We start from the raw sequence: 52,561 nt of genomic DNA on the forward strand, positions 1-52,561 counted from the left end.
ACCATACGATAGTGTAGTTAGGCAGTATCATTGATGATGGAGCATTATAAGGCTTACAATACCAATTAACTAAGTGACCATTAACAACATTAGGCCAAGCAAAGGGCCAAGCCATCTTATTAATAGTACTATTTGCTCCAAAGAAGGTGAACGGCATCACATAAATAAGACTATCCATGGCGGAGAATGCACCTAAGTAACCAGCTGGGCAAACCCAGAAGCCCCAAAGAGCTTCAAAATCACCACTAGGTATTATTCTGCTGTTTAATGTAGCCGGATCCATTGAAAGAACAGTAGTAGGAATGCCGAATGCTTCTAACTCCTCTGCCGCAATACTAGCCTCCTCCTGCATATCAGTAAGAAATGATGACACGTATATTGTTAGCTTTAAAGGTGTTCCGTTAGGTAAATACCATTGATTACCCTTCTTATAAAGCCCAGCTGATTCAAGTAATTGAGCAGCCTCAGTCCAGTTACCACCAATAGGGTAGTCAATTGCAATATTCCTAATGCTCTCTGGTGCTGCAATTCTTAGGAATGAGTCGCTGATCCATAAGTCATGCTTAGTGGGGAAGTATGATGTGGGAAAAACTAACGCTATGGCAGTACTGTTGAATATGTATCTGAAGGCTTGCCTAACCTGAGGAATGTTGAATGGATAAACTAAGGGATTAAGCCATAAGCCTTTAGTCTGGCAAAAGTCCCAGTATGGAGTACCAACGTCAATCTTACCTGTTGCATTAAGAGTATCCATTTGCGCTGTTGATAGAGCTGCCCATATCCAGTCGATTTGATGGCCAAGCAGCATTGTAAATTGTTGAGAATAACTTGTAGTGTACGTATACTCTACCGTTGGGTAATATGAGAAGGAGTTTATGGGGAATACTTCATACCACTGCTTAAGTACATTAGGCGGTTCAAGCTGAATCACTACACCAGATGCCCCCACTGATGTTACATAGTATGGTCCTATTTCCCAATAAGGCACAATCATCTTAGTAATGTTATTGCTTCCAAAATTCATAGCTTGCGTCACATTCATGGTCTTAAGCTCCTCAATTACAGGCTTCCACACGAAATAAGGAGTATACATCGTGGTTGCTAGTACATATATTTCATTGGAAAATGCCCACTTCTGGAACAGAATCTGTATCGTGTAATTATTAAGCACCCTAATGTCCTCATCTACAAGTGATTGATTAATCCAAGGCACATACCATCCGAAAGCTTTTACACCAATGTAGAATTCAGCATAAACGTCCCATGCAGTGAAGGGCATTACTGCTGATCCATTAAACCAGTAAAGTCCCTTACGTAGGTAGATGGTAACTAAGGCGGAACCATTTGGAAATAGCTGAACAGTCCAATTCTTAGCTAGAATGGGGTAAAGCCTTAAGGTTGACCAGTCAATTAAGGCAAGGGGTTGGTCAATAGTAGACCACACTAAATTACCTGGGGCCCATGGATTCCACCATGGTGCAGGCCATGGAACATAAACAGTATATCCTGCTCCTATCCTAAGTGTTACCTGCTGTGCATTGACGGTAGTAGTATGCATTAACATTACTATTGCTACTGCTATTAGAATGACTGGTAGGTAGGTTTTTACGTTAACCATAGTTAAGTGTTAATGTACTATAATTAATATTTTATTACTACGATCTAATGCTAAAATATTTTACGCATTACATTATTATTTTTCTAGGTAGTTAAGTACCCTTATTAAACATGTTAGATTCCTAATGTTGTGGTTTAATTTAAATTAGACATAATTAGCCTAATCCTGGTGGATAGTGTGATTGTGTTTCGTATCATGATTATCTGCATTGCGTTAGTACTTACTGCTACTGTAGCATTACTACTGATTCCTCACGGCTACTCTAATGGCTCCTTTAACTACACGTACGTTATTCTTAATGGCTCAAACTGCGTTAAGCCTAGTCTACTGTATAATACCTCAACTAGCCTATTAATTAACATTACTAGTACTTATCTTGGATTAAACGCTAACCCATTAATTATCAGCATTAGTGGATTAAGGATAATGATGATTCCATTAAATAGTTCACTGTACTGCAGTGCAATGCATGAAGTCATCTCGTCAGTAGCGTACTTTAACGTAACCATTACCTTCAGGGGCATTAACAGAAGCCTAATGGTAACACCCGCCCTTCAATACTTAATAAGCATAAGCAACATTAAACTAACAATACCAGTATACGCATGCGATGGAAAATACTTCATAAAGATAAGTAAGGGATGAATATCTCAATTATGGTGCTTTAAAGTTACTTAGCCAGTATTCTTCTTGGTTAACTGGGTGAAGCATTCTCCCTGAATCACGGCATACCAACTAAAAACCCACCAAATAATATAAGGGCTTTCTGCATTATTGGTAGTATTACATTGAAGCTGCTGTGGTTTTCTAGCGGCGTCTTCGTGAATCACTAGGGATTACGCCATACCAGTGTCGGTGTGGGTTAAAAAGACCCTAGTGGTTATGGGTTGGATGCTGGGCTACTTAATTAATCCGCCTGTTAAGGATGCGGCTCAATTCATAAGTAAGCATAAGGCTAGTAAAGTAATAGTGATTTATGGTCAAGTGGAGGCTACTTACAGCGGTAGGGCTGCTGCTCAGATTAAGTTAATGCCTAGGTTAATAGTAACTAAGCCTGATGGGGTGTTGATGATTCATGAGGGGCGTAGGGAGAAGCCAATAATATGGAATCCACCTGGCTCACAACTCTTCGTTTCAGTGGATGATGAAGTGCTCGTCTTAAGGAGTATTAGGCGTAGTCCGAGGGAATACGTGACTGTTTATGTTCCTGAAGTATACATGGTTGCGTCAATGGAGTTGGGGTTAACCGAGGACTTTAAGGTCATAGGGACTGAGAAGGATATTGTTGATGCTATTGTAGCTAACCCATGGTTAATTGAGGATGGGTTTAGGGTGATTGGTAGGGAGTATGAGACAATGGTTGGTAGCATTGACCTGCTTGGCGAGGATAAGTCAGGTAACCTAGTGGTTGTTGAGGTTAAGAGGAGTGAAGCCTCACCTGAGGCTGTACATCAGCTTAAAAGGTACGTGGACTACATTGCCAGTAAGAACCCTGGTAGGGTTATTAGGGGCATATTGGTTGCTGCCTGGATATCAACATCAGCGTACAGGTACCTTAGGGATTACGGGTTAGAATTCAGGAGGTACACGCATGCTAACATAACTGGATTCAGCCTTAAGAATGAGGAGTAGCTCGGGTTAATTTTAAGGTATGTGAGCTTCAGGGACTACTAACGCCATGGTGCATGCCTTAGTCTAGAATGCTTAATACTTATAAGGTTATGTACTACCTAAAAGCCCTATGGCATCAGGGTTAAGTAAACCAGTAACCTTAAGTAATGCCCCGAGGTCCATATTGGGTGAGGGACCCATATGGCTCCCTGACACTGGGGTGTTGTACTGGGTTGACATACTTGGTGATAGGGTTCACTCATACAGGTTAAGTAGCGGTGTTGCTGAGTCAATTAAGGTTGGCCCATACCCAAGCTGCGTAATGCCTAATGATGATGGTAACCTAGTGGTTACGGTTAAGGATAGGGTAATCCTGGTTAATCCAAGGGATGGTTCAGTAATAAGGACATTAGCCACTGTTAATGAGGGGGCTGGCAATAGGTTTAATGACTGTAAGTGCGACCCAATGGGCCGCCTAGTGGCTGGTACAATGGATATGGGTGAAAGGAACCCCACTGGTTCACTCTACGTCCTTGACTCAGCGGGATTAAGGAAGATACTGGGGTCTGTTACTATATCAAACGGTATTGCGTGGTCTGGGGATGGTTCAGTAATGTATTATATTGATAGTCCAACAAGGAGGGTTACAGTGTTTAAGTATAATAAGGGTGAGGGTGCCTTAGATGGCGTTATTGGTTACTTTGACTTATCCAGCTTCCCCGGTGTACCTGATGGTATGACGATTGACTCTGAGGGTTACCCTTGGGTCGCATTATACGGTGGTGGTAGGGTTCTTAGAATTAACCCAGTTAACGGTAATGTTGTTGATCAAGTGGAGTTACCGGCCCAGTTCACTACATCATGCACCTTCGGTGGGGTTGACTTAAAGACATTATTCATAACCACCGCAACAGATAGGAGTAGGCAAACAAGCGGCCCCGATGGGTACGTGTTCAGCCTTAACCTGAATATTAAGGGTACTGTGGTTAATAAGTGCAGGTTCTAAGCCATTAAACAGCGGTTATTGAACTCCCCTTGAAGATCCTGACCTTAATGACGATATTGTAGCCACAATAGGGGCACCTTATGGTGCTTGCAGACCTACCAAATATCTCAAGTTCACTTTTACCGAAGGTTCTACCGCAGCTTAGGCACATGTAGATCTTCCTCTCCTCAACCCCCTCCTCGCTCACCTCCTGCTCCTCAACAGTATTATTACCCTCACTCACAATCGTGGTTACCCTCAACCCTTAAAATACGTTTCTACACAAGGCAGTACTGCAGTTATCCTAAACGATACACCCTTATATTTAGTGAATTACTCATGAATGATGTATAAGCCGTTTTCAGAGGACTTAAGCTGTGATGAGGTTAAGAGAATTGAACTAATGGGGGAGAGTGCAATCCGTGCGTATAGGAGGGTTGTTTCAATATTTAGATCAGGTAAACCAGGCCTTTACATGCTAATGGGCGACTACGGGTCTGGTAAAACACTAATAGTTAGGAAGGCTACAGCCGGGTTAAGTAGTGGTAGGGTTGTGATTAAGTCCTTTAAGAACATTAACAATGACGTTGACTTATCCTGCTCAGGGGGTAGGGCAATAATGGGTTACGTGATTGATAGTTTCGAATTATTCTTCCAAAACCCTGAAGCCTACGTTGCATTGGCTAGGAACTACGTAATATCCGTTTCACAATACTACCCAGTCCTACTGGTTGTGAGTCTACCATTAGTTATCGGTGACATTAGTGGATACGGTGATGTAGTAAATAAGGTGGGTGAAATCCCTGAGAGCAATAAGATTAAGGTTAGCTTCAGTACTGAGGAGACTAAGAGCATACTCAGTAGGATAGGCATTAAGGTTAGTGAGCATGTTAAGCCATACATCCTTAAGACACCTGGATTAGGCATTAGGGCATTATCATCAGGCAAGGAGAATGATGACTCAGTGGAGATAATAGTCATATAGGGTTGAGAATCCTTTTTAACTTAACCAGCTAACTAACCAGTGATGCTTAGGTTCATACCTAAGGGGCAGTTAATGCAGTTAATCAACTACAGTGAGTTTATTGAAACGGTAAGGGATGCCTTAATTAAACTACATAGGGGACATGGTGAACTACCACCCAGATTCAGCACAAGCATTAGGGGAAATTGGTGGGGCTTAATGCTAGGTTACGTTGAGGGAATGGGCGTTGGCGTTAAGGTAGTTAACCTATACCCAGGTAACGCAGACAAAGGCATTGAGACAATACATGGCGTCGTCCTACTCTTCAGTGAGACTGATGGCACACCCCTATTAGCCATTGACGGCTCATCATTAACAGGTTTAAGGACCGCCGCCGCATCAGCATTAAGCATCACTGCCACCGCCGCCTCCACTGACGTGTTGGGTTTCATTGGCGCTGGGGAGCAGGCCAAGTATCATGCCTTAGTCTTCTCAAGATTATTCAAAGTAAGGGAAGTGTACGTTGCGAGTAGGGGGAGGGGTAGGTTAATGGATTTCACTAGGTATGTTCAGGAGTTAGGCATCAACACGCATATTACCACCAACGTGAGGGAGGTTATTGATAAGAGTAGCACTGTGGTTATTGCAACAACCTCAACATCACCTGTTTTAGATGTGAAGCCGAGGGCTGGGGTTCATGTAATATCTGTTGGGGCGCCTAAGCCAATAAATGAGATTAGTAGGTTGGTACTCGAAGGCGCCTCATGTATACTTGCCGATAATAGGGGGGCTGTCTTAAGTGAGGCTGGGGAGGATTTCACAGGCCTAAGGTTAATGGATCTCTCCGAGGTTCTTTCAGGTGATGCCAAGTGCATGAGGGATAATGGGTACACTGTGTATAAGTCGGTGGGTTTCTCAACCCTTGATGTTGCTGCTGCTTACTACGTGTATAGGGCTTACATTAAGGGTAGTGGGTGATTACCCTAATGTTGAGGCATAATGTTGGTGCATTGATCTACTGTAGTGCACGTAAGAGGATTAGTGTAAGTAACCCACCTGGGTTAGACCTTGAGAATGAGGATAAGCATAAGTTAAACATACCCTCATTACCAGCGTTCGAAATGTATACTGGCCTTGAATTCACCAAAACTATTCAATACCTTAAGCTTAAGCCTGAGTCAACATTCATACTATCCGCTAGGTATGGTCTAATACGTGGGGATCAAGTTATAATACCCTATGAAGCTAAAATAACCCTGAGCAATTATAGGGCTGTGGTTGATGGCTGGGTTAGGAACGTGAATGGTAACAGGGGGATTAGGAGCTTCATTGATTCTAAGTTTAACCTACTTGTGGTCAGATTATCTAAACCCTACATGCTAGCAATGGATTACCTAGTAAGTAAACTAGGCCTCAACCCATGCGTAGGTGATAGGATAATAGTTTACTCACCAATATTAGGGCCATTTGACGAATGCCCCAATGTCGAGTTAATTAGAGTTAGGGGGCAGGGCGACTACGTTAAGAGGATTATAAACCTGCAGCATTAAATGTAATCTAAGATACATTATACTATTTACTGGCCTCGATCGTTCAGGTTTTAATAATTTACTAATATTGTTTTCATGCAACACTAATATTTTAAGCACTAGGGGAAGAGTAATATAAATATGGGAAGAAAAGAGGTTATTGATGCATTCAAGGATAGAGCAGTAAGGTTCTTAAGGGAAGCAATTTCTGATCTCGACAAAGGTTGGTATGATTTTGCAATTTTCCATGCCGAGCAATCTTTACAGCTAGCCCTAAAAGCCATGCTTCTTGAGAGCAAGGGAAGTTATCCTCTTACTCATGACCTTGACGAATTAATAAATTCCGTAAAGGATATACGACCGGAACTTTTCGAATTAAAAAATAATAATAAAGATTTAATACAATTACTGAAATTATCTTACACCGGTTCTAGGTATTTTCCAGTTACTTACGATAAGGATGTCTCTATTAAACTAATTAATTTAGTGAAGCAATTTCTAGAGGTGATAGGCTTATGGCAGAAAGAGTAGAGTACTTTAAAAATTGGAGAAATTACGCTGAAGAAATTTGCCGTTCACTGAAGAAGATTCTACCAGACGTAATGATAGTAGTCTTCGGTAGTGTAATTAGAGGAGACTATGCGTCTTCCTTAAGCGATATAGACATCCTAATTGTAAGTGATAAAGTTGGTGATATTGCGTGGCAGGCTAAAATGAATCTTTACATATTGTCTTTACTTAAAAGTGATGTGACTCCATTTGAATTTCATTATTCTAATTGGAAGGATTATGAGGAATTCTATAAAGAGTTTTTTAATCCAAGGGTTGAAATTAGATGTTAACTAGATTCTCATGCATCAAGCATATGTTCTGCATCCATATTTTCACTCATGAAGCACCCTTACCCTTAGCCTATAGGGATAGTGGGTGGTGCCTAGTAGGCAGTTAGGTTCTCCCATTTACGGGTATTAACCCGTATTAACTAGAGACTTTTATGGTCCTCCAAAACTAGACAATGAACAGTATTTAAGCCACTTGTTTCAAACGCAATGAATAGTGAAGTTTAGGTACTTATTATAGTAAACCTTACATAATTGTGAGTAAGTGATGCCCTATCATTATTCGGTATACCCTTATAGTAGCTTAGAAAGTAAGGTATCAGTAATTCTCAGTGAAGGCTACTAAATACGTATGATACCCTTAACCACCACCTATTGGTGGTAAGAGAACTACTTCATCCCCATCCTTTAATGTTGTGTCTAGGCCCTTAACGTAATCAATAGCTCTTCCATTAACAAGAATATTATAGCCTTCCCTTAATCCACTATCATCACTAAGCAGTGTTTTTGAGATATTAGGGTTAACCTTCTCATCAATAATCCTCAGTAACTCCCGTACACTAATACCGTCAGGTACATTAAACTCCATTCTAAGTGTCTTAGCCATTTCATAGAAAATCGCCAGGAACTTAACGGTAACCTTCATTAATACTGAACGCAAGCCGTGTACTAATAAATCTTTTGCAATAATTCACCAATAACTATGAGACCTACCTTAGATGCAAGTCTATGTTATTTTTACGTAATTTTCATTTTTAATCGTTGATAATTTCCTTATTATTCATGTCATGTAATCTACAGTATTTCAAGGGCAAAATGAAAACCGCAATGAAAGGTAAATCCTAGTTAATCCCCGTGAACCCTCCACGTTAGTATACTTGAAGTATCGTAGGGATAAGGGTATTATACAGTCTCAAGGTGGTATTAACGTTAAAAACACTCATGTGTTCTCCTCAATATGAGCGTGATTAAGCCTGATTACAGTGGAGGGAGTTTACTTAACTTATCATCATCGGTATCTGACTTTCTTGGCGTTAAGAACCAGTATCCGGGTTTGAGGGGTATTGATAAGATTCAGGGTAAGAGAGTGCTGCTGCTCCTCATTGATGGCTTAGGTTACGTTCATTTAAGGCAATACTGCGGTAATTGTGAGGAGGCTAGGTGGCTTGGTAATATTGAGGAGTTGACGAGCGTATTCCCATCAGTAACTTCAACCGTATTAACCACATTATCAATGGGGGTACCTCCCGGTGTACATGGTGTGTTGGGCACAGTCATGTATGTTAAGGAGATTGGTGGGTTAGTTAACACTTTAACAATGGGATTGATGCCGGATGGGAAGAGGGGGGAGTTGAAGGATATTGGCTACGACCCTAGGGTTATTTTCTACGGTGGCTCAACAGTATTTGAGGAAGCCAAGCTAAATGGGTATAATTCAGTAGTTATAGTGCCAAAGGGCCTAAGTGGTGGTTTATCAGACTTAATATACAGGGGCGCTGAAGTTAAGGAGTACGTAAGCATTTATGACGCGTTAGTACTTGCCTCCAGAGCTCTTGAAAATAATGCGCTTGTCTACGTTTACATATCTACCTTGGACTCGATTCAACATGAGTATGGTCCAGACTCAGAGGAGTATAGGGTAGCATTAATTGAACTCCTGAATACGTTGAGTAGGTTAATTAGGCACATACCTCAATCAACAACTGTAGTGTTGACTGCTGACCATGGTCAGGTTCAGGTTAGGCAGGGTGATGTAGTTAACCTGAGGGTTATGGCTAAGTTAATGGATCCATTATCAGTGGCGCCTTATGGTGAACCAAGGGCTCTTCAACTTAAGTTAAGCGATAAGTCACTTGAGGGGGAGGTTAAGGATACGTTATCCGCAACAGGCAGGAGACTGCTCATTTATAATTCAAGCGAGGTTAAGGAACTGCTTGGTGGGGTTACTGGGTACACTGAGCAAAGGATGGGTGACCTGTGGGTAATCCCCCTTGATACCACAGCCCTCATATACCTGTATAAGCTTAGTGATGATAAGGTGGCTAAGTTTAAGGGGCATCACGCTGGTTTACTTGACTATGAGATGAAGGTTCCCCTATCAGTGGTAAACCTATGATAACTCATTGCTGGTTCTGGTTTTCCTCCTGGGCTTGTTGAGCCTGCCACTGCTCTACTATGTCGTAACCGTATATTGCCTTAAACATCTCCCTACCTAGGGGTGTCATTCTAAGGGGTGTCCACGGTGGGTCAAAAACCACATCAATGTCAATGTCAGCTGCCTCAGGCACAGCAGCCTGTATGGCTTCCCCAACCCTGTAACCCAAGTCCTGTGATAATGGGCAGCCAACCGCTGTTAGCGTCATCTTAACCTTAAGCTTATTATCATCCTCAAGCCTAACATCGTATATTAAGCCCAAGTCATATACATTAATTGGTATTTCAGGGTCATAAACATCCCTAAGCGCTTCCACTATTCTCTTAACCTTCTCTGGAGGTAAGTTGGAAGTGAAGTTAACCTCCTCATCAGCATTAACGTTATTATTGCTCATGACACTCACCTACAATATACCATCAGCGTCACGTGTTTAAAAACCTTCCGGCATTACGCGGTACCCCTAATCACAGTATTTATCAGTGAATCCGCAGTAAGGTAAGCCATTTAGGAACCTTAGATTAAGAAGCAGTGTTGAGTCAAAAATGTGAAATTTAGGCAAGTTATTGTTAATTTTATGACATATTAGGATTTTAAATCTCAACAATGGCAACCCTCCTCATGTCACTTGGAAAATATGAGACCTTCCCACCAACTGATGCTGAATTCGAGGATCCTCCAAGGGCCAGTAAGTATGATGTGGTTGTAATTGGTGGTGGGGGTGGTGGGTATCATGGTGCTTTTGAGTTAAGTAAAGGAGGTTATAATGTACTTCTGGTTGATGATAAGGGGAACCTAGGCGGTAACTGCCTATATGAGGGTTGTATACCATCTAAGGCAGTATCAGTATCACTGTATCTGCTTGAGAAGTTAAGGGGTATATTAAGATCAGTGGGTAATAATGATGTGGAGAAGATTAGGCTACTTTGGGAGAACTTAATAGACCATAAGGATAATGTACAGTACACAAGGTATCTTCAACATATTAGGGAGATTAAGGAACACGGTAATGTTGACTTCGTTAAAGGTATTGCAAGGATAATTGATAACCATAAAGTACTCGTCGAGTCCATTGATGGTTCCTGGAGCAGGGAAGTGGAGGGAAAGTACCTACTTGTCGCCACGGGTTCATTACCAATAAAGATACCTGTACCAGGTGTTGAATTAACGCTCGGTAGCCAGGAATTATTCGGATACAGGACTAAGTTTAGGAGAATTCCCAGTGATGTAGTTATAATTGGGGGAGGCTACATAGGTGTTGAAGTAGCCTCAGTGCTAAGTGGTTTAGGCGTGAAGGCTACAATAGTTGAGATGCTGCCGAGAATATTAAGTGGATGGGACTCAAGCATAGTGTCAATGATTGAGGATAAGTTAAAGAGCAGGGGTGTCACAATATTAACTAACTCAAGGGTAATTGGAATTAAGGAGAATGGTGGACAGAAGATCGTCGAGTACAGTAAACCTGATGGGAGCGTAGGGTATGTGACGGGCTCAGAGGTCATAATGGCTGTTGGTAGGAGGGCTAATGTTGAGGGGCTTAGCCAATTGGGTATTGTTGATAGGAATCACGTGGACGTTAACAACGGTATGGCAACCAAGGTACCTAATGTCTACGCTGCAGGTGACGTAATAGGTAAGTACATGCTCTACCACGCTGCAGTAAAGGAATCCGTGGTGGCCTCATGGAACATAATGATGGGTAGGCCAATCTTCGAGGTTAACTTCAATACTATACCCATGACTATATTCACTGAACCAGAGGCGGCCGTTGTTGGGTTAAGTGAGGATGCGGCTAAGGCTAGGGGAATAAACTACGCCGTTGTTCAATATCCATTAAGTGATGATTCTTACGCCCAAATCATAGGAGTGAGAGACGGCTGGGTTAAGGTAATTATTGAGAAGGAAACGCAAAGAATCATTGGTGGAGTCATCTATGGTGAGGCAGCTTCAATGATGATAAATGAAATAGCGTTGGCAATAGCAGTTAACGCTAGGGTGAAGGACATTGCTTTACTAGCCCACGCTCACCCAACGATCTTCGAGTCAATAGATAGGGCCGCCATTAGGTACAGCCTATGATGAGTACCTTAATTATATTCACTTTAGGTAGCTTGAGTGAAGTATTATAGGTTTATTAAACTCAACGTTAAGCATCCTTTGAAGTGGGGCGCACTTAACCTTGAATAGGAATAATGCATTAGGGTGCTTAATTCCCGATTCTAAATAAGCCTCAAAGTTACCAACACCCTTCGATATGACTAGGTCGGAATTCCTAATGTAACTATTGTACACTTCATTGCTTAAGAAGGCTGGGTAACGGTTACCAGTGTTAACTACGTTAATGTTACTGCCGTTGATGATTCCCTTAACGTAATCGTACGTCACGTCAGTTTCATAGGGCTTAAGCCTAGTTACAACAGTAACCCTAGAGTGGGTTGCTAATTTACTAATCAATACACTATCCACTGCGAATTCACCAGCATTATCAACCACGTACGTAACCTCCCTAACACTCCTCACTATGCTTGATAATTCACCTTCACTAATGCCCAACCATATTGGCTCCTCATTAATACTACGAACCAGCATATCCTCATTAAACGTGTAGTTGAACATTGGTACATCGACTGAGTTAGCCGCTGCAGCCACCTTAATCAACTCAACCTCACTGGCGTTAATGATCCTAGGTACAATGATCTCCCTTGCTATCCTCTCATAACGAGCCTTATCATTAGCATATGGATCCTCTGAACCAACTATGCTTGATAACTCCTCGAAGGAGTTGGCGAATGTCCTAGACCTACCGAGGGGTAGGTCATTGGCAATCCTCACTATTATCCTCCTAACTGATTCAGGATCCGACCTATTAAACTTCTTTAACTCACTGAGCCTAGATGTTAAGGCGCATAACGTGCACTCCGCATAGTCTATATACTGCACAATGAGGGTTAAGGGGTAACCTAAATAAAGATTACCTAAGTTGCCTATTGGCAGTGAAGAGGAGTATTTACATTCTCGCAACTCAATCCAACAGTGGGAAGACGATGCTAGTTACCGCGCTCCTTAGGTTAATAAATAGGAAAAATAGAGTTGCAGTGCCCTTTAAGGCCCAGAACATGAGTCTAAATAGTTACCCAGCCTCAAATGGTGGTGAATTAGCCCTAGCTCAAGCAATGCAGGCCTATGCCTCTGGTTTCGAGCCATTAGTTGAAATGAATCCAATCCTCCTCAAACCAATCGGTGACATGACTAGTGAAGTTATTGTAATGGGTAGGGCAGTGGGTTTAATGGAGTACCGTGAATATAGTAGGAGTCCACTGGATAAGTGGAGGATTGTTAGGAATGCCTTAAGTAGATTGAGGGCTTTAACCAATGGTCTAGTGGTTGGTGAGGGGGCTGGAAGCGCCTATGAACCAAACATTACTAGTGATGTAGCCAACTTTAGACCAGCAGATTACCTTAATGCCGATGTTTACGTAGTACTGGATATAAGTAGAGGTGGCGCATTCACAAGCGCTATTGGACTATATAACTCAGTACCGGTTAAATGGAGGGAATTGATTAAGGGTTTCATAATTAATAGGTTTAGGGGTGACTCAAGGATACTTGAGGATGCCGTTAAGTGGCTTGAGGAGAAGACTGGTAGAAGGGTATTTGGGGTGATTCCTGAGGTTAATGAGGCTCATTACCTATGGCCGGAGGATTCTGAAGCCATGGTGGACTTCGGTGATGGGTCAATGGACATTGCCGTAGTTTCATACCCAGGAATCTCTAATTTCCATGAGTTCAGCGTACTCTCCATGGAGGATGCTCATGTTAGGTTCGTGAAGTGGCCTGATTCCCTTGGTGAACCAGACCTACTCATACTGCCTGGAGCTAAGAACACTGCCCTAGCCATGGATTGGCTTAGGAGAAGTGGACTTGACCATAAGATAATTAGAATGGTTGGTTCAACACCCATACTAGCCATATGTGGTGGCTTTCAATTACTCACAGAAGCCATGAGTGACCCAACTGGCGTTGAATTCGGTAACCCAGGCCATATTAAGGGATTAGGGGTAATTAAGGCGAGGGTGACTTATCATGAGGATAAAATAGTGGCCCACAGTAAGGCAGTGTTCAGTGGCCTTTCAGGTAGGTTGATTACGGGGTATGAGATACGCAGGGGTAGGTTAACTTACATTGGTGATGAACCAAGCATGATTATTACCGAGAGGAACGGTACCCCAGTGAGGGAACCTGATGGTTACTTTAATGAAGATAAGAGGATCCTGGCAACAAGCCTACATGACGTGTTAAGTAACCCGGAGGTTAGAGGCATGGTGTTAACTATGGCTAAGGGCAGTAGGGTAAATGTAAGTGAGTATACGTCAATAAGCGCATTACTTCACTGGGTTGATGAAGTGGCCGCAGTGGTTAACAGTAACTTAACCATCGACCTATAGCCCCTAATCCTCTGCGCCTCAATATTATTTTAAGGGTAACGCAGTTTAACTAACCTCGTGTTACTGCTTAGGAATTGCAGATACGTGATTACACCCACTGAGGATGGTAAGGTTAATGTTATGGAGAATGCAAGCGTATTGATTAATAATGGTGTGATAGAGAAGGTTGGGGAGGTTAATGACAGTAGGGTTGATGTTGTGGAATGCGGAGGTATTGCAATCCCAAGTCCCTTTAACGCGCACACCCACTTAGCCATGGTGATGTTTAGGGGGCTTGTCGATGGTTTAGAGCTCCAGGACTGGTTAAAGATTATTTGGGGCATGGAGAGGCGGCTTACTGATGAGGCTGTGCTTAAGGGGTTTGAACTTGGCTTAATTGAATCACTAATGAATGGTACAGCCGGTGTGCTTGACATGTACTTCAACCCTAATGTAATTGACTTAGCTGAGAAGTATGGGGTAAGGGTTTTTGAGGGGCCAACCTTCATCGATGAGTTCGAGGACCCTAGGCTCACTGAGAATAGGTTAAGGAACCTTGTGGCTGCCGCACAGGGCTCTAGTTTAGTTAAGCCAGTGTTAAACATGCATAGCATCTACGCTAATAGTGAGGATACTCTACTGAGGATCAGTGAACTTAAGGAGGAACTTGGCCTAAGGCTACACACCCACGTGAGTGAAACTAGGTGGGAGGTCTATAGGATTAGGGACAGGTACGGTGCCTACCCTGTGGAGGTTCTCAATAAGTTTAAGCTACTTGATTCAAGCACCATACTTGTCCACCTAGGCTGGGTGACTAACTGGGAGATTGAGTTAATACTTAGGTCACAGGCAACCGCGGTTCACTGTCCCTCATCAAACATGAAGCTAGCCACGGCAGGCTTCTTTCCGATAAGGGAATTAATAAGGGGTAGTAATGTTGCCCTTGGTACGGATGGACCAGGCACTGGGGATTCGCTGGACCTCTTTAAGGAGATGAGGCTTTCAGTACTACTGCAGAGAAATAATTACTGGGATGCAGGGGTGCTCACGGCTTCGGAAGCCTTAATGATGGCTACGGTTAATGGTTATAGGGCTGTTGGGTTAAGGGGTGGTTTAATAACCCCAGGTTACTTAGGTGATATCACAGTCCTCGACACCAGTAACCCCAGCGTTAATCCCCTGAATAGACTCAACATTATTAATAACCTAGTCTTCTCATTTACAGGTAGCGCTGTTAAGTACGTTATAATTAATGGTGAAGTGGCCTATGGTCCACATAATCGCCAGAAGCTTATTGAAAGGGCTTTAACACTCAGTAGTGAGTTAAACGAGTTCATACTCAGTAGGTTATTGCATTGATTTAAAATTTAAATCCCAATCACCGACACAGTAGTTGGGGACCGTGAAGGTTCTTGTCTACTGGCCATTCACAAGGATGAGGGGCATAGTCTACTTCATTTTATCCGCCGTAACCCTACCAGTCTACATGCTTAACCTAGCCACCGCATTATCACTAATAGGTATATCATCATATTACTCAATAGTAATTGGCCTGCTCATAACAGTGGTTAGCCTACTGGCTAGCGCAGTACATGTGGTTATTTACGAGGTTAACGCAATGGTTTACGTACCAAGCTTCACGTCAATAACCTTCTTCGGGATGACCTTCAAGATACCCACTATTTCAACTCAATCACGGAGGACGATGATATCCCTAAACGTTGGTGGAGCATTAATACCAGTAACAGTCTCCCTAGTGTTGGCTTACCTGCTCTGCGCAGACTACCCAAGGTTAATTACCCCCATAGTGGTGTCGGTAGTGTTAACTTCACTAATGGTTAATAAGGTATCCAGGGTTGTGCCAGCAATAGGCATAGTGACCCCAGCCATTATACCACCTATACTGGCCGCCTTCATATCATACATGGCGGTTGCCTTCATGGCAAACTCCTACATATTCGTAACACCCGTGGTAGCTTACATAACCGGTGTCCTAGGCACCTTAATAGGTGCTGATTTACTTAACCTACGTAAGATTATAGACATAGCCCCCGTGATTGCCGATATTGGTGGTGCAGGAACCTTCGATGGAATATTCTTCACAGGGGTACTTGCAGTATTCTATGCATCCCTAGTGTCAACACTTTAAAATCACGTTAATAGGATTAACGTATGGTTCAGCGTAGAATTAGGGTGGATAAGTTATACACCCCAATGCATGTACTCCATGATGCTACTTTAATAGTAGAAAACGGTAAGGTAATAGGCATAGAAGAGGGAGGCGCCTTTGATGTTGACTATAGGGGTTACTCAGCAGCACCTGGACTGGTTGATACACATACCCATGGCTGCGGTGGAATTGAGGTAACTTTAATTAAAACAACAGCAGAGTTAAGTAAGCTAGCTGAATGCTATGCTAAATTCGGCGTAACCTCATTCCTTCCCACAACCGTTTCAGCACCGCATGAAGTCATCATGAGGGTTGCCGGTATTGTTAAGCAGTATAGGGGTAATGGGGGTAAGGGAGCTAGGGTTCTTGGCCTTAACCTAGAGGGCCCATACATAAACCCCAAGAGGAAGGGGGCTCAGAATCCATCTGCAATTAGGCTGCCTAAGGTAGATGAGTTTAACCAGTACTATGAGGAGTCGGGTGGATTGATAAGAATAATGACCATTGCACCTGAGGTTGAGGGTGCGTTAAGCCTTATTCAGCATCTCTCCAGTATTGGTGTCATAGTCAGCATAGGGCACACTGATGCTGACTATGGGACTGTAATGAGAGCCATAGCCCTAGGCGCATCTAGGGCAACGCACCTATTTGATGCAATGACAGGCATACACCATAGGGAGTTAGGGGCCGCTATGGCTCTCCTTGACTCAGAGGACGTCTACATTGAGTTAATAACGGACTTAATTCACCTAAGGCCTGAAACAATACTGTTTGCAATAAAGTATGCCGGCATACATAGGGCATTAGCGGTAACAGATTCAATGCCTGCTGCAGGTCTTGGTGATGGGGAATATGAGTTAGGGGGTTTAAGGGTCATCGTAAAGGGTGGTAAGGCAACCTTACCTGATGGTACCTTGGCTGGAAGCGTGTTAACCATGGATAATGCCTTGAGGAATCTTGTGAAAATCGGTTTAAGACTTAGTGATGCGTTGAGACTTACTTCAACTAATCCAGCTCAATCAATTGGTGAACACAGCATTGGGTGTCTTAAGCCAGGCTGCTTGGCAGACTTCATAATTCTTGATGATGCGTTGAGGATCATGGCTACTTACGTTAATGGTAGTGTTGTTTACACTGTGTGAAATATAATAATTTTAACAATAATTAATTATGTTATATTTGTAAATAATCAATACGGTTTGAGAAATATTTATAAATGTAATGTGAAATGCTCTATTTTATGTCAATTAGTGAAGAGAATCTGCCTTATAGGGAGAAAATACAGTTGAAGTCCTGGCCTAATTCAACAGACATAGAATCATACAGGAAAATGCATGATAAAAGCCTTGAGAATATTGAGGAACTATGGGTTAATGTTGCTAAGGAACTAGACTGGTTTAAGCCCTGGGATAAGGTACTGGTGGCTGATCCTCATCCTCCATTCTATAAATGGTTTGTTGGCGGTAGGTTGAATGCATCGTACTTAGCTGTTGATAGGCATGTTAACACGTGGCGTAGGAATAAAGTAGCGATAATATGGGAGGGTGAACCAGTTGACTCATCTGGTAATCCGCTGGAGGTTAGGAAGTTAACGTACTATGACATTTACAGGGAGGTTAATAGGTTAGCCTACGCTATTAAGGAGAAGCTCGGCTTAAGGAAGGGTGACACCGTAACCATATACTTACCCATGATACCTGAATTACCAATACTAATGCTTGCGCTAGCCAGATTAGGGGTAATATTCTCAGTGGTTTTCTCAGGTTTTAGTGCCCAAGCCTTGGCAGATAGGGTAATTGACGCTAAATCCAAGGTAATCTTCACTGCTGATGCCTTTTGGAGGAGGGGGAAGGTTGTTAGGCTTAAGGAGGTTGTTGATGATGCCCTAAGGAGTGTTCAATTCGTTGAGAAAGTGGTGGTGTTCAGGAGGATGGGGCTTAAGGATACACCCATGGTTAATGGTAGGGATGTTTGGTGGGATGAATTACTAAGTGACGTGCCCATTAATGCTTATGTTAAGCCTGAGGAAATTGAGAGTGAGCACCCACTCTACATACTGTATACCTCCGGTACAACGGGTAAGCCTAAGGGCATTGTTCACGATACCGGAGGCTACATGACACTCCTTCATGCAACAATGAAGTGGGTTTTCGATGTTAAAGATACTGACGTGTACTGGTGTACGGCTGACATAGGTTGGGTTACTGGGCATAGTTACATTGTCTTCGGACCATTAATGGAGGGTGTGACTGAAGTAATGTATGAGGGTGCCCCAGATTACCCAGCCCCAGACAGGTGGTGGAGGATTATTGAGAGGTATGGTGTGACAATACTCTACACGTCGCCAACGGCAATAAGGACCTTCATGAGGTATGGTGATGAGTGGGTTAGGAACCATGACTTCTCAACAATAAGGATAATGCATAGCGTCGGTGAACCAATAAACCCTGAGGCATGGAGGTGGGCTTGGAAGTGGCTTGGGAAGGGTAATGTACCATTTGGTTCAACCTGGTGGATGACTGAGACGGGAGGTATACTGATAAGTCACACACCTGGATTAGCCCTAATACCCCTTAAGCCGGGAACTAATGGATTACCATTACCCGGTATTGACGCTGATGTGGTGGACGATGAGGGGAAGCCTGTTCAAGGTAAGAGGGGTTACTTAGTTATTAAGAAGCCGTGGCCTGGAATGCTTATGACTATTTGGGGTGACCCAAACAGGTATATTCAGGTTTATTGGAGTAGGTTCCCAGGTATGTACTATGCCGGTGATTGGGCCATTAAGGATGATGATGGTTACATATGGGTTCTAGGCAGGGCTGATGAGGTTATAAAGGTGTCGGGTCATAGGCTTGGCACCTATGAGATAGAGTCAGCCCTAGTATCACACAAGGCCGTCGCTGAATCAGCCGTAGTAGGCGTCCCTGACCCAATTAAAGGTGAGGTTCCAGTAGCCTTCGTTGTACTTAGAAGTGGGGTTAACCCAAGTCAGGAATTAGTTAAGGAATTGAGAAACTGGGTAAGAACCGCAATAGGCCCAATAGCTGAACCAGCGAACATAGTCTTTGTCTCTAAGCTACCTAAGACTAGGAGTGGGAAGATAATGAGGAGACTACTTAAGCAGGTTCTTATGAAACAGCCTCTTGGTGACACAACCACGTTAGAGGATGAGACAAGTATTGATGAGGCTAAGAAGGCTTACGAAGAGTTAAGTAGAGAGTTAGTAAACCAGCAGGGTTAAGCCTAAGAATTACCCCCTCATTAATGGTATTTTCATTAATGTAGCTGGACCTTAGCCTAGGTTCACTAGTTTTACCCAAGCATTCTAGGCTCCACTAAGATCAATGCAGTGGATCTTCCATTTGAGGTTAAGTATCTTAGCTCAACACTTATGGCTTTAACAAAATCCTCCTCAAGTATTATTCCTTCACGTAGTACAATAATAAAAGCTTACCGCTAAATCAAATTGCGCATGAATTTAATCTACTTCACCCGGTTATGCATTTTATTAATTCATGTTCACAGTTCAATAGTTTGTTAATAACCTCAATAACGCCATCTCCATCATTCCCCATAGTTACGTAGTGGGCTATGCTCTTGACCTCGGGTATTGCATTATTAACGGCAATTGCTATATCCGCAGCCTTAAGCATGGGTACATCATTCTCAGCATCCCCCATGGCAATAACGGCACTAGGTTTCACTATTCTTTTAAGTGCATTAATCGCATAACCCTTATCAATACCATTGGGCATTATTGAAACCATGCCCCTATTAACCTCAATTCTAACACCATAGGTACGTAGCGCGTTGATGACTACAGGATCATATTTAATGAAAAGTGATGCCTCCCCCTCACTGAACTCTACACCCATATTGACTAATGCGTTCCTAATAGTGTTCCTTAATTGCCACCAATCAACAGGCACATTAATTACCCTACTGCCACTGGGTGTTATCACAATTAACCCATTCTCAAGGGCCATGAATAACCTACCCTTCAAAGCATCTAACCCCTTAACATGCCTTGTTGCCCCACTTGTGACTACTGCGAATGCGTTGCCTGAATTAAGGAACCTTAATATGGAGTCAATAACCCGCTCTGATACATTAAAGCCCACTTCGCTCTCATCAGCCAGGGTCCTATGGTAATCAACAGCAAGCAGTATATTCACCATCACTTTAATCACCCTAAGCCATTTTAAAAGGGTAAGCTATGAATTAGGGTTAGGTATTCGCGCGTCCTACGTATGGTTAATAAACCCACCCTATGCCTTGAGGCAGTGGGCATTAGGGTAGTTGTCTTCGATACCAGTGCCTTACTCTTAGCCGTAACGGAGAAGATTGATGTGATTAATGATGTTAAGGAGGCTGTTGAGGACTTAATCATACCTGTGGTGACTGTTAGCGTGATTAGGGAACTATGGCTACTGGCCAAGAAGGGGGGAAAGAGAGGTAAGGCAGCCTCCCTGGTGCTTAATAGTATAATACCCCGCTACTTCTCTATAGCCGCACTAGATGGTAAGGCTGATGATGATGTGCTTAATTTAGCTAAGGAAACAAGTGGATTCCTGGTTACTTGTGATGCTGAGCTTAGGAGAAGGGCTGAGGGAAGTGGAGTTGTTGTAATATACTATAGGAGGGCTTTAAGGAGGTTCACTGTTTAATCAACCTTAAGCTTAATAACCGGCGTGGTTAATGTACCTATCCCGCTAATGCTAATCTCAACAACATCCCCATCCCTCAATGCAGCATCCCTACCAGGCAGTATCCCAGTACCAGTCATGAGGATTGTACCATCTGGTACTGTGTTATTCCTGATCAGGTACTTAACCTGCTCATCAATCCTCCGTCTCATACGCTCAGTGCTCACTTCCCCTTCGTAAATGCTTTTACCACCCCTAATTATCCTAAGCCTTATTTGAAGCGAGTACGGGTCCTTAATCTCATCAGGCGTCACTACGAATGGACCGAAGGCGCAGCATCCATTGTAAACCTTTGATTGAGGTAAATAAAGCGGGTTCTCGGCCTCAATATCCCTTGCAGACACATCATCAATAACCGTGTACCCGATTACCTTACCATTACTAGTGATCACAACGCCTAATTCAGGTTCAGGGAGAGTCCACTCTGAGTCACCCCTAACGGCTATTGGTTCACCATGGCCTACGCATCTGTTTGCAGTTGCCTTAAAGAATATTTCAGGTCTTTCAGCGCCATAAACCCTCTCATATATTGTCTTATCCCCTATCTTAGCCACATCCCCTTCCTCAGAGTACCTCCTTCTAGAAACCTCGTAGCTAATCCCGCTTCCCCAAACCTCAATCGGATCATAGGGTTTAGTGAATCTCAACCCACTGCTCCTGTGATCCTTACTTAACAATTGATTAATATCAATATTAACCTCAGCGCCAAGTCCCACTACCCTACCATTAGCGTAACTAATAAGGGCCTTTACAGGGTCAACGCCGAGTTCAAACACCTTACCATCAACCACCGCGTATTGGAACGTGGATTCCCCATTAGTTAACCTGAATATCCTCATACGGGTTCTTCTCCTATGCATCTTTAAAGTATTACACGTCATTAGTCGTTAAACCTTTTCATGAAACTAAGTATCTAAGGTGTGAGGATGGTTGATAGGTATCCAGTGTCTAAGGTGTGATGTAGTAATGTTTAAATATGTAAAATGCTAAAGATCCGTATGCATGGGTATGCAGGACGCATAGTGCGCTTTAATCTAAGTAATGGTTCCTTAAGTATTGATAATGTTAAGGAGTCGTGGGCTAGGTTATTCATTGGAGGTAGGGGACTTGGATTGAGGCTAATAATGGAGATGGGACTTAGGTTAAGTGACGTTAACCCATACGGCCCCGAGAACCCACTCATAATAGCCACAGGCCCACTTGGTGGAACAAGGCTACCCCTAGCCACGAGGGCTATTGCCCTCTTTAAGTCACCGCTTAACAATAGGTGGAACTACTCAACGGTGGGGGGTACATTGGGGGCTTACCTCAAGTACTCAGGGCTTGATGCATTAGTGCTCATTGGCGCGTCAAGTAAGCCTATTTACCTCATTATATCTGACGGTAAGGTTGAGGTTAGGGACGCAGGTGAATTATGGGGCTTAGACACTGTTGAGACGGAGAGAGCACTTAAGCGTTCCTTTAAGGATTCCGCAGTATTAACCATTGGGCCAGCCGGTGAGAATAAGGTGCCTTACGCTGCCATAAATCATGAGGAGTGGAGGCAATTTGGAAGAACAGGCGGTGGAGCTGTAATGGGTTCTAAGATGATTAAGGCCATAGTTTTCCTACCCTCATCGAAGAATGTTGATGTGGCTAATGCTAAGGAGTATGAGGACTTAGTTAAGAACCTTGGTAAACTGTCGGTGACAAACCCTGGTGAACAGTCATTGAGGAATGGGGGTACGGTTAGGCTAATTGATGTTGGTAATAACATGGGCTTCTTCCCAAGCCTCTACTGGACTAAGGTAGTTATGCCTGGGTGGGAGAAGATATCGTGGGAGAAGGTCCTTAAACCCAAGTACCTACTTAAGAATGGGGCATGCCTATATTGCCCAGTGGCCTGCCATAAAGTGGTTAAGTCAAGTAGTGGTGGCTACGACCTAGAGTATGAGACTTCAATGGCCCTTGGAGGATTAACTGGTGTTAATGACCCTGAGGAGTTGATTGAATTAGGTGAATTGGCTGATAGGCTTGGCTTCGACTCAATAAGCCTAGGTAACTCAATAGCGTTCATAATATACCTTGGGGAAAAGGGTATTGTTAAGGATGCACCTAAGTGGGGTGACTATGAGGGTATTAGGAGACTAATAATAGATGCAGCCTACAGGAGGGGCTTAGGTGAGTTAATAGCCCTAGGCACTAGGGGTATTGGGGAGAAGCTTGGTGTCAGTGACTTAGCCATAAATGTTAAGGGCCTTGAACCAGCCGGCTATGACCCAAGGACCCTTAAAGGCATGATTCTTAACAATGCTGTATCTGAAAGGGGTGCAGACCACTTATGGAGCATGGCCTACTCAATTGACATAGCTGGTCAAGGTGGAGGCAGGTTCGCTACTGGCAGTGAAAAGGTAACTGCAGTAATGGATTTTGAGGAGCGTAGCACACTCTACGACTCAATGCTATTGTGTAAATTCGGCAGGTACATTTATGACTGGGAAACCATGCGTAAAGCGCTTAATGCAGTCACAGGCTTCAACTACACTATTAATGAACTTAAGGATGCGGCTCAAAGAATAATAGTGATGCATAGGTACATGAATGGAACAACCATAGAGCAGGATAGGTTACCGCCTAGGTGGCTTAAGGAACCAGTCATGTATGAGGGTAAGAGCTACATTGTCACTGAGGAGGAATGGGCAAGCATGGTTAAGGAGTACTATAGGTTAAGGGGTTATGATGAGAGAGGCGTACCGAAGCCGGAGACCTTAATTAAATTAGGCGTACTCAATAATGATTAACTTCCCTAACCCCCTCATTAGATGGCTTAGTTAAAATAACCATGGGGCTTAACCCAGCCTTAGCTAACTCCCCCTTAATTTCATTAATCGGTGGTTCCTCCTTGAAGAAACCTGCTATTGATGGTCCAGCCCCACTTAATATGACCCCTAAGGCCCCGTGCTTCTCAAGTGTGCTCTTAACAACACCCCAGTGTTCATAAACCTTAATCCTATAGGGCATAGCCACCTTATCGTTAGTAATGACCCTTGAGAATAAGTCTAGGTCATTCATTAACACTGACGCCACTAATTGAGCAACGTTAGCCATATTGGCCACTACATCACTTAACTCATAGGCTTTAGGTAAAATACTCCTCATGAATCCAGTGTTAGGCTTAGAACCCTCAATAACCACAACTATGCTTAATTCAGGGAAATTGACCCTAGTGACCCTCCTAACTGTAGGGTTAACTAGCACTAAGCCCCCTAACAGTGATGCCGCTACATTATCCATATGCCTAACACCAGCGGAGGCTAATTCACCATATGACGCTAATTCAACCAAGTCCCAGTCACCTAAGCCTAGGTTAAGCAACCTATTCAAGGCATACGCCACCGCAGCAGATGTTGCCCCACTACTACCTAACCCACTGGCGGGCTTAATTCGCTTAAACACTTCAATCTCAATCCTCCTCCTTAACCCAGCCTGTTCAATGGCCTTGGTGGCAACTAGGTGAGCTGAGTTACCACGATACTCACTGGGTAGGCTTGAGGCATATTCGCCGTAATTACGAATCACTATGCCGTCACCTTCACTAACCTTAACTTTAACAATATCACTTGGTGGATTAACGGCAAGCGCTGCTACATCAAAGGCTGGGCCAAGGTTAGCTATTGATGCAGGAGCTTCAACGATCAATTCCTCAGTACCCAATCAGAGTCACCTCTAAGCTCCTCCTGCTCTGAGGCAACCTTATCCATTAATTCATTGAAGTGAACCCTAATGTATGACCAAAGTTCCTCAATCTTACCCCTGAATTCACCATCACTGAGGCTATGCGGGACTAAGCCAACCCTACTGACTGAACCCCTGACCATGGCCCAGTGTGCTACTGAGTGTAGGTTGTAATTCCCTAATGCGTCAGTATCATTAACCTTACCATTAAGCCAATAAACCTCCCTAGTGAAGTTGGTTGCTATTACTCTAAGGAACTTCTCCTTATTGTTCTCCACAATACTCCTGCACTTTTCATCATCCTTAAGGATTTCAATCAACCTATTTAAATTACCATCATCATAGATTGATAAGTTCGTTATTGCCCTAAGGAACTTCACGTCATTAGTGAAGGCCCTGCAGTTAACGTTGATGTAAAGCCATAGTGCAGTAGCCACAGAATCCAATACACCCCTCAGGAACCTGCTAATTAACTCATCATCACTCAATGCAACTCTTTCAGTAAGTAACCCAGTATTTAGAATATCCTTAAGCTTCTTAAAGTCTACAATACCAGCGAACACTAGTTCACCATCTATGAACACGCTTGGTACTGATCTAACCCCCCTTTCTAAGGCCATGTGTGGATCAATTGAGGTATCGTAGATTTTAACCCTATTTATGAATCCCCACTGCTTCAGCAGCCTTATGAGGGAATGGCATGTTGAGCACGTTGGATGCACGAAAACCTCTACCTCCATTACCCACCCCCTAAACTATATGGTTAAAAAACTTACTACGGTTAGGTAATGAATTAAGTATATATTTATATATACTGAGTACACCCAGTGTTCCTCACTGTACTATTAATAACCTAAAAATATTTCTATTAGTTAACAATACTGGATATGATGAGAGTACTTAATGTTGACTTATCAAGTGGGAACGTAAGTGTAACTAGTGTTGAGGCGCAAGGACCAATAACCCTCGGGGTCAGAGTACTGAATAGTGAAGGTACTTGGGGCAATGACCCACTGGATCCAAGCTTACCCTTCATTATTGGTATAGGCCCCTTCGTTGGTGGTAAATTACCTGGTGTGCATAGGGTTATTGCAGTGTTTAAAAGTCCAATGACCAGGACTGTTCATGTTGCTGCAATAGGCGGAGTGGCCTATAAGTTCATGGGTTCTGGCATTGATGCTGTGGTTGTTAGGGGGCGTTCTGAGAAACCCACGGCATTATTCATATCTAGTGATGGTGTGGAAATAAGGCAGGTTAACCCAGTGTACTCATACAGTGGGCTTAATGGGGTCTACGCCTTTACTAAGTACCTAATGGATGCGTTTAGTGATTTCTTCGTTAAGTTTAATGCAAGGGCCATTGTAGTGGGTGAGGCATCATTGAAGACGTATAATGGTGCATTATTCTCAGTTGATGTTGACCCAAGGAAGAGGGAGTTTAAGCCAGGTGCAGAGGATACTGCAGCTAGGGGAGGTCCAGGTACAGTAATGGCCCAGGGCCATAATTTAGTAGCTATTATTGCAGGTGGTTCTGCTAAGGCTAGGTACGTTAAGGTAACTGACATGAATCTGGTTAATAAGATGGCGATGGAGTCCTTTAAGAAACCCTTCATGCAGGTTATGAATGAGAAGACTATTAAGTACAGGTATGACCCAAGTATTGGTACTGGTGGGACGTTCGGGGTTAATTACCCACATTACAGGGAGTTACTGCCCCTATTCGGCTATAAGTCAATATACATGCCTAGGGATATTAGGACTAAGCATGTTGAGGCGATCCTTAACTTATTCTGGAAGCCATTTAATGATGAAGTCTTCGTTAAGAGTAAGTCCTGGTACAACTGCGGTGACTTTGGGTGTTCAGTAGTGTGTAAGAAGGTGTGGAGGGGTAAGAAGGTTGATTATGAACCATTCCATGCAGCTGGTCCATTCATAGGGAATTACATTTTCCAGGAGGCGGTTAAAATCGTTGATTTAATCGATGAGTATGGTTTCGACGCCATAGAAATGGGTCATGTTACGGCATGGATCTTCGACTCAATTGAGAATGGCTTACTTAAGCCTGAAGAGGTTGGCCTAAGTGACAAGCCCGTCTTCAACCCCTATGAGTTTGTGCCTGAGAGGGATTCATTGAAGAATGCTAAGCTGGCTGGTGAGTTAATAAATGGTTTAGTTAATGGGTCAACCCCAATCCTTAAGATGATTGCTGAGAATGGTATTAGGGTCTCAGCTAGGAAGCTTAATGAAATGTTCAGTGATAGGGTTAAGGCAACTGGTAAATCATTCAATGACCTGGTGGTTTACGTAGCATACGGGGAATCAGGGTACATAACACCCAACTTCTACTGGACCCCCGGCATGGTTGCCCCAATGTACGTACTGGGTAGGTATTGGACCAACTACTCCAACACGTTCATGAAGCCTGAGGATTACGCTAAATCCGCCCTGGAGAGGGCTATTAATGAGGCCTTAATTGACGATGCTGGGATATGTAGGTTCCACAGGGGCTGGGCTGAACCAATGCTTGAGAAAATGTACACCGAGTTCACTGGGATGAAGCCTAATAAAAACCTTTACAAGGAATTAGCCGAGTACTCAATTAAGGCTGGAGCCCAACCTAGGCCCTGGGAGAGTAGTAGGGCTGCTGACGTAGTTGCAACCTTGGCTAAGGAGATAGGGTCTAAGGAGTGGGTTTTCGAAAGCAAGGCCGACTATGATGAGTGGTGGCGTAGGTATAAGGTAACACTAGATAAGCAGCTTGGTTTGGTTTCATCAACCACTTAATCCAGTATATTAAACCTAATGGGTTTCAGTTCTTTGAAATAATTCAAGCTATGATACTAAGAAAGCTTAACCCCCTTACTGAATTAAACTCTGGCTAGCGTTCTCCCACTCCTCCATTATCCAGGATGGGGTAGCCAGTATGGCTACGTATCCACCGAAGGTTTTGCTTAAGGTTAGGCTCTCCTCAACACTGCTTGGTATAACTACTAGATCTACTTTCTTACCCCTGAGCATTGTGGTTAATTTAAATATCTCATCCTCCCCAATATCCTCACTTATTAACACAACCTTAGCAATACCCTTCTCAATGGCGTTTAGTACGTTATCTCTGCCGTAAACTATGTAGTCAGGTTTCTTGACGGCAATATACATTACCTCCTCCATGAGTTTCTTAGCCTTAACGTACTCAGTCTCCTTAAGCTTATCCTCAGATGCCTTAATAGCCTCTAGTACACCACTAATGTCGGCGCAACAGGCGGGTACTATTGCAATTATCTTATCCATGAGCCTACTATCTAAGCCACCCTCCTTAAGGAAGTCCTCCTTAGTTGGCCCTGGGCCAGCTACAATAATACCCTTAAGGTTTGGTATCTGCATCAGTATCTTATTAGCGTCCTCAGCCACAAGCTTATAGAAGGTCTCAGCCAAGTGCTCAGTCTGTCTCTTAAACCTTAAGGCTGACTGCCCACCTGCATGATGCTTATTAGGTACGTAGAACTCAACCTTATCCACAATCTCCCAGTAACTACCCTTAAGTAGCGCTATGACAGCCTCCCCCCTCTCAATGACTATTATCCCGAACACTGAGGATGACGCTGATACCATGTCCTCAAGGAGCTCAGTATGGAAGTGCGTATCGCATACGTACTTGTACGTTGTTATTTTGTGCGGCGGTATTATTACATACATGACCCACTTATAGCTACCCGGCTTCTCCATGTGGAAACCTCCAAATACAGCTAAGCCATTAGGTGGCGCCTTAGCAGTGCCCTTTAATGCGTTAATTATCCTCTCTAAGGCATCTTGAACGTGAGTCCTAGTAGTCTTATCCTTAATATTGCTTGCAACTGACCATTCATTCCTAAGCATGTTTAAAACATCAGGTATTGGCCTATCTCCATTAACGTACAGTGATATTAGGGTTGTTGCATAACCCCTATACCTCTTAAGTAATTGTATCATTATTTTTAATTCCTCACTATCAGTTATTCCAGCGCGTCCACCTAGGACACCATCAGCCTTTAACAATAATGCCTTATAAACCTTTCTCCCACACGTAAAGTTTACTTCAGCTTATTGATCGAATGATTTATTAATCCTAGTTAACCAATAATTAATGTGGGGTTAACAGGGTTCGCTGACTTACCACTACATGAGGGGCATGTTCCACCATGGTTATTCGGTAGGATGGTTAATTTAACCTCATTATTAATTAGGCTAATGTATGATGAGTATGGGGTTAAGGGGACTATAAGACTCTTCAGTAATCCAATATTCTTCCAGTCCTTCAACAACATAATAGGAATGGACTGGGACTCCTCAGGCAGCACCACGGTAACCACCGCAGCGCTTAAGGAGGCATTAGGCTCCATGGATATTGGAATCAAGGTGGTTGGAGGTAAGGGGGAACACGCATTAAAGGTTCCTGATGAATTAAGGGAACTTGAGAAGAGCTTCAACATTAGTTCAGAGGAATTAATAACAGCATCAAGACTGGTGGCTAAGGTGGATAACGTGGCTCTTCAAGATGGCCATAGGCTATATCACCATTCAATGATTATTGGGGACGATGGTACATGGGCCATTATTCAACAGGGCCTTAACCCTGAAACAAAGTACGCTAGGAGGTATCATTGGTGGATGGAGACAAGCTTCATTAATAATCCACATGAGGGTATTGTGGGAGTTAAGAATGATCACGCATTAAACACGGTTAGCAGCATCAGTGAGAGGGCACGTTCAACAATAATTGATATTGTTAACCAAGACCCGGTGAAGGTAAATAGGGATTTATTGAGGGTGAAGTCAATGGTGAGGGGTTATGGGAATAAGTCAATTTTAAGCTACATAAGTGGCTCTGATTATGAGCCTCCATCCTACTATAACCCTAGGCTTAACATTATTGTGAACAGGGGGTTGGGTGTGAGTGAGGAAGCCTTAAGGAGGGCAAGGGGTGTTTCATCATTTAAGGACCTACTATTAGTTAAGGGCATGGGACCTAGCACAATGCTTGCCCTAGCCTTAATAGCGCAATTAATTTACGATACGCCAGTGGATTGGACTGATCCGGTAAACCTTGATCCTAGGAGGTTTGCCTTCGCATTGGGTGGTAAGGATGGTTCACCATACCCAATAAGTAAGGAAATATATGATACTGTTCTTGATCTTTTAAATAGAATTGTTGATAATATTAGTAAGGATAGTGGTTTAAAACCCTATTTGAAGCATATTGCTAAGGTCGCTAAAAAACTTAATCTACCTGTTGATTTGGTTAAACCAACGTACTAAGGATATTATTTTAAGCCCTATTACGCTACCTTATACATCCTGCTTTTCTCATCATACATTAGTACTATTGCAGATGGGTACGCTGACGGTATTATTATTACTCTCCTATCCTCGGCAGAGTTAGCTGCTAATGCTCCACTGCCTAGCTTGGCGTTCACATTCCTTACTGGACTCCTTATTGTCCTAAGAGTACTACTTATGATCTTCACTGATCCCCTTATGCTCATTTTACTCACCTCAGATGCATCATAGGGCTGGGGCTTTATATAGCTTTCTGGTCTGTTAAGTGTACGCTACAAATAAGCTATTATTAATAACATAGACTATATATTTCTACTTTCCCTCACGCATTTGGGCAATCCTTAAATACTTCCTAAAGCTAAGAGGCAACTATGAATAGTAGGCAGGCTAAATTATCAAAATACTTATTAATAACCTTAGTATTATCTACGCTAGTAATACTACTTGTTGTAATACCAGCAGAGCTCCGTTCACAGAATCAATCTATACCGCTCTATGTAAGTTGCAGTGAAGTTGTTTCAGGTTTACCTTCAAGCACCCCTTCTCATTTAATTATATGGCTTCACTTAAATAACATTGGTGCACTTCAAGGCCTCCTTAATGAAATATACTATGATCCAACAAGTGTACACTTCCATAATTTCATAACACCGCAGCAGTTTGATGAGGAATTCAGCCCACCAAGTTCAATCATTAACAGTATAGAGGGGGTACTTAAGGGAAGTGGGTTAACTATTAATTATGTATTTCCAATGATGATTGAAGCCAGTGGCTCAGCATCAAATGTTGATAATGCCTTAAGTGCACTTCAGAAGGAACCGTCTAACGTTCAATCATGGATAATAGTAGGGGAATGCATACCACTGGGATACTTCATAGTTAATTCAACATTATCCTTCACGCCACAGTACCATAAGATCGCGCTCAACGTAACTAATCCACGTATTTTGTTTTCAAACATAACCTACGTTAATAATATCCCCACCCAAATTAGGTATAGGATGATTGAAATATGGTTACCTGAGGGTCTTGAATACATTTATGACGAATACCCACTTATCTCCAGCGGATACAATGGTGGTGGGTTAAGTATAGGTATTGTGGATGCCTTCGGGGACTTCAATATCACTAAGGCCGCTAGTTCATTAACGTATAGTAGCGTTGCTTGCGAGGACTTAATCGCATTCAGTAAGTCCTTTGATTTACCTAGCCCAAGTTGCGAGGTTATTTACCCACTTGGTAAACCAATATTAACCAGTAGTGATTTAAGTGAAGCCGAGGGCTGGGTTTACGAATCAGCACTAGACATAGAGTATGCCCACGCTATGGCACCTGGGGCTAAAATAATACTGGCAGTATCGCCAGATTCTGGTGATGACTTATTCACCACGGTTGAATACTTGGTTAATAATGGCTTGGTTAATTTCATAAGCCTAAGTTGGGCATCCCCAGAGGACGCATACCTATTACCACCACCTACTCCTCAATTGCTTCAAGCCTATGATGAAGTCTTCATGCAGGCTGCCGCAGAAGGCATTGGTGTATTCGCGGCCTCAGGGGATTGGGGCGCCTTCGACTTGTTCATTAGTCCAGTGGAGCCAAGCGTATGGTACCCTGCTAGTGATCCCTGGGTTACTGGGGTTGGTGGTACAACTCTAAGGGCGGTACTTTCACAGTACGTCACAAACCGTGTTGAGTACGCTTGGGACTGGAATACCCACTATGAGTGGGGTAGTGGAGGTGGTTACTCATTCGTATTTAGTGAGACCCCTGGTCAATCTCTAGTGGACATTACCTATGAGAGGACTGTGGTTTATGAGCCTGCATTAGGTGCTTACTTCTACACTGTTGGTCATAGGGGTGTTCCTGATGTTGCTGCTGATGCTGATCCATTCACTGGGGTACTGCTCATTGTTAATGGAGCTCTTTCACCTTACGTCTTCGGCGGCACAAGCTTAGCAACCCCATTAACAGCAGGCATGACCACCACTATTCAAAGTTACTTAGAGTATCCTTACATAGGCGACCTAGCCCCAAGTTTATACCTGCTTTACCACTATTATCCAAGCCAATTCTACGTGCAAAACGCCACAGTGCCCAGTAGCCAGTACCTAGTGGGCTTAAATGGTGGACTCTTCGAGAATCTGGGTGGTGAGAATGGATTATATTGGGTTATTCAAGGGGAATGGAATCCAGTTGTTGGTTTAGGGCAGTTAAACGTGTATGGGTTAAGCTCATTAATCAAGGAATTAATCCATTAAGTTATTGCAATAGCTGCATAAAGCTTAAACGCATAGTCTTAGTTTCCCTTAAAGCCCTATACGGGTCATCTTCCTGGCTTAGAATTTCTTAAAAAATTTAAGGTTGCTTGAATTAAGAGAGTAGGGAGTTTATTAAGCTAGGGTTCTGGTTAATTAAACTAGGCTACTGTACTTGATTACATTAACGCCGAGTAGCTTTAGGAAAACCTCCAGCTCATTTACGTAATTCCCAGGAACAACCACATGGTGATTCGCCGGGGCGTAATTAGGTATTACTGAAGAGTCAAAGTTAACCTTAATCTCCGCCTGGGTCCTGCATGCGTTAAGATTTAAGTTACCCGACTTATTCAATAATCCCGTGAATACGTAAACATTGTTAAAGTCTGATGAAACGGAGACTGCAGTCACAGTCTCCGCGTTTATTTCAGCTGATATTGAGTATGGGTTCCCTGACTCATAATGAGTCACAACCTTACCTGACTTAATCATGTTGAGGGCTATGGTGCAATGCGACATACGTACTAGGTTACCCTCAACATCATTTACGTTAGCAATCCAACCACTGTACCCTGTCAATGAGTGAAGCACCATCATTAAGAACAGGGACTTTAAGTCATATTCACAGGCTGTTAGTTTACCTTCTTCGTTGAGTTTCGCTAGTGCTAAGCATGGAGTTACCCCATGCTTCATTAGGTATGGGAAGCAGTTTAACGCTAGCGCATTATAATTCTTGGCGATGCTCAGTAATGCTGCGTAGACCTTACCTACTTTAATTAACTTATCTAGTGGAACCTCAAAGGCTAACCTATCTAGGACATCATCTATGAATGATTTAGCATCAGTGTGTTTTACATTATTGACCATTTCCTCAAATAGGTTCATGGGTATTGCATCAACCTTAGCGTTAAACTTCTTTTCAAAAGCCTCCCCCACACTTCCCTTCTCATTAACACCCACTAGGGCTACCTTGGATCCCTTAATCCTAAGTATAGACTCTATTGCCTTAACAACCCTGGGAACATCATTAATACTGCTCAAGTGGTAGATGGATGCTGCTACCCCTCTTTCCTCTAACATTGCCCTGGCTGATATGGCTGAGGCTAGGCTATTGTTTAATGGGTGAGAAAGTATCATTGTGTTCTTGATTCCATTAATGTCGACAAACCGTGCAACGGTCCTACTGACTCCCCCTGATAGTATTAATAATACTGGTATTGAGTCACCAACCTTAATGTTACTTACATCATTCTCATCGTAAATCACAGCATCAACATTACTTAATTCACCAATCCTATGCCTATGAAGCTGTGATGCAAAGGCTATAACCATTACTTTTCCCATAGGTTTAAAGTTCAACTGCAATGCTTTTAATACTGACTTCAATCTAACTATTACTCATGAAATACTACTTACTGTCACTTGGAATAGCGTTAATAACGTTAAGTATTGATAAGACTGCTATTATAGCCTCCTCAGTTCTTATTGTTACAAGCCCTTGATTCGGCACGAAGTTTATGAATAATGATGACTTAAGTACATTCCCTAAACCCTCACCTTTAAGTATATCGTCAATACCCATGCGTGGAGAACCGAACACAACTACCACATCCTCATCCCTAAGCCCCCTTAACTTACCAAGCTCATTAATAACACTGTCCCCCTCTTTACCAGTGAATATGAGGTTTCTTAATTTAACTAATTCCTTTAATTCAATTAAATCAACTGTGTAACCAGCGTACACGCTCCCACCCTTCACTACGTGGCCCCTGTAGAATCTTTCGCTAATCATTGAGTCTATTGAAACCAGAATCATAGACTTAATGGGGTAGGGTCTAGGTACCTTAACGTACTTATCCTCACCCACCTTAACAATTGAATAATACCCCTCCCACCTAATCACTAAACCAACCCTCACGTCCCTAATCCCTGGGCTGGACTTCCTATGTCCAAAAACAGGTAACGTTAATGGTTGAAGTAGCCCAGCAAGCCTCAAGTCAGGGTCTATTCCAAATAAGTCCTTCCTCAAGTACGGTGGGGTCACCAGGTACTCTAGGTTCTTCTTAATGAAGGCAGCTTTCCTTAATGGTTCATCACCCCTAAAGGTATAGATCAGTATTTTCCTAACCCTAAACATTGCCGCTGCCCTACCAATGTAGCCTATTTTCCTAACAGCCTCTTCATCGGTAGTTGCCTCCTCCGTCACGTTATACGGTATTGCAATGCTAATGTTCATTAATCTTCACTACTCTTTTAACGTTTTTGTTAGTTACCGTACCTCAAGTTAACTTGCAGCTAATGCTTAAATCCCTTAAGTGAATAAGTTAATAATGAATTTTGAGGCCTTCAGAGTTGAGGTTAGGAAGATAATTAATGAGGATAGGATTATTGAATCCCAGGGGGAATTAATGCTCTACTCATATGATGCATCACCGGCTGAGCAGGCCACGCCAAGGATGGTTATTCAACCATTAAACACAGGTGAGGTTTCCGAAATACTGAAGTTAGCTAATGAATACCTAGTGCCAATAGTCCCAAGCAGTGGTAGAACAAGCCTACACGGTGGCCCAATACCGTATAATGGGGCTGTTGTGGTTGATTTAATGAGGATGAATAAGGTACTTGAGGTTAACCTAGAGGATAGTTACGTGCATAGTGAGGTTGGGGTTAGGTTGGATGAACTTAACGCTGAATTAGCAAGATACGGCCACTTCTTCCCACCTGACCCAGCAAGTAGCGCTGCAGCCACTGTGGGTGGTTCATTGGCCAATGGTGCAGGAGGCATGAGGGGTGCTAAGTATGGTACGGTTAAGGACTGGGTACTCGGCGCTGAGGTGGTTTTACCAACAGGTGAAGTAGCGTTCATGGGTTGCAGAACCTTGAAGTGTAGGGCTGGGTATGATTTACTGAGCCTAATAATAGGGAGTGAGGGAACCCTGGGGGTAATTACTAACGCTTACCTTAAAATATGGCCACTGCCGGAGGCGGTGGCTAGATTGAGGGTTTACTTCAGGAGTATTGTTGATGCAGCTAGGGCGGTGGGGGTGATTAAGGCTAGGGGGTTTAGGCCATTGATAATTGAGTTTCTGGATAGGGGGACGATGGAGGCTGTTTCAAACTATGTGAAGGAGTTTAAGTACCCTGAGGATGCTGAGGCAATGCTGATAATTGATATTGATGGTCCCCCCGAGGCCATGGATAGGTACGTTAACTCAATGATAACCCTACTTGGGGAAACAGGGGGCTTTGAGATTGAGTGGACTAGTGATAGGGATGAAATGGATAAGATATACATGGCTAGAAGGGCCGCTTACCCAGCCTTACTTAGGTTATACAGTAATGAGAGGGTAATGCCTGAAGATATATCAGTACCCCCATCTAGGTTACCTGAAGCCGTTAAGGGGGTAAGGGACATTGGTAATAAGTATGGGTTAAAGATAGTTACGTGGGGGCATGTTGGTGATGGTAATCTTCACCCCAACATAATTTACAATCCAAGTGACCAATCGTCAGTATCAAAATTGCACTCAGTCACTAAGGAAATAGGCCTACTTGCAATTAACCTAGGTGGGACGGTTAGCAGTGAGCATGGTGTTGGGGTTCTTAAGAAGGAACTATTAGTCAGTGAACTGGGTGTTAAGGGTATAGCGCAGTTAAGGTTAATGAAGGCCATAAAGAGGGTCTTTGATCCAAATAACATTCTTAACCCAGGTAAGGTGATTGATGTTGATTAATGAGGGGGCTAAGCTAATAGTTGAGGAGTACGCCTTAACCAGATGTGCCCGTTGCAACTTCTGCGAGTCAGTTTGCCCAACCTATGCCGTAACTAGGCGTAGGGTTTATGGACCAAGAGGTAGGATATGGATCATAGTGTATCTCTCCCAGGGAATTAAATTAAGCGATGATGAATACACTGGTTTATTATCATGCCTAGCTTGTAGGGCATGCAACCTAGCTTGCCCAGCAGGCATTAAGATAGCTGAGGCTATTCATGATGCCAAGGCCCTACTGATTAGGGTTGCTTTAAAATAGGTCTAATGTTAACTACTAAGTGTGGGCTTATATTATTAAGGCATTTAAGGTAAATTAGCTAATCCCTCATGATATGATCGAGTTAAAAATACCAATACCACATGAGTGGGTAATATTAGGTGCTGTTGGGCTTCTTGTGGAGATGGCTATAGGATTCATTATACAAATACGCAGAGGTGTATTATCACTATCCAGCTTAGGCAGCTTCATACCAATAAGGGGGCCTACACGTAACTTGGGTAGTGGGGGTGCGTTATTGGCGGCTTTAGCCACAGCATTAGCATATCCATTCTACGGTGCCCCAATGACCTCATGCCACACGCAAGCATCATACCTCAGTAGACCTAGGATTAAGGCTATCGCCCATGCACTTGTGTGGTGGGGTTTCGTGTTGGCTGCAGTATCCACAACACTAGGCTTCATATTTGATAAATGGGTTAACGCAACAACATTCATACCTGGCGGTAAACTAGGCCAAACAGGACCTTACGTAGTCATTGGGACAGGGGCACTTGGTGGTGTGCTAATAGTAGTTGGCTTTGCATTAATGATGGCGGTTAGGTGGCAGGGAACTGAGCCTATTAATGAGCCTGCGTTAACCGATGCTTTCCTTTGGTTAGCATTCCTAACGGCATTAAGTGGCTTCGGAGTGATGGCTGTTGAGTTAACCATACCTGGCAATTACCTGGCTGTTGAGTCGGCCTTTGGCGTACACATAGTCATAGTCCTACTCATGTTTGCCACAATGCCTTGGACTAAGTTTGGGCATGCAATATACATGTACGTGTGGCAGGCCTATGATAGGTATAGGGTATGGAAAGGCATTGAACCTAGGCTCCTTGGACCATGGAGTGGTGAATTAGCTGAAAAGGCGCTTCACTCACATCACCCTGCACATAAACCTAAGGTGACCAGCTAATGCCATCCTACGTAATCCCAGCAAAGTGTACAGGATGCGGAGACTGCGTCAACATTTGCCCAAGCCACATAATGAAGTTCACCAAGTCAGGCGTATTTGGTAGGAAGGCGGTCAACATTGAGCCTGAGTCATGTTGGGAATGCTACAATTGCGTTAAACACTGTCCACAGGGTGCTGTGCAGATAAGGGGATACGTAGACTTCACGCCACTAGGCGGTTCAGTTGAGGTGTATAGGGATGAGAAGACTAATAGGGTTTACTGGACCATTAGGTATAGGAACGGTAACATTAAGCACTTCGTCTTCCCAATAAGAACAAAGCCGTGGAATTCAATAAAACCCCCTAATGAATACCCTGAACCACCCAAGGAATTCCTAAGGACACCCTACTTATCCCTTGAGCATGAGAAACTAGGCGGCAATAAACTCGGTGTTGAACTCCCCACGTACAAGGTACCTGAGGTGATTAAGGTGGAGGTGAGGTGATGGGGATGGTTAGGACAAGGGTTAGGCAGATTGACTCAGACATATTAATAATCGGCGGAGGCATGGCTGGGACAGGCGCTGCCTGGGAGGCTAAGTACTGGTGTAGGAATTGCAGGATAGTGATTGCTGAGAAGGCTAACATAAATAGAAGTGGCGCAGTGGCAATGGGCTTATCAGCAATAAATACCTACCTTGGTTTAAGATGCAAGGAGAACACTGTTGAGGACTACGTGAAGTACGTTAGGGGTGACTTAATGGGTATTGTAAGGGAGGACTTGGTTTACGACTACGCAAGACACGTTGACTCAACAGTGCACTTGTTTGATGAATGGGGGTTACCAATATGGCCAGCGCCTAATGGGTGTTACGTACGTGAGGGTAAGTGGCAAATAATGATTCATGGCGAATCCTATAAGGCTATTGTAGCTGAGGCTGCTAGGAAGGCTATTGGTGATGATAACATATTGAATAGGGTAATGGTAACCCACCTATTAAAGAGCTCCAGTGACCCGAATAGGGTTGTTGGTGCATTGGGCTTCAATGTTAATGACGGCACAATCTACGTCTTTAAGGCTAAGGCGGTTATAATGGCTGCAGGCGGTGGTTCACAGATATATAGACCTAGGTCACAGGGTGAGGGGCTTGGTAGAAGTTGGTACCCACCATGGTCATCAGCCTCATCGTACGGTATGATGATTGAATCTGGTGCAGTTATGACGATGTTTGAGGCTAGGTTCGTAGTGCCCAGGTTTAAGGATGGTTACGGACCCGTGGGTGCTTATCAATTAATGTTGAAGACCAGGATAAGTAACGTAAATGGGCAGGACTTCTGGAAGCCACACTTGGATGAGGTTAGGAAACTCTACAGTGGTAAGGGTAGGTACGTTGACTTACCCATAACCCCAACTACGCTTAGGGTTTACGCTCAACGCTTAGAGTGGATTAACGGCAGGGGGCCAAGCCTAATGAGAACTGATGAAACTGTTAAGAAGGGTACTGAGAGTGAGGCAATCGCCTTCGAGGACTTCCTCGACATGACGATAAGCCAAGTTGCTATTTGGGCTGGGCAGAACCATGAACCCTCTGAAAGGCCATATGAAGTAATAACCACTGAACCATACGTAATGGGTTCACACGCCACTGAGTGTGGTGCATGGGCAAGTGGGCCTGAGGACTTGTCACCAAGGAAAATTGATGGATTACCCAATGATAGGGGGACTCAATATTACTGGGGCTATAATAGGATGACTACCTTAGATGGGTTATTCTGCGCAGGTGATGCATGTGGCGCTAATCCACATAAGTTCAGTAGTGGTTCATTCACCGAGGGTAGGCTTGCAGCCAAGTCAGCGGTGCTGTACCTTATGGATCACAGTGATGAAAAGATTGATGTTGATAAGGGGCAGGTTGACTTAATGATTAGCAAACTGGTGGAGCCCCTGGAGCGTTGGGAGGAGGGTAAGTACAGTGTTGTAACTGGGCCAAGCAGCATGCATCCAGTGGATCCTAGTAAGATTTACTGGAAGCAGGGCTTATTTAGGCTTCAGAAGATAATGGATGAGTACGCCGGCGGCTGGTCAACAATGTACACTACTAATGAATGGATGCTTAATAGGGCTATTGAACTACTGCAATTCCTGAAGGAGGACTTCATTAAGTACGCTGCGGCTCGGGATTGGCATGAATTAATGAGGACCTGGGAGCTTTGGCACAGGATACTGACTGCTGAAGCCGTGGTTAGGCACATGCTCTTCAGGAAGGAGACCAGGTGGCCGGGCTACTACGTTAGGGCGGATTACCCAGCATTGGATGATGAGAATTGGCATGTCTTCGTTAACTCAAGGTACGATGCAAAGACTGGGGAGTGGGAGTTATGGAAAGTCCCCGTGGTGCACATAATAGAGTTCCCGTGAGGTGATGCCGGTGAGCCTAAAGATTCAGACTCCTCCTCCACATGGAGGGAAGTTAGTTGATGCGGTGGTTAGGGATGAGAATAAGGCAGTTAGCATGGCTGCTGGCTTACCGGTATATGATATAAAGCCCACAAGAAGCATTATTGACGGTAACCCCATTAGGAATGTTTACAGGGAAGTAATGTCAATAGCATATGGCTTCTTCAGTCCACTAGACAGATTCATGACTAGGAATGAGGTTGAGAGTGTGCTTAAGGAGAGGAGGCTTACCGATGGTTGGTTATTCCCATTCCCAATAATATTCGACATAAGTGAGGATGATTTAAGGAAACTGGGTGTGAAGGAGGGTGATAGGGTTCTACTTAGGTTGAAGTCACAACCCTTCGCTGTACTTGATATTGAGGAGGTCTGGAAGTTTGACCCTAAGGACATTGCTGATAGGACGTTTGGTACGCCTGAAAGGAACCCTGAGGTTGTGAGGAGGAGGTTTGATGAGAAGCACCCAGGTTGGTTAATATACAGGAGCATGTCTGGCTTGGCCTTAGCTGGTAAGGTACACGTTATTAATGAGCCGGTGTTCAAGGACCCCTACAATAGGTTCTGGTACCCACCAGCAAAATCCCGTGAGGAGTTTAGGAGTAGGGGTTGGAGGACTGTGATAGCTCACCAGACGAGGAACGTACCTCACACTGGTCATGAGCATTTAATGAAGAATGCAGCCTACATGGGTGACATTGAACCCTGCCACGGCATACTTGTTAACGCAATAATAGGGGCTAAGAGACTTGGGGACTTCGTTGATGAGGCGATACTTGAGGGTCACGAGGCCGTTAACAAGTATGGTTACATCAGCCCAAAGAGGCACATGGTTACAATGACCCTCTGGGACATGAGGTATGGTAACCCACTTGAGTCGCTGCTTCATGGGATAATTAGGCAGAACATGGGCTGCACCCACCACATGTTTGGTAGGGATCATGCGGCAGTGGGTGATTACTACGATCCGTATTCAACCCAGGTGCTTTGGGAGAAGGGTATACCGAGCTTCGGTTTACCTGCACCACCTTATGATGTTGATAAGGGACTTAAGATAAGGCCAGTTAATATTAAGGAGTTCTGGTACTGCCCCAAGTGTGGTGAAATAGCGTACAGTGACACATGTGGACACGCTGATGTAGCCCAGAGGTTTAGTGGAAGCTTCATAAGGGGACTCATAGCTGAGGGTATTGAACCACCACCGATAATATTTAGACCAGAGGTTTATAGGGTTATTGTTAAGTGGTGGAGGGTTTACAATTACCCATTTGTTAATAGGAAGTACCTTGAGTTAAAGGAGAGGGAGCTTGAAGTTGACTTGAAACCAATGGAGGTGAGTAGTAGGAGGTGATGGGCATGCCATACAAGATAGCTGTTATCCTAGATAAGGCAAGGCTTGAGAGGATAAGGGGCACTAGTCTCGAGGGCATGGTTAAAGACCTCTATGGAGGCTACTTGAAGGCTATTGAGCTTAATGTGCCTGATGATATCGCCCAGAGAATCCTTAAGGAGTTTCCAAGAGCTAGAATTGACGCAAGAGGCTTCATTGAGGAAACCCCAGTTGCCTTTAAGAGGGAGTTATTTGAGGTTATGGCGCAATTAAAGAGTACTGGACCCGAAGTCTTCGGTGAATTACTTAAGCCTGAGAGGCTTAGTAGGGTTAAGGAAGCAGCCGCTAAGGAGGATGAGTATTTGCCGCCGCCCAACATAGCCTACTGCGGTTGAGGCCCCTTAATTTAAAACCTTAAACCCACATGATTTACTTGAGTTTAACCATAATGCACAAAAACACCCTCTAAAAAGCCAATTGATCCAAGTGAGGCCACTGTTCATAGGTAGGTTTCAGCCGGTTCACCTAGGGCATTTAAGCGCAATAGAGTGGGTGCTTAAGCAGGATGGGGTAGATAGAGTAATAGTGGGTATAGGTTCATCAAACCAATCCTTCACCTTCAAGAATCCCTTCACTGCCGGTGAGAGGATAGATATGATAACTGAGGTGCTTGATTCAATTAATGTTAAGTACAGCGTATGCACAATACCCGACACAGGTGGCTTAGCCTCAATATGGTTCTCCTACGTTAGGAATTACTGCCCAAGCTTTGACCTAATTTACAGTAATGATGAATTCACGAAGCTGGCATTATCATACTGGAAGATACCTGTCTTCAATACCCCACTGTTCAATAAGGATAAGTTAAGCGGTACTAATATTAGGTTACTGATGGCGCTAGGTAAGGAGGAATGGGGTTCCCTGGTTCCTGAACCAGTGAGGGAATTCATTGAGAGGATTAATGGTGTTGAGAGGGTTAGGAAACTTGCAGTAATAGAGGGTATCCTTAAGAACGATGCTTAATTAAAATACCTCAATAACTTACGGAACTAAGCTGAGTTAATGGATACTTGTTTAAGGTTAATTAAGTAACGTAATTGGTGCCCCGGCCGGGATTTGAACCCGGGACCTTCCGGTTATGAGCCGGACACTCCACCCAGGCTGAGCTACCGGGGCTTAGTTAACATTAAGTTATGGATTTTATAAGTTTTTTCATAGGCTAATATTAGGGGTGGGATTACTTCTCATGGTAAAGTAACTCAACTATTGCACCAAGACTCTTCTTAGCGTCAACGTAGACATAGCCACCACCCTTAAACTTACCATCCTGCTCAACTGAACCACCAATGCTTAGTAGCTCCTTAACTGCATCATCAATGTTATCCACGTTGAAGGCTATGTGGTGTATTCCTGGCCCATGCTTCTCAAGGAATTCACTCCAAGTACTTGGCCCACCCACAGGTTGAATAAGCTCAATGGTTATGTTACTGAGCTTGAAGAAGGCTAACTTAGCCCTACCCCTAGAGGGGGTTCCCCTAAACCTCATTCCTGTTTTCTCCCAGTCCTCAGTCTCAACCACCTGAGGCGCATCCACACCCAGTATTTTAGCCCAGGCCTTAACCGCAGTTTCTATGTCTGGAACAACCATGGCCACTTGCACCACCTCACTGAACTGAGCATTAGCCATAACATAATACTGCGCTTACTGTTTTTAAAGCATTGTTAATGCTGCTTAAGGGTGAGGCAATACTTAATTAGGCCTTAACTAACCCTAATGCATGTCATTCGATAAGGCAACACACCTATTGGGCAGGGGCTTCACGTACCCTGACTACGAACCACAATATCAAAGGTATTACGGTTACTTCATTAAGCACTTAGCCTTAACCCTTAGGTTAAACCTGAGTGAGAGGTCCATTCAAGGTGATGCAAGGTACATAATTAATGTAATTGATAATGAAGGCTACTTGAAGTTTGATGCTGCAGAGATGAATATAACCTCAGTTACGGTTAATGACTCACCCACGCGCTTCGACTACGATGGGCGTTACTTAAGGGTTTACTTAAGTGGGAATGGTGAAGTATCGGTTTCCATAAACTACAGCGCTAAGCCAAGGAATGGCGTACACTTCATACTGCCTGATGAGTATTACCGTGATAGGAAGCCGATGGTTTGGACCCAGGGTGAAAGTGAGGATAATCACTACTGGATACCATTAACCGACTATCCAAGCATGAAGTTCACCAGTGAATTAACAATAATAGTGCCTAAACCCCTTATCGCAGTATCAAACGGTTACCTAGTTGAGAGTAAGGATTTAGGCAATGAGACGCTGTGGCATTGGAGGCTAGATAAGCCGCATTCCTCATACCTAGTAGCCTTCGCTGCAGCTGAATTCGATGTGATTAAGGATGATTGTGGGGGTATTAGCGTTGAGCATTATGTACCAAAGGGTCGTGGCGAATCAGCCAAGTTTAGTTTCCACAGGATTTGCGACATGATTAAATTCTTCAGTGAATACACTGGGGTTAAGTACCCATGGCCAAATTATAAGCATGCAGTGGTGAGTGAATTCGGCGGTGGTATGGAGAACACTACCGTAACAATACTAACTGATACGACTCTACATACGAGGAGGGAGGAGTGCCCCTATGATGAGTGGCCGTGTAGGGGTAGGGAGGATTTTTCTTCTGATGGTTTGGTTGCTCATGAGTTGGCTCATCAGTGGTTTGGGGATTTGGTTACTACTAGGGATTGGGGTAATATTTGGCTTAATGAGGCTTTCGCAACCTACTTTGATGCATTATACACGCTTCACAGTAGGGGTTTCGATGAATTTGTGTATAGGCTTTACGGTAACCTTAAGTCCTACCTAGATGAGTATAGGCGATACTCAAGGCCAATAGTCACTAACCTATACTCAATACCTGAGGAGATGTTTGATAGGCACACCTACGAGAAGGGATCACTAGTACTACACACGTTAAAGAACATAATAGGAGAAGAAAACTTCAGGAAGGGTATAAACCTATTCCTAACAAGGTACGCTTACAGTAATGCCGAGACTGAAGACTTTAGGAAGGTTATGGAGGAGGCTACGGCTAAGCCCCTTGACTGGTTCTTTAATCAATTCGTCTACTCAGCTGGTCACCCTAGTATTAAGTATTCGTGGAGTTACGATTCAGGTTACTTAAGGATCAGTATTAGTCAAACTCAGGGTGATGATTCATACCCAGTTTACAGAATCCCGGTTGAATTAGAGATTGGTCACCAGGATGGCTCAATGGAGTTAATTAAGCTTAACCTTGAGTCAAGGGACACCACCGTTTACCTACCGATTAAGGAGAGACCAACCTACGTTTGCCTCGACCCAGAGTTTAAGGTTGCTATTAAGTCCGTTAACAGTGAGAAGAGTATTGAGGAGGCTAGGGCTGAGTTAAGGAGCAGTAGTGTTGCCTGTAGGCTTGAGGCCATTGAATCACTGGCTAAGGATAGTAGTTCAAGATCCATCGATGCCTTGACTGAAGCCTTACTTAACGATAAGTTCTGGGGTATTAGAGCTGAAGCCGCTAGAGCATTGGGTAAGCTGGGGGTTACTGATGCTGTAAAGCCATTGATCAACGCGCTCCATGTGGAACGCCACCCTAGGGTTAGGCGAGCCATAGTTGAGGCTTTAGGTAACTTTAAGGGTAATAGGGACGTAGCTAAAGTATTGGCCTCAGTCTTAGTGAATAGTGAGGAAAGCTACTATGTTAGGTCTAATGCAGCCGAGGCCCTTGGTAAGCTTGGCATTAGGGATTACTTTAGTGAATTGGTTAAGGCGCTTGATTACCCAAGCCACAATAATGTGATCACCCAAGGTGCGTTAAGGGGCTTAGCTGAATTAGGTGGTGATGAGGCTATTGAAGTACTCTTAAAGTACACTCAATTAGGTTACCCAACGCTCGTAAGGGCTACTGCAGCCCAATTACTGGGTAAGTTCGTGGATAATAGGCGGGTTTACGATAGGTTAATGGAGCTTCTAAGGGACCAGTACATGAGGGTTGCCTCAGCAGCCTTAAGTGCAGTGGAGTATTCCATGGATCCGAGGTTCCTGGGGATCCTAGACTCAATAGCCTCAGGCGCTGCCCCAGGTTTCATAGCTGCTGAGTTGAGTGGTAGGTTTAGGAGGTATGCTAGGGATATTGCAGTTAAGATAAGGGAGCAGTTGAGTAAGGGTGCTGAGTACGCTAGGTTAAGGGAGGAGGTTGAGAGGGTTAGGGAGGAGCAGAGAAGGCTAATGGATAGGGTAAGTAGACTGGAGGCTAAGGGCTTAGGTTCACCTGCCTACTAACGCTCTTCTTCAAGCATCATTACGCATTAATGAGCATTAAAGGCTAGTCACGGTTCAGTAATCAGAACTAACGCTGATTATGGATTGGTTAAAAACCTATCCATGTTTTTACCTGATACACTTATTTAAGGCATATGCTTGATTAAACCATGGGGCTTAAAGTTAAGGTTGGGTTAAGTGGAGGTAACGTAGTGATGATGCTTATAATACCTATTGAGGATTATGAGTTAGCCTACAGGGGTGCTGCATTAATGTATAAGTGCCAGGGTGAACCAACAAAGAACCCACTGGCCAAGTATATTGCGGATTCCCTTAAGTACCTGGAGTCAATAAGGAACTGTAGGGAAACATAGTAGAATTTACTTTTAAATAGTGGCTACGGTTGCATTATCGCTAAGTAATCATACCAAGCTTTATGTACATTGGCGTAAGCATTAAGGGTGGGAATTGATTAGTCAAGCAAAGTTTTATTAGACCCAATGATACGTGTGGTTTCGCCATGACTCTACTGCTTAAGGTTGATGCATTGAACCCTGATAGGGAGGTTATTAGGAGGGCCGCTGATGTAATACTGAAGGGTGGTTTAGTTGCCTTTCCCACCGAGACTGTTTATGGACTTGGAGCATCAACTTACAATGATGAGGCGATTAGGAGGATTTACGTTGTTAAGAATAGGCCCATGGATAACCCAAGCATAATTCACATTTCATCACTTAATCAGCTTCATGAAGTTGCCGAGGATGTTCCTGAGGAACTTGAGGAAAAACTTAAGTTTGTTTGGCCCGGCCCATTAACCATAATACTGAGGAAGAGCAGTAGAATTAGTGCAGTAGCCTCCTGTGGTTTAAATACGGTGGCTGTTAGAATGCCAGCTCACCCAGTTGCCTTAACCTTAATAAGTGAAAGCACGCCGATATCAGCACCCAGCGCTAATATATCAGGTAAACCCAGTCCAACCAGGGCTGAGCACGTCATCAGGGACCTTTGGGGTAAAATAGACTTAATAATTGACGGTGGGGAATCCTTCTTTGGAGTAGAATCAACAATAATAGACTACACTAGGAAGCCTCCAGTTCTCTATAGGCCTGGCCCATTCACTGTGGAGGAGTTGAGGAGGATTTTTGGGGAAGTTAAGGTACCTGAGCAGGCGCTTGGCCTTGGGCAATTCAAGGAAGCCCTAGCCCCAGGCATGAAGTATAGGCACTATGCCCCAGATAAGCCCCTCATCTTAACAGAGTGCGGTGAATTAGATGGCTTAGTTAAATTGACGCTAGATCTAGCTACTGATGAGGTTAAGAAGGGGAAGAAGGTGGTGGTACTGTGTAGTAGTGAGACGTGTGGTTCATACGCTAAGGTTGGGTTGAGGATTATTGAGGTTGGGTCTAGGCTTAACCTATACACTGTGGCTAAGAACCTGTTTCACTCCCTTAGGTTAATTGACTCAATGGATGTTGACTTAGCCATTGCCGAGGGTTACCCTGAGGTTGGGGTTGGTTTAGCGGTAATGAATCGTTTAAGGAAGGCCTCAGGTTATAAAATGGTTAAGTGCACTGCTTAATATTTGGCTAAAGCATTTAAATCCTAACCTAAGGCAGCCACTAATGGACACTGATACCCTCATAACATACGTGGCCATTGCAGTAATAGCGGCAGCAGTGGTTTTCTCAGTGTTTGCCCACGCATTTAAACCAAGCAAGGGCCCTGCCTTCACACCAACCTATAATGTACTCAACCAGCACATAGGCAATATAATTAACATGTCTTTAACCGTGGGTCTACAGTACGGTAACTCCTCAGCGCCAATTTGGATAATCTACTTCCTTAACCCCTACGATGATGCTAACTACACTTTAAGCAACGTATTTAATTCAACAATCATGAGCATGATTCAAAGTGGTGAAGTCAACCTAGTGATAGTACCCAACATAGTGTCATACTACAGTAGTAGTAGGGTCACTCAGAAATTTCTACCTTTATACATATGTGCATATGGTATTAATAAGACTGCCTCATTGGAATTCCTGAAGTGGTTCAGCCTTAAGGTTCATGAGAATTCCACGCTTGCCTTAAACATCACCTTAAGTAATATGACCAGTGAGTTATCTGGACTGGGTGTGAGTGTTAATTACACTTCATGCTATGGGAAGTTTAACTCAACCGTTGGCAGTTACCTATCATTCATGCTTAATGTTCTTTCATGGGCCTACGGCCTACAGACTCCAAGTGGTTACGTTTTACCAAATGATTTAGTTGTTGTTGGTGTTAACAGGGTTAGTAATATTGCGGTGGTGGATGAGAATATTGCTGGTTATACGCCCCCCTTAAGCGTATTAATTAGTAACCTTATGACTCAGAAGCCATTCTATGGTTGATAATGGCCATGAGTATTAATGATGTATTTGACTTAATCTCAACCTACCTATCAGTACTAAGAGTTGAACACATTATGTTAGCTAGGTTAATCCTAGGTACGGTTAAGGGTGAAGTTAACTGCAGTAGGCTGGTGAAGGTATTGGGTAGTCACATTGAGAAGGAGAATAGGGTCTTATCTAAATACGGTATTTTCATCAATTCCATGCAGGCCTTAAGTAGGCTTTATGAGGAATACTACGAAGGGTGCATTGAGGGTAAGGCAAGTGAGCAATCATTAATTGAACTACTTAAGACTATTAAGGATCACGATGAGGAACTGGCCCTAGTAATGAGTAGGCTAATTAATGAGTACTTCACCAGCATTATTAATGAAGTTCATTAGCGTCTGAATTAGGTTAATAATGTGGAAACCGTTAATAATTATTTAAGTGAACCCCAGGATTGTTAAGTATGCTTAACTTAAAGGATAGGATCCAGGAATTAATGGCGAAGCTTGAATCAGAGTACGCCTCCAAGACCCGTAAATCAGCGGACTTCTTCAAGAAAGCCTCCAGGGTACTTCCAGGTGGCACTACTTACCAAATAAGGTTCTTTAAACCATACCCAATATATGTTACTAAGGCTAAGGGTGTACTCGTGTGGGACTTAGACGGTAACTCCTATATTGACTTCTGGATGGGGCATGGAGCCCACATAATGGGTCATTCACCGGACTTCGTTGTTAAGGCAGTTAATGAGGCAGCATTAAATGGAACACACTTAGGTTACCCCAATACCCTTGAGGTGGAGTATGCTGAATTACTAACCAGGGTTGTGCCTAATGCTGAGATGGTTAGGTTTTCAAACAGTGGTACTGAGGCTAACATGTATGCTGTTAGACTTGCGAGAGCATATACTGGACGTAGGTACATTGTTAAGATTGAGGGTGGGTGGCATGGTGGTTATGACGCACTCCACGTTGGGGTTAACCCACCCTTCCAGGGTCCTGAAAGCTTAGGCCTACCTGAAGAGCACATTAAGTACACCCTAGTGGTACCTTACAATGACTTAAACGCCCTTGAGAAAGCCCTAAGTAGTCATGATGTGGCTGCAGTAATCATGGAACCAGTACTGGGCTCAGGAGGCTGTATTGAGCCTCAGCCTGATTACCTACGTGGTGTTAGGGATTTAACCAGCAGGTATGGTTCATTGCTCATATTTGACGAGGTTATAACAGGATTCAGGCTTGCCCTGGGTGGGGGACAGGAGTACTTTAACATTAAGGCTGACGTGGTTACTCTAGGTAAGATAGTTGGAGGTGGTTACCCTGGAGCCGGTGCAATAGTATCTAATGCTGAGGTAATGGAACTCCTTAACCAGGTTAAGAGACCAAATGCTAGGTCAAGAAGCTTCCACGGTGGCACATTCACAGGCAACATAGTTACCCTCACAGCAGGTTACACGCTGGTTAGTTACCTTAATAGTAATAGGGGGGTTTATGAACAGTTGAATTCACTGTGGGATTGGGCACGGAGGAGGATGAATGAGGCTTGTGAGACTCATGATAGGCTCTGCTGGGTCACAGGGGTGGGAAGCATGACTGGGATTCACTTTACTAAGAGTAAACCCGTTAATGCCAGGGAGGCTTACCAGCTTAGGATTAGTGAGGAACTCTACGACTTAATGCACCTCTACATGAGGATTAATAATGTGCTTTACATGACTGAACACATGCCCCACCTACTACCATCAATACTACACACTAGGGAGCACGCCCAAAAGCTTATTGATTCCCTAGATGGTGCGCTAAGTATGGTTACTTCCAGGTAAGTGATGCAAGAATCTAGGGTTATTCTATGTTTCATTTACCTATTAAGGGTAAGAATCATGCTTAATTCCTTAGTGAACTTACCCTTCAGCCTTAGTGGTTAGGGCTGTGGCTCATTGCTTACTAGGCTCCCTCCACCTCAACCCAACACCTATAGTCTAAAAGTTTTCATTATTCCCACCCCTAGAAGGGGTGAGACTTCTTAGATTATGGTGAACAAGTTGGAAATGCTTATTTAATTTAATATAAGGGGCTAGATGTGCAGGCAGAATTCACGGTTAAGGAGGCTATTGTACTTAGCCCTAACGATAATGTTGCGGTAGCTCTGAGGGATTTGAAGTCAGGTAGTTCAATACTGCTTAACGTAGGTTCATTGAAATTAACCATTAAGCTTATTGATGATATACCCTTTGGTCACAAGTTTGCCTTAAAGGACATACCAAAGTGTGGTTTAGTGGTGAAGTATGGGCATGTTATCGGTAGGGCTAAGAGGGATATTAAGGCTGGGGAACACGTTCACGTTCATAACCTTGAAAGCTTAACCTCAGTGCATAGCGTATGTAAGGGTGAGGGGCATGAGTAGTAGGCCAAAAATAATGGGTTACATCAGGCCTGATGGAAGAGTCGGCATTAGGAACCATGTCCTAGTCCTATCAACAGTAATATGCTCAAGTGTCGTTACGCGTAGGATAGCTGACCAGGTAAATGGCGCAATAGCCATTGAGAACCCCTTCGGCTGTGGGCAACTTGAACCAGACCTGCAGGTAACTAAGAGGACCCTTGCAGGTATGGCTAAGAACCCCAATGTGGGGGCTGTGCTTGTGGTTGGCCTTGGGTGTGAGCAGATTCAGGCTGATGAGCTTGCTGATGAAATAGCTAAGACAGGTAAGCCTGTTGAGAGGATAGTGATACAGGAGGAGAATGGTGGCACACCAGCAGCCATTGAAAAGGGTGTTAAATTGCTTAGTAGGATGGCTGAGGAGACCCTTGCCCAAAGGCCAACTGAAGTAGATGCATCATCCCTAGTCATGGGTGTTGAGTGCGGTGGTTCTGATGCAACATCAGGCTTAGCCTCAAACCCCGTTGTGGGTTACGTGTCCGATAAGTTAATTGACCTAGGGGGCACCGTAGTGTTATCTGAGACCCCTGAAATGATAGGGGCTGAGGATATTTTAGCTAAGAGGGCCGTGTCAAAGGACGTTGCAGATAGGGTTTACAACGTTATTAAGAGGTGGGTTGAATTAGCCGCATCATATAATGTCGACCTAGTTGGTACTCAACCAGCCCCTGGAAATATAGCTGGGGGTATATCCACAATTGAGGAGAAGTCACTTGGCGCCATAATTAAGGGTGGTTCAAGGCAAATTCAAGGCGTGTTAGATTATGCGGAGGAGGTTAAGGGTAGGGGACTCTGGATAATGGATACGCCTGGTTACGACATAATGTCCGTAGTCGGCATGGTGGCTGGGGGAGCAACACTAGTAGTGTTCACTACCGGTAGAGGGACACCTACAGGTAATCCAATAGCCCCAGTAATTAAAGTGACTGCTAACCCATATACTTACGGTAAGATGAAGGAGAACATTGACTTTGACGCAAGTACGGTAGTTAATGGTAAGGAGACTGTTGAGCAAGCTGGGGAAAGGCTCCTTAACCTTGTCCTTGAGGTTGCCAGGGGTAAGCAGACTAAGGCTGAGCTACTTGGGCATAGGGAGTTCATGATACATAAAATAATACCATCCTTCTAGTTAGCTTACCATTTTAATTTAAATTCAAATAATTATTTACACGTCAATATCCACGTTCACACTTAGCTAAACCTGAATCCTTACTGCCTTACTTAATTCCTCATGTTCCCTCACTATTATGCTAACCAGTAACTTAACCTGCTCAATATCATTAAGGTTAACCACTGAGTGGGGTGTGTGAATGTACCTAGCTGGCGTAGAAACCACTACAGTTGGCACACCAGTGCCATGAACATGTATGGCACCGGCATCAGTACCACCATATGGATTAACCTGAACCTGATACTTAACCCCCCTTAATGATGCTAACTCTAGTACTGCCGATAGTAAACGTGGGTTAGTTACCATGGATCTGTCTAAAGCCCTAATCGCAGCGCCATTACCCATCCTAGTTATCCACTCGCTCTCAGGGTTAGCTGGAACATCAGCGGCAACGGTTGTCTCAACAACAATAGCCATGTTTGGGTTAATTGAGTTAACAGCCGCATTTATACCCCTTAACCCAACTTCCTCCTGAGTGTTCCAGACAAGGTAAAGTGACAAGTCACCAGTAACTATCTTCCTAGCCTCCTCAGCTAAATCCACTAGTACGCTGCAGCCAACCCTATTATCCAGCGCCTTACTTATGATCACATTATCTCTTACCCTAAATGATCCTGCAAAAGCCCCAGCCACACCAGGTACTATACCAGCCTTGGAGGCTTCATCAGAGGAACTGAAGCCAGCATCAACATAAAGCTCCTCGAATCTGGATGGAGGCCTCTCCCTCCTTAAGTGTGGTGGATCAACCCCAACAGTGCCGTAGACATCGCCATTACGGCCCATGAAGACTATTTCCTGTTCAATCATAACCCATGGATCAATCCCACCTATCGGCACTACCTTAATGAAACCCCTCTGGTCTACGTGCGAAACCATAACCCCTACTTCATCGGCGTGGGCACTTACCATTAGTTTAAATGGGCCATTACCTATTCTTGCTATTAGATTACCCATGTTATCAACGTTGAATTCATCAACGTAACCCCTAATCATACTTAGTATTGTCCTTATTACCCTATCCTCGAAACCAGATGGCCCAATCTCGAGGGTTAGCTTAGATAACTTTGACGTATCCATATTGCCTCCGGGGTTTAAGCGTATTTAACGATTAATTTAATATATGCATTTAATTAAATAATTAAAGAAATCATGTAATTAAGGGGAATGATTTATAAATAGGTTTAATTAAGGAGTGACGTGAGCGATAGGGGTTTGTTTGTTAGGGGTTCTACTGGTTTGGTTAGGGAGGCTGGTTTT

The 52,561-nt window shown here is 43.7% G+C and carries 51 protein-coding genes and 1 tRNA gene; 36 read left to right on the forward strand and 16 right to left on the reverse strand.

Annotated features, from left to right (window positions below):
• Positions 1-1,618: ABC transporter substrate-binding protein (locus Q0C29_RS07645; protein WP_292000070.1), on the reverse strand; the 1,618-nt coding region annotated here is incomplete at its 3' end.
• Positions 1,619-1,795: 177 nt separating this feature from the next.
• On the opposite strand from Q0C29_RS07645, the gene Q0C29_RS07650 reads away from it, so the two are divergent.
• The 3 genes from Q0C29_RS07650 (at position 1,796) to Q0C29_RS07660 (ending at position 4,235) form a co-directional block, all read left to right on the forward strand.
• Positions 1,796-2,263 carry a hypothetical protein gene (locus Q0C29_RS07650; RefSeq protein WP_292000071.1) on the forward strand — a complete coding sequence of 156 codons (468 nt, stop codon included), beginning with the start codon at positions 1,796-1,798 and terminating at the stop codon, positions 2,261-2,263.
• Positions 2,264-2,467: 204 nt separating this feature from the next.
• On the forward strand, positions 2,468-3,250 hold the full coding sequence (nucS, locus tag Q0C29_RS07655) for an endonuclease NucS (RefSeq protein WP_292000072.1): 783 nt from the start codon (positions 2,468-2,470) through the stop codon (positions 3,248-3,250).
• 109 nt (positions 3,251-3,359) lie between these two features.
• The gene (locus Q0C29_RS07660; RefSeq protein WP_292000073.1) at positions 3,360-4,235 is read left to right on the forward strand and encodes an SMP-30/gluconolactonase/LRE family protein; all 876 of its coding nucleotides are present in this window, start codon (positions 3,360-3,362) and stop codon (positions 4,233-4,235) included.
• 4 nt (positions 4,236-4,239) lie between these two features.
• Here the strand turns inward: Q0C29_RS07660 and Q0C29_RS07665 are convergent, their stop codons facing one another.
• Positions 4,240-4,386, reverse strand: a complete 147-nt coding sequence (locus Q0C29_RS07665) for a DNA-directed RNA polymerase subunit P (protein WP_156769912.1) — start codon at positions 4,384-4,386, stop codon at positions 4,240-4,242.
• Between the two features lie 174 nt (positions 4,387-4,560).
• Here Q0C29_RS07665 and Q0C29_RS07670 point away from each other — a divergent pair, with 174 nt between their 5' ends.
• The 5 genes from Q0C29_RS07670 to Q0C29_RS07690 all read left to right on the forward strand — a co-directional run bounded on the left by Q0C29_RS07670 (position 4,561) and on the right by Q0C29_RS07690 (position 7,549).
• Positions 4,561-5,199 (forward strand): hypothetical protein, encoded by a 639-nt coding sequence (locus tag Q0C29_RS07670; protein WP_292000074.1) that lies wholly within the window; start codon positions 4,561-4,563, stop codon positions 5,197-5,199.
• Positions 5,200-5,241: 42 nt separating this feature from the next.
• Entirely contained in the window at positions 5,242-6,156 is a 915-nt protein-coding gene (locus Q0C29_RS07675) for a hypothetical protein (protein ID WP_292000115.1), read from the forward strand.
• Positions 6,157-6,164: 8 nt separating this feature from the next.
• Positions 6,165-6,728 (forward strand): DUF6884 domain-containing protein, encoded by a 564-nt coding sequence (locus Q0C29_RS07680; protein WP_292000075.1) that lies wholly within the window; start codon positions 6,165-6,167, stop codon positions 6,726-6,728.
• Positions 6,729-6,848: 120 nt separating this feature from the next.
• Positions 6,849-7,238, forward strand: a complete 390-nt coding sequence (locus Q0C29_RS07685) for a HEPN domain-containing protein (protein WP_292000076.1) — start codon at positions 6,849-6,851, stop codon at positions 7,236-7,238.
• Complete coding sequence (locus Q0C29_RS07690; protein ID WP_292000077.1) at positions 7,223-7,549, forward strand: nucleotidyltransferase domain-containing protein; 327 nt, start codon at positions 7,223-7,225, stop codon at positions 7,547-7,549. The genes Q0C29_RS07685 and Q0C29_RS07690 overlap by 16 nt, the downstream gene beginning before the upstream one ends.
• 358 nt (positions 7,550-7,907) lie before the next feature.
• On the opposite strand, the gene Q0C29_RS07695 is transcribed toward Q0C29_RS07690, so the two are convergent.
• Positions 7,908-8,192: a MoaD/ThiS family protein gene (locus tag Q0C29_RS07695; RefSeq protein WP_292000078.1), complete on the reverse strand. Its 285-nt coding sequence runs from the start codon at positions 8,190-8,192 to the stop codon at positions 7,908-7,910.
• Between the two features lie 312 nt (positions 8,193-8,504).
• Between Q0C29_RS07695 and Q0C29_RS07700 the strand changes: the two genes are divergently transcribed.
• Complete coding sequence (locus Q0C29_RS07700; RefSeq protein WP_292000079.1) at positions 8,505-9,662, forward strand: alkaline phosphatase family protein; 1,158 nt, start codon at positions 8,505-8,507, stop codon at positions 9,660-9,662.
• 4 nt (positions 9,663-9,666) lie between these two features.
• Here Q0C29_RS07700 and Q0C29_RS07705 read toward each other — a convergent pair whose 3' ends face one another.
• Positions 9,667-10,095: an iron-sulfur cluster assembly protein gene (locus Q0C29_RS07705; RefSeq protein ID WP_292000080.1), complete on the reverse strand. Its 429-nt coding sequence runs from the start codon at positions 10,093-10,095 to the stop codon at positions 9,667-9,669.
• A gap of 224 nt (positions 10,096-10,319) precedes the next feature.
• Here Q0C29_RS07705 and Q0C29_RS07710 point away from each other — a divergent pair, with 224 nt between their 5' ends.
• Complete coding sequence (locus Q0C29_RS07710) at positions 10,320-11,777, forward strand: dihydrolipoyl dehydrogenase (RefSeq protein ID WP_292000081.1); 1,458 nt, start codon at positions 10,320-10,322, stop codon at positions 11,775-11,777.
• A gap of 18 nt (positions 11,778-11,795) precedes the next feature.
• Here the strand turns inward: Q0C29_RS07710 and Q0C29_RS07715 are convergent, their stop codons facing one another.
• On the reverse strand, positions 11,796-12,638 hold the full coding sequence (locus Q0C29_RS07715; protein WP_292000082.1) for an ARMT1-like domain-containing protein: 843 nt from the start codon (positions 12,636-12,638) through the stop codon (positions 11,796-11,798).
• A gap of 53 nt (positions 12,639-12,691) precedes the next feature.
• Here Q0C29_RS07715 and Q0C29_RS07720 point away from each other — a divergent pair, with 53 nt between their 5' ends.
• The 5 genes from Q0C29_RS07720 to acs all read left to right on the forward strand — a co-directional run bounded on the left by Q0C29_RS07720 (position 12,692) and on the right by acs (position 19,536).
• Positions 12,692-14,143: a cobyric acid synthase gene (locus Q0C29_RS07720; protein WP_292000083.1), complete on the forward strand. Its 1,452-nt coding sequence runs from the start codon at positions 12,692-12,694 to the stop codon at positions 14,141-14,143.
• Between the two features lie 57 nt (positions 14,144-14,200).
• Positions 14,201-15,481: an amidohydrolase gene (locus tag Q0C29_RS07725; RefSeq protein WP_292000084.1), complete on the forward strand. Its 1,281-nt coding sequence runs from the start codon at positions 14,201-14,203 to the stop codon at positions 15,479-15,481.
• A gap of 43 nt (positions 15,482-15,524) precedes the next feature.
• Positions 15,525-16,271: a DUF1614 domain-containing protein gene (locus tag Q0C29_RS07730; protein ID WP_292000116.1), complete on the forward strand. Its 747-nt coding sequence runs from the start codon at positions 15,525-15,527 to the stop codon at positions 16,269-16,271.
• A 23-nt stretch (positions 16,272-16,294) separates the two neighbouring features.
• Positions 16,295-17,434: an N-acetylglucosamine-6-phosphate deacetylase gene (nagA, locus tag Q0C29_RS07735; RefSeq protein ID WP_292000085.1), complete on the forward strand. Its 1,140-nt coding sequence runs from the start codon at positions 16,295-16,297 to the stop codon at positions 17,432-17,434.
• A gap of 98 nt (positions 17,435-17,532) precedes the next feature.
• The gene (gene acs / locus Q0C29_RS07740; RefSeq protein ID WP_292000086.1) at positions 17,533-19,536 is read left to right on the forward strand and encodes an acetate--CoA ligase; all 2,004 of its coding nucleotides are present in this window, start codon (positions 17,533-17,535) and stop codon (positions 19,534-19,536) included.
• A gap of 247 nt (positions 19,537-19,783) precedes the next feature.
• Here acs and Q0C29_RS07745 read toward each other — a convergent pair whose 3' ends face one another.
• Complete coding sequence (locus tag Q0C29_RS07745; protein WP_292000117.1) at positions 19,784-20,473, reverse strand: HAD family hydrolase; 690 nt, start codon at positions 20,471-20,473, stop codon at positions 19,784-19,786.
• A gap of 105 nt (positions 20,474-20,578) precedes the next feature.
• Here Q0C29_RS07745 and Q0C29_RS07750 point away from each other — a divergent pair, with 105 nt between their 5' ends.
• Complete coding sequence (locus Q0C29_RS07750) at positions 20,579-20,962, forward strand: PIN domain-containing protein (RefSeq protein ID WP_292000087.1); 384 nt, start codon at positions 20,579-20,581, stop codon at positions 20,960-20,962.
• Here Q0C29_RS07750 and Q0C29_RS07755 read toward each other — a convergent pair.
• Positions 20,959-21,840: a fumarylacetoacetate hydrolase family protein gene (locus Q0C29_RS07755; RefSeq protein ID WP_292000088.1), complete on the reverse strand. Its 882-nt coding sequence runs from the start codon at positions 21,838-21,840 to the stop codon at positions 20,959-20,961. The two genes, Q0C29_RS07750 and Q0C29_RS07755, sit on opposite strands and share 4 nt — an antisense overlap.
• A gap of 159 nt (positions 21,841-21,999) precedes the next feature.
• Between Q0C29_RS07755 and Q0C29_RS07760 the strand changes: the two genes are divergently transcribed.
• Positions 22,000-23,781 carry an aldehyde ferredoxin oxidoreductase family protein gene (locus Q0C29_RS07760; RefSeq protein WP_292000089.1) on the forward strand — a complete coding sequence of 594 codons (1,782 nt, stop codon included), beginning with the start codon at positions 22,000-22,002 and terminating at the stop codon, positions 23,779-23,781.
• Here Q0C29_RS07760 and Q0C29_RS07765 read toward each other — a convergent pair.
• Together Q0C29_RS07765 and Q0C29_RS07770 are read right to left on the reverse strand one after the other, a co-directional pair.
• Complete coding sequence (locus Q0C29_RS07765; RefSeq protein WP_292000090.1) at positions 23,768-24,694, reverse strand: homoserine kinase; 927 nt, start codon at positions 24,692-24,694, stop codon at positions 23,768-23,770. The genes Q0C29_RS07760 and Q0C29_RS07765 overlap by 14 nt on opposite strands.
• Positions 24,676-25,455 carry a thioredoxin family protein gene (locus Q0C29_RS07770; protein ID WP_292000091.1) on the reverse strand — a complete coding sequence of 260 codons (780 nt, stop codon included), beginning with the start codon at positions 25,453-25,455 and terminating at the stop codon, positions 24,676-24,678. The genes Q0C29_RS07765 and Q0C29_RS07770 overlap by 19 nt, the downstream gene beginning before the upstream one ends.
• A gap of 150 nt (positions 25,456-25,605) precedes the next feature.
• Between Q0C29_RS07770 and Q0C29_RS07775 the strand changes: the two genes are divergently transcribed.
• Positions 25,606-27,498: an aldehyde ferredoxin oxidoreductase N-terminal domain-containing protein gene (locus tag Q0C29_RS07775; RefSeq protein WP_292000118.1), complete on the forward strand. Its 1,893-nt coding sequence runs from the start codon at positions 25,606-25,608 to the stop codon at positions 27,496-27,498.
• A 75-nt stretch (positions 27,499-27,573) separates the two neighbouring features.
• Here Q0C29_RS07775 and prf1 read toward each other — a convergent pair whose 3' ends face one another.
• Positions 27,574-28,680: a peptide chain release factor aRF-1 gene (prf1, locus tag Q0C29_RS07780; protein WP_292000119.1), complete on the reverse strand. Its 1,107-nt coding sequence runs from the start codon at positions 28,678-28,680 to the stop codon at positions 27,574-27,576.
• Between the two features lie 156 nt (positions 28,681-28,836).
• Between prf1 and Q0C29_RS07785 the strand changes: the two genes are divergently transcribed.
• On the forward strand, positions 28,837-30,006 hold the full coding sequence (locus Q0C29_RS07785; protein WP_292000092.1) for a DUF763 domain-containing protein: 1,170 nt from the start codon (positions 28,837-28,839) through the stop codon (positions 30,004-30,006).
• Positions 30,007-30,026: 20 nt separating this feature from the next.
• Here the strand turns inward: Q0C29_RS07785 and Q0C29_RS07790 are convergent, their stop codons facing one another.
• Positions 30,027-30,233, reverse strand: a complete 207-nt coding sequence (locus Q0C29_RS07790) for a hypothetical protein (RefSeq protein WP_292000093.1) — start codon at positions 30,231-30,233, stop codon at positions 30,027-30,029.
• A gap of 165 nt (positions 30,234-30,398) precedes the next feature.
• Here Q0C29_RS07790 and Q0C29_RS07795 point away from each other — a divergent pair, with 165 nt between their 5' ends.
• On the forward strand, positions 30,399-32,288 hold the full coding sequence (locus Q0C29_RS07795; RefSeq protein WP_292000094.1) for a protease pro-enzyme activation domain-containing protein: 1,890 nt from the start codon (positions 30,399-30,401) through the stop codon (positions 32,286-32,288).
• A gap of 153 nt (positions 32,289-32,441) precedes the next feature.
• On the opposite strand, the gene Q0C29_RS07800 is transcribed toward Q0C29_RS07795, so the two are convergent.
• A complete protein-coding gene (locus Q0C29_RS07800) occupies positions 32,442-33,617 on the reverse strand; it encodes a fucose isomerase (protein ID WP_292000095.1) in 1,176 nt (391 codons plus the stop codon).
• A gap of 76 nt (positions 33,618-33,693) precedes the next feature.
• Positions 33,694-34,521 carry a putative RNA uridine N3 methyltransferase gene (locus Q0C29_RS07805; RefSeq protein ID WP_292000096.1) on the reverse strand — a complete coding sequence of 276 codons (828 nt, stop codon included), beginning with the start codon at positions 34,519-34,521 and terminating at the stop codon, positions 33,694-33,696.
• 94 nt (positions 34,522-34,615) lie between these two features.
• Between Q0C29_RS07805 and Q0C29_RS07810 the strand changes: the two genes are divergently transcribed.
• From Q0C29_RS07810 to Q0C29_RS07845, 8 genes are all read left to right on the forward strand, one after another.
• Positions 34,616-36,019, forward strand: coding sequence for an FAD-linked oxidase C-terminal domain-containing protein (locus tag Q0C29_RS07810; protein ID WP_292000097.1), 1,404 nt, complete (start codon positions 34,616-34,618; stop codon positions 36,017-36,019).
• Positions 36,009-36,317, forward strand: a complete 309-nt coding sequence (locus Q0C29_RS07815; RefSeq protein ID WP_292000098.1) for a (Fe-S)-binding protein — start codon at positions 36,009-36,011, stop codon at positions 36,315-36,317. The genes Q0C29_RS07810 and Q0C29_RS07815 overlap by 11 nt, the downstream gene beginning before the upstream one ends.
• A gap of 73 nt (positions 36,318-36,390) precedes the next feature.
• On the forward strand, positions 36,391-37,236 hold the full coding sequence (locus Q0C29_RS07820; protein ID WP_292000099.1) for a hypothetical protein: 846 nt from the start codon (positions 36,391-36,393) through the stop codon (positions 37,234-37,236).
• Entirely contained in the window at positions 37,236-37,721 is a 486-nt protein-coding gene (aprB, locus tag Q0C29_RS07825) for an adenylyl-sulfate reductase subunit beta (protein ID WP_292000100.1), read from the forward strand. Before Q0C29_RS07820 ends, aprB begins: the two co-directional genes overlap by 1 nt.
• Positions 37,722-37,726: 5 nt before the next feature.
• Entirely contained in the window at positions 37,727-39,634 is a 1,908-nt protein-coding gene (gene aprA / locus Q0C29_RS07830; protein WP_292000101.1) for an adenylyl-sulfate reductase subunit alpha, read from the forward strand.
• A 10-nt stretch (positions 39,635-39,644) separates the two neighbouring features.
• Positions 39,645-41,021 carry a sulfate adenylyltransferase gene (gene sat, locus Q0C29_RS07835; protein ID WP_367173655.1) on the forward strand — a complete coding sequence of 459 codons (1,377 nt, stop codon included), beginning with the start codon at positions 39,645-39,647 and terminating at the stop codon, positions 41,019-41,021.
• 5 nt (positions 41,022-41,026) lie between these two features.
• Complete coding sequence (locus Q0C29_RS07840; RefSeq protein ID WP_292000103.1) at positions 41,027-41,395, forward strand: hypothetical protein; 369 nt, start codon at positions 41,027-41,029, stop codon at positions 41,393-41,395.
• 91 nt (positions 41,396-41,486) lie between these two features.
• The gene (locus tag Q0C29_RS07845; RefSeq protein ID WP_292000104.1) at positions 41,487-42,023 is read left to right on the forward strand and encodes a nicotinamide-nucleotide adenylyltransferase; all 537 of its coding nucleotides are present in this window, start codon (positions 41,487-41,489) and stop codon (positions 42,021-42,023) included.
• A 75-nt stretch (positions 42,024-42,098) separates the two neighbouring features.
• Here the strand turns inward: Q0C29_RS07845 and Q0C29_RS07850 are convergent.
• Both Q0C29_RS07850 and Q0C29_RS07855 read right to left on the reverse strand, forming a co-directional pair.
• Positions 42,099-42,176: transfer RNA gene (locus tag Q0C29_RS07850), tRNA-Met, on the reverse strand.
• 61 nt (positions 42,177-42,237) lie between these two features.
• Positions 42,238-42,687, reverse strand: coding sequence for a VOC family protein (locus Q0C29_RS07855; RefSeq protein WP_292000105.1), 450 nt, complete (start codon positions 42,685-42,687; stop codon positions 42,238-42,240).
• A 91-nt stretch (positions 42,688-42,778) separates the two neighbouring features.
• Here Q0C29_RS07855 and Q0C29_RS07860 point away from each other — a divergent pair, with 91 nt between their 5' ends.
• The 8 genes from Q0C29_RS07860 (at position 42,779) to Q0C29_RS07895 (ending at position 51,262) form a co-directional block, all read left to right on the forward strand.
• Positions 42,779-45,334 carry a M1 family aminopeptidase gene (locus Q0C29_RS07860; RefSeq protein WP_292000106.1) on the forward strand — a complete coding sequence of 852 codons (2,556 nt, stop codon included), beginning with the start codon at positions 42,779-42,781 and terminating at the stop codon, positions 45,332-45,334.
• 149 nt (positions 45,335-45,483) lie between these two features.
• The gene (locus Q0C29_RS07865; protein WP_292000107.1) at positions 45,484-45,687 is read left to right on the forward strand and encodes a hypothetical protein; all 204 of its coding nucleotides are present in this window, start codon (positions 45,484-45,486) and stop codon (positions 45,685-45,687) included.
• A 146-nt stretch (positions 45,688-45,833) separates the two neighbouring features.
• A complete protein-coding gene (locus tag Q0C29_RS07870; RefSeq protein ID WP_292000108.1) occupies positions 45,834-46,892 on the forward strand; it encodes an L-threonylcarbamoyladenylate synthase in 1,059 nt (352 codons plus the stop codon).
• Positions 46,893-46,935: 43 nt separating this feature from the next.
• A complete protein-coding gene (locus Q0C29_RS07875) occupies positions 46,936-47,706 on the forward strand; it encodes a hypothetical protein (protein WP_292000109.1) in 771 nt (256 codons plus the stop codon).
• 2 nt (positions 47,707-47,708) lie between these two features.
• Positions 47,709-48,089, forward strand: coding sequence for a hypothetical protein (locus Q0C29_RS07880; protein WP_292000110.1), 381 nt, complete (start codon positions 47,709-47,711; stop codon positions 48,087-48,089).
• 68 nt (positions 48,090-48,157) lie between these two features.
• Positions 48,158-49,516: an aspartate aminotransferase family protein gene (locus Q0C29_RS07885; RefSeq protein WP_292000111.1), complete on the forward strand. Its 1,359-nt coding sequence runs from the start codon at positions 48,158-48,160 to the stop codon at positions 49,514-49,516.
• A gap of 257 nt (positions 49,517-49,773) precedes the next feature.
• A complete protein-coding gene (locus Q0C29_RS07890) occupies positions 49,774-50,097 on the forward strand; it encodes a UxaA family hydrolase (protein ID WP_292000112.1) in 324 nt (107 codons plus the stop codon).
• Positions 50,090-51,262: a UxaA family hydrolase gene (locus Q0C29_RS07895; protein WP_292000113.1), complete on the forward strand. Its 1,173-nt coding sequence runs from the start codon at positions 50,090-50,092 to the stop codon at positions 51,260-51,262. Before Q0C29_RS07890 ends, Q0C29_RS07895 begins: the two co-directional genes overlap by 8 nt.
• A 66-nt stretch (positions 51,263-51,328) precedes the next feature.
• Here the strand turns inward: Q0C29_RS07895 and Q0C29_RS07900 are convergent, their stop codons facing one another.
• The gene (locus Q0C29_RS07900) at positions 51,329-52,381 is read right to left on the reverse strand and encodes a M42 family metallopeptidase (RefSeq protein ID WP_292000114.1); all 1,053 of its coding nucleotides are present in this window, start codon (positions 52,379-52,381) and stop codon (positions 51,329-51,331) included.
• Between the last annotated feature and the right edge of the window lie 180 nt (positions 52,382-52,561).

It is taken from the genome of Caldivirga sp. (assembly GCF_023256255.1).
Lineage (GTDB): Archaea > Thermoproteota > Thermoprotei > Thermoproteales > Thermocladiaceae > Caldivirga.

Coding starts and splice junctions, on each gene's coding strand:
- Q0C29_RS07705 (WP_292000080.1), bottom strand. CDS start 10,095: ATGAGCAATAATAACGTTAATGCTGATGAGGAGGTTAACTTCACTTCC.
- Q0C29_RS07810 (WP_292000097.1), top strand. CDS start 34,616: ATGAATTTTGAGGCCTTCAGAGTTGAGGTTAGGAAGATAATTAATGAG.
- Q0C29_RS07770 (WP_292000091.1), bottom strand. CDS start 25,455: ATGGAGGTAGAGGTTTTCGTGCATCCAACGTGCTCAACATGCCATTCC.
- Q0C29_RS07675 (WP_292000115.1), top strand. CDS start 5,242: ATGCTTAGGTTCATACCTAAGGGGCAGTTAATGCAGTTAATCAACTAC.
- Q0C29_RS07815 (WP_292000098.1), top strand. CDS start 36,009: ATGTTGATTAATGAGGGGGCTAAGCTAATAGTTGAGGAGTACGCCTTA.
- Q0C29_RS07680 (WP_292000075.1), top strand. CDS start 6,165: ATGTTGAGGCATAATGTTGGTGCATTGATCTACTGTAGTGCACGTAAG.
- Q0C29_RS07870 (WP_292000108.1), top strand. CDS start 45,834: ATGACTCTACTGCTTAAGGTTGATGCATTGAACCCTGATAGGGAGGTT.
- Q0C29_RS07690 (WP_292000077.1), top strand. CDS start 7,223: ATGGCAGAAAGAGTAGAGTACTTTAAAAATTGGAGAAATTACGCTGAA.
- aprA (WP_292000101.1), top strand. CDS start 37,727: ATGGTTAGGACAAGGGTTAGGCAGATTGACTCAGACATATTAATAATC.
- Q0C29_RS07875 (WP_292000109.1), top strand. CDS start 46,936: ATGGACACTGATACCCTCATAACATACGTGGCCATTGCAGTAATAGCG.
- Q0C29_RS07700 (WP_292000079.1), top strand. CDS start 8,505: ATGAGCGTGATTAAGCCTGATTACAGTGGAGGGAGTTTACTTAACTTA.
- Q0C29_RS07840 (WP_292000103.1), top strand. CDS start 41,027: ATGCCATACAAGATAGCTGTTATCCTAGATAAGGCAAGGCTTGAGAGG.
- Q0C29_RS07695 (WP_292000078.1), bottom strand. CDS start 8,192: ATGAAGGTTACCGTTAAGTTCCTGGCGATTTTCTATGAAATGGCTAAG.
- Q0C29_RS07800 (WP_292000095.1), bottom strand. CDS start 33,617: ATGGTTATAGCCTTTGCATCACAGCTTCATAGGCATAGGATTGGTGAA.
- Q0C29_RS07670 (WP_292000074.1), top strand. CDS start 4,561: ATGTATAAGCCGTTTTCAGAGGACTTAAGCTGTGATGAGGTTAAGAGA.
- Q0C29_RS07855 (WP_292000105.1), bottom strand. CDS start 42,687: ATGGCTAATGCTCAGTTCAGTGAGGTGGTGCAAGTGGCCATGGTTGTT.
- Q0C29_RS07805 (WP_292000096.1), bottom strand. CDS start 34,521: ATGAACATTAGCATTGCAATACCGTATAACGTGACGGAGGAGGCAACT.
- Q0C29_RS07865 (WP_292000107.1), top strand. CDS start 45,484: ATGGGGCTTAAAGTTAAGGTTGGGTTAAGTGGAGGTAACGTAGTGATG.
- Q0C29_RS07790 (WP_292000093.1), bottom strand. CDS start 30,233: ATGAGCATAAGGGGATCAGTGAAGATCATAAGTAGTACTCTTAGGACA.
- nagA (WP_292000085.1), top strand. CDS start 16,295: ATGGTTCAGCGTAGAATTAGGGTGGATAAGTTATACACCCCAATGCAT.
- Q0C29_RS07895 (WP_292000113.1), top strand. CDS start 50,090: ATGAGTAGTAGGCCAAAAATAATGGGTTACATCAGGCCTGATGGAAGA.
- Q0C29_RS07685 (WP_292000076.1), top strand. CDS start 6,849: ATGGGAAGAAAAGAGGTTATTGATGCATTCAAGGATAGAGCAGTAAGG.
- aprB (WP_292000100.1), top strand. CDS start 37,236: ATGCCATCCTACGTAATCCCAGCAAAGTGTACAGGATGCGGAGACTGC.
- Q0C29_RS07755 (WP_292000088.1), bottom strand. CDS start 21,840: ATGAGGATATTCAGGTTAACTAATGGGGAATCCACGTTCCAATACGCG.
- Q0C29_RS07795 (WP_292000094.1), top strand. CDS start 30,399: ATGAATAGTAGGCAGGCTAAATTATCAAAATACTTATTAATAACCTTA.
- Q0C29_RS07860 (WP_292000106.1), top strand. CDS start 42,779: ATGTCATTCGATAAGGCAACACACCTATTGGGCAGGGGCTTCACGTAC.
- Q0C29_RS07665 (WP_156769912.1), bottom strand. CDS start 4,386: ATGTGCCTAAGCTGCGGTAGAACCTTCGGTAAAAGTGAACTTGAGATA.
- Q0C29_RS07760 (WP_292000089.1), top strand. CDS start 22,000: ATGCATGGGTATGCAGGACGCATAGTGCGCTTTAATCTAAGTAATGGT.
- Q0C29_RS07900 (WP_292000114.1), bottom strand. CDS start 52,381: ATGGATACGTCAAAGTTATCTAAGCTAACCCTCGAGATTGGGCCATCT.
- Q0C29_RS07660 (WP_292000073.1), top strand. CDS start 3,360: ATGGCATCAGGGTTAAGTAAACCAGTAACCTTAAGTAATGCCCCGAGG.
- Q0C29_RS07745 (WP_292000117.1), bottom strand. CDS start 20,473: ATGGTGAATATACTGCTTGCTGTTGATTACCATAGGACCCTGGCTGAT.
- Q0C29_RS07820 (WP_292000099.1), top strand. CDS start 36,391: ATGATCGAGTTAAAAATACCAATACCACATGAGTGGGTAATATTAGGT.
- acs (WP_292000086.1), top strand. CDS start 17,533: ATGTCAATTAGTGAAGAGAATCTGCCTTATAGGGAGAAAATACAGTTG.
- Q0C29_RS07710 (WP_292000081.1), top strand. CDS start 10,320: ATGTCACTTGGAAAATATGAGACCTTCCCACCAACTGATGCTGAATTC.
- Q0C29_RS07775 (WP_292000118.1), top strand. CDS start 25,606: ATGAGAGTACTTAATGTTGACTTATCAAGTGGGAACGTAAGTGTAACT.
- Q0C29_RS07885 (WP_292000111.1), top strand. CDS start 48,158: ATGCTTAACTTAAAGGATAGGATCCAGGAATTAATGGCGAAGCTTGAA.
- Q0C29_RS07880 (WP_292000110.1), top strand. CDS start 47,709: ATGGCCATGAGTATTAATGATGTATTTGACTTAATCTCAACCTACCTA.
- prf1 (WP_292000119.1), bottom strand. CDS start 28,680: ATGATACAATTACTTAAGAGGTATAGGGGTTATGCAACAACCCTAATA.